Here is a 57,671-nt window from a genome sequence, read left to right on the forward strand (position 1 = left end):
GGCTCTGATCATGCTCATGCTGGTTACGGGGCTCCACGGCTTTTTGCCGCCCCCAGCGGTATGGGCCGAGAGCGAAAGAGTTGATGTACAGGAGGGTTTGCTTTTGAACAGCGGATTTGAGGCAACGGAGCCGGGGTCGAGTTGGTCCGGCGGTGTCAAACCGGCGAAGTGGGGACAGTGGCTTCCCACAGGTTCGCCTATATTGGGAGTAGACACTGGAATATTCAAGTCCGGAGAACAATCGGTCAGCATTGAAGGTCCCGCAGGAACAGCAAGCCGGGCAGCCATTACGCAGTCCGTTCCGGTAGAGGTCGGCAAAACGTATCGGATCAGTGGATGGGTCAAAACGGAATCCGTCAGCAACGCTGCGCTCATCCGATATCAAATGAAGCGAACAGGTACCAGCAATGTGCTGATTCATGTCGGATCGCTCAAGGGCACCCAAGACTGGACCTATATGGAGAAGCTGTTCACCGTGCCGGACAATGCAGCTTCTCCTCCCCTATTGACCGTTGAGCTGTTCCTGGAGACCGGAACGGGCAAAGTTTGGTTTGACGATGTGTTGGTTGAGGAGCCGCTTCAATCTATCGCAATCGAGCCGGATGTGGCATATCTGCATGCAGGCGAGAAAATAATTCCTTCCGTACGTTATGAGCCCGGTTCGTCGCCTCCCCCAAAGCTGCAGTGGTCTGCGTCCAATCCGGAGACCGTGGAGGTGACAGGTCAAGGCGAAGTAACCGGCATATCCACAGGACTCGCAACCGTAACCGCAGCGACTTATGACGGAGCTCATACTTCCTCGATGTCGGTGAGCGTGAATGCTCCGGACACCTTGCAGGTGGACGCTTACGCAGGAGAAACGACTCAAGACAATGCTTTGGTCGGGCAATTGTCCGCTAGCGACAGCAGCAGTGCCGCCCTTACGTATCGCCTTGTCTCCCAGCCTGCGCACGGCGTAATCACCGTAAAGGAGAACGGCAGCTTTACCTACTATCCCGACAGTGGCTTTAGCGGTGCGGACCGCTTCAAGTTTGCTGCTCTGCATGCTGATTCCGGCGGCGCAAAATTCGGCCAGGGCACCATCAACGTTACTCCTGTGAATGCTGCTCCCCTGCTGGATTTGGAATGGGGTTACACGACGACGAATACTTCCCTTTCCGGCCAATTAACGAAAGCGGAGGATCCGGATGGAGATACGATCTCATGGAAGCTTGAGTCGCCACCGGTACAAGGGACGGTTCAAGTGGATGCCGAGGGTACTTATCGGTATGCTCCTAATAAAGACTATCTTGGATACGACCGGTTTCGCGTATCGGCTGAAGATGGACATGGCGGACGTACCGAAAGCGATATGCTGGTCTTTGTTGGTCCGACGGCAGATCAAATTTCGGAATCGCTTCACCATCATGCCTCATCCGGCCGCTCCCATCCACGACTTCTCGCATCCACGGAAGATCTGAACCGGTCCAAGCTTTTGCTGGCCAGCGGAGATCGTTATATGACGGAGTGGATGGAACTCTTGAGAAAACAGGCGGATCCCGTCCTTTCGACTTCGCCGCTATCCTATCAACCTAATGGCGGCAATGCCTACATGCTGCGTGATCGCTTGATTCCGACCGCGCTCATGTATCGCTTAACCGGCCAATCCCGCTATGCTGAACGTGTTTGGCAGGAGCTGGAGGCGATGACGCATTATCCCGATTGGGGCGGTAGAACCAATAACATCCTTGCCCTGTCTGAATTGTCTTTTGCCGTTGCGCTTGCCTACGATTGGATATACGACGATCTGGATGAAACTCAGCGATCCCAATTGAACACTGCAATTCGGGATCACGCGCTTGCTGTCGCGCTCGATTGGTACCGGGGCGAATTCCGTCATAACGGGGAGCACAATAATATTAATCTGGTAGACAACGGCGGCCTTGGTTTGCTTGCGCTGGCAGTTGCGGATGAACCTGAGACAGAGGAACAGGCTCTGGAAATAATTCAGAGCACGTTTCAGAAGCTGCAATATGCGCTCCGGCACTATACCGAGGATGGCGCTTGGCCGGAGGGCCCTGCTTATTGGCATTATGGAGGCCAATACTTGGCCATGTATATTCAGGGTTTGAATAAAAGCATAGGTGCTGATTTTGGCCTGTCCCTGCTGCCAGGTTATGAAGCATCGGGTGCATATCCGTATCATTTACTCGGAGAAGGAGGCGTGTTCAATTTTTATGATGGCGGCGTCAGCTATAACATGTATGAATCCTTATGGTTCGCCTCGTTCTTCGACAAGCCTGAATACGCCTGGTTCATCGGTGATCTTTATGATCGGAAGGGCCACTTCCACCCCCTCTATATGGTATTTTACGAACCTGGCATGTTTGAAACGGCGCCTCGAGAACTAGATCGTTTCTTCAACGGCATTGAATCGGCCTCCATGCGGAGCGCCTGGGATGATCCTTATGCCTTGTTTGCTTCCATCAAAGGGGTTAACGAAACGATGCGAAGCCATAACGATCTGGATGGAGGCACTTTTGTTTTTGACGCGCTGGGCGTTCGGTGGGCATCCGATCTGGGGAACGAATCCTACAGCTTGCCTGGCTTCTGGGACTACAATTATAATCGCTGGACGTATTACCGCAAAAAAACCGAGGGGCACAACACCATTGTCATCAATCCCGTACAAAATCCGATTGTGCAGCAAGAGCCTTACGGTACGGCCGTGACGTTGAAGAAGGAATCGAAGCCAAGAGGAGCATATACGATTCTGGATATGACCGATCTGTACCGGAAAGACGCAGGTGAAATGCTGAGAGGAATGAAACTCTCCGCCGACAGGAGCGAACTGGTTATCCAGGATGAGATGAAGCTGAAGCAGCCGTCTGAGCTGTATTGGTTCATGCATACCGGGGCTGACATTGAGATTGTGGAGAATGGACGTGCCGCCATCCTTCATCAACAGGATAAGAGGCTGTATGTTCAGATGACCGAAGCGCCGGCAGATGCCTTGTTCTCTATCATGGACGCTATGCCGCTGGCCACTTCTCCGAATCCGGAGGGCCAGACCAGCAACGAAGGTATGAGGAAACTGGCGATACACCTGCAGAATGCACAGGATGTCCGTTTGTCTGTTCGTATGGTACCTTTATACGCAAGCGATCCGCTGCCTGAAGAGAGAACGGACTTTACACCACTGCTGGAATGGACCATACCGGACGGCGACATTCCCGAACCCTCAACGCGTCCACTGGCCTCCAATCTATTACTGGACGACATACCGCTACAAGGATATCGTCCGGAGATCACGTATTATGATATCGGACTTCCGTTTGATGCTCCGTTTCCCCCTGTGGTGACCGCTGAATCGGAACACGAAGTATCCATTGATCAGGCGGAAGCGATTCCAGGCACGGCTACCATCACTGTTCATGACACGGCTAACCCGGAGCGAAGCAATAGATATACCATCAAATTCACCCGAAAACCGGCAATAGGAGAGCCGCCGATCCATCTGAAGTATCAGGTGCAGCATGTTACCGCCAGCGCCGTTCCCGAATCGGCGAACATCCCGGAACATACCATCGACGGGAACCTGAGTACTCGCTGGTCTGCGCCAGGCATGGAGTACGTACAGCTTGACCTAGGAGAGCTGAAGCCTATTGGAGCAGTTTCACTGGCCATTTACTTGGGAGACACCCGTAAAACCGGTTTGATGTACTCGCTTCTACCGATGGTGAAGAGTGGACAACGATCTTCGAGAATGGGCTGACTTCCGGTACGACAACACAGCCGGAAACTTTTCTTGTGGAGCAAACGACAGCCCGGTACATTCAGATTTTGGGCAAAGGGAATAATGCCAATCCATGGAATAGCTTTACCGAAGTGGGACTGTATCCGCTCGCCCCCATCGTTATGCGCGTGGAAGCCTTAGGTGAACTCAAGCTGGGGGATTCCAGGCAAATCGAGACATGGTACGGCTTCCCGGGCGGGAAGCGTGAACGGGCGGAAGAACTAACCTACACCTCCGATACACCGGATATCATTCAGGTAAGTTCAACCGGATGGATGAAGGCCGTTTCTCCGGGGAGTGCTGTGATTACCGTGAAGGACCCTTACTATGGTTTTACTGAAACCATCCGTGTCACGACCTTGTTCAATGGGAATCAGCCTTTCCTCCGATTGCACGGCAAGGCACTTATGACTTCCAAGACAACACAGCAGCTTCAGGCGGAACTTCTTCATCCGGATGGACATAAGGAGCTTCCAGCAAAGCTGACTTATCGCAGCAGTAAACCCAACACCGTCTCCGTCAATGCGAAGGGAGTTGCCCGGGCCAATCAAAGCGGGACTGCTATTATTAGCGTAACCGACCCTACAAGCGGCATGACGGACTCCATAACCATTACGGTTCGTTAAGGACATCCTGCCTGTTGAGTAGTTCAACGTATTCAACTGCAATAAGTTCAACCAAAGAAAAGAGCGTCTCCAAGAGAGACGCTCTCAGGCTGTTGAGAAACCCCCTGTTTTTTGCAGGGGGTTAAAATTTGCCTTAATAGTCTCAAAACTAGGGGTCTCAGATCGTTTGAAATCGATTTTTGGTTTAAAAGATGAGCCTCCCCATATAAAAAATAAAGTGTCGAAAAGTCCTCTGGACTTTCTCGACACTCTGAGAGCGTCTCCAAGAGAGACGCTCTTTTTCAATGTTTAGCTTAAGGCTCATATATCATTTTGCGGGTCATGCCGCCATCCACAACCAGATGGGCCCCCGTTACGAAATCATTATCCGGATCGGTAAAATAAAAGCAGGCTTTGGCGATATCAGCCGGGGTCCCTACCCGACCGGCTGGGTGCTGCTTATGGTCCGCTGTACGAAGCTCATCATAATTTCCCGTTTCAATCCAGCCCGGGCTTATACAATTCACCCGGATTCCATCGGGTCCCAAGCTTACGGCCATGGCATGGCTCAACGCGATAATGGCTCCTTTGGAAGCTGCATAAGCCTCCGAATTCGGCTCGGACATGATCGAACGCGTGGATGACATGTTAACGATAGCCCCGCCATTTCCAGCCTTTTTCATATGTACCGCCGCTTCACGCGCAGCCAAAAAACAGCTTCGGGCATTCGTGTTGATCACGTCGTCCCAGTCTTCAACCGTAAGCTCATATGGCGATTTCCAATGGGAGATCCCGGCATTATTAATCAAAATATCGATGGTGCCGGCATATTGGACGGCTTGGCTCATCAGGCGTTTAATATCTTCTTCCTTCCTTACATCGCAAGGGACGAAAACCGCGTTCAATCCTTGTTCCTTCAGAGCATTTGCCGCTTGGTTGCCCTGTTCTTCACGTACATCGCTTAATATCACTCGAGCTCCGCTTAGAGCATAAGCCTCAGCCAATCCGCGGCCAATCCCATGGGCAGAGCCCGTTATTACGACCGTTTTATCCTGAAATTTCATATGCCGCCCCTCCTTCTCCTTCATTATATACCACAGGAGAAAGCAGATAAAAAATTAAGCCCGTATCTTATTTAGGATGGTCATAACCGCGGACCACACTAAGATTCGCTCTAGGGTGCCTAACGAACCCGTAGTATCGGGTTCCCTGGAAACGCAGCAGTCCCTCGTCTCCTTCCGCGCACATGCCGAATTCCTCTCCATTTACAACAAACTCCATGCGGTCTCCGCTCTCTACTTCAAAGGTCAGATAGTAGGTGGTACGAGTACGGCTCGACACCGTATCATCCGTCTGCTGCGTATGTTTCACTTCCGTTCGCTTGCTCACAATCTTGGAATCGACCGATAGCAAAGGCTGTCGGTTATTCTGACTCCATTGCAAGATTCCCTTACCGGCCGACAGCAAAATGATCCCGATGACGGCGATGAAAAACACGGGCATAACGCTGCCGAAAAAATCGAACATCCAAACTGACCCCGATCCCATACGGCTCCCCCCTCCACCTTGTCTTGAAATATGTATATGCTTTATTCCGGACAATTTAACTCATAGCTCGTGGAAAGTTTGATTGAAATTTTAAAGAACTTGTCCCTTTCTGGGAGCACCAAAAAAGCCGATGTCTGCACTTAACCAGTTATCAGCTTCTTCGCGGGACTAGAACGTCCACTTCCATTCATACTCTTCAAGTTCATCATTATTCAATCGTAAGCCAATCTCATCCATTTCATCGTTTCTTCTTGTCCTGTCATTTCATGCTCCTGTGGTGTCATTTCCTGCTCATTCCAGCAAGCCAGACACTGCTCCTCGGTGTCGCATAAACATGCATCATCACAATGGTAGCAAAGGCGGAGGAAGTATATCGTCATTTGATCGGTATGCATGAGGATCGTCCCCTTCTAAACAAACTGGAGTATCTGATTACAACTTTATAGTAGCATACATGGAGGTTAATAATTGTGATTAATTTCACAAATGTACCGAAAAAAAGCTTTATCAAAACTGATAAAGTCGCAGTCGATAAAGCTTTTTTAATCTGGCCTTTTTTATTGGCATATTCAAATCACGTATTCTCACCGTAATTTATAGACCATGCCAGGTTTCCCCGCCGTCACTGCTTTTCATCAGACGCGATCGATTCTTGTCCGTTGTTTCGATCAGCATCCAACCGACATCAGACGATGTAAACTGCAGTTTTACCACGTTCGGATATTTGGCGAGATTATCGTTCAGGAGCTTGCTCCTCGGAAATGGCTTCCAAGTTTTGCCCATATCATTCGTATGATAAACAATACCGTTCACCATTCTCCACCCGTCATGAAGCCGGCGGAAAACAGGCTGGATGGAGCCCTTGCCGGTATCACCCGTCATGGGGAATGACACCAAATTCCATGATTTCCCCGTGTCGGCCGTAAAGTAGCCCAAATAGCTTGCCTGATCATCCTGCACGCAGGTAACCGGTATATAAACCTCGCTTCCACTACTGCCTCTGCCCAGAAACTTGGGGGCGCCGGCAAAGATCGAACCGCACCGATCCAGCAGTTTGCTCTTGAATATCTGTCCGGAGGACTTCCACTTCTGGCCTCCATCACGGGTAATATACAATTTGGAGGATTGCATTTCACGGATGGTCGCAAATCCCACAAGCGAATCCGTGAAGGTTAAGCCGATGATGGACCCTGTTCGTGGAATCACGCTGCCGGGAACACGGGATGTAGGATACTCCGTATTTTGCATGACCTCTTCCCATAACCCGCCATTATTGCTTGTTCGAAATAGCGACTTTTCCTCAGAGCCCCGGGAAAGATCGCCTTTCGCCATAATCCATCCCTGCTGAGATGAAACGAAGGACATGGCCGTAACGACACCTGTCTCCGGCAGCGAAGAAAGCTTCCAGGTGTCTCCCCCGTCCGTCGTATTGAGCAGGATCGTTTCGGCTGATCTCTGCTTGTTGCGTATAATCCAACCATGTTTCTTATCCGTAAACACGATGTCTTTCCCATACTCCAGCTTATCAACGAACTGCACATTGGAGGATGGAGAGATATCAACCCACGTTTCGCCATAATCCTGAGTCTGATACAGACGTAATTCCGTGTTCGTTATCCCCCAGGCAATCCCCGTTGACTCATTCAAGAGTTGGAAATCCGTCAACCGTGTATGTATCTGATATTTGCTTTTTTCCTCGGGTGCTTTCATCGCCGTATCCGGCGTTACTAATGTAATCGTCTGACCTTCTTCTTCATCTTCAACCGATTCAGGAGGGCCTTCTACTGTAGAAGTTTGCTGTTGTTTTATCGGTTCTGAGGTACAGGCTGCTAACATGAATGCCATCATCATTAGCATACTGAGCCAGACTATAAAACGACTTGATCTCAAGAATTCTTCCTCCTCTTATTTCGATGTCATGCTGCAAGTCTGCTTTTTCGACATTATAACATATTCCGTCCAACAGAAATGTAAAGAACTGACTTGCAAAATTTACAATACTGTAGCTTTTTTGATAGTGTCAGTCTCATATGCATAAGGATGTTTTTATGATGGAAGACTATTGAGGTGTGTAATTTTAGCAAGGCAGTTGAATTTAAGGAGGTGAAATGTCATGGCTAAACCCGATAATCGCGAAGACAATGTAGAGCATCTGCAGCAGGCAGTCCAGAACACGATTGAGAACTACCGAGAAGCCGAAGATTATCTCGAGGAGTTTGGGGATGAAATTCCGGCAAGCGAGAAAGAACAGATTCAAGATCGTAATGCTCGTCGTGAAAAGAGTATTTCCGGCTTCCGGGAAGAGATCAAAGACGAAGCTGCCCATCAGCAAGGAGATTAATCCGTAGATCACATAAAAAAAGGAGGAGCATCATATGCTCCTCCTCAGGCTGTCGAGAAAGTCTCGACAGCTATTTTTTATATATTTAATTCAACACGACACCGCGTTAATATTATATAATATTACTAAATAAACCGTTCGGAAGGGTGTTAACTATGTTGCGTTCTAACCGAGAAAAACAGCAGGCTTACGAGTTTGTTTCGATTGAAGAATTGGTCCCTCAAGATCATCTGCTCCGTAAAGTGGACAAGTATATCGATTTCTCTTTCATCGACGAAAAGGTCCGTCCGCTTTACTGTGCTGATAATGGGCGACCAGCCATCGATCCTGTCGTGTTATTTAAGATGATTTTCCTCGGTTATTTTTACGGCATCCGTTCGGAGCGTCAACTGGAACGCGAGATTCAGACGAATCTGGCATACCGTTGGTTTCTTGGTCTGGGATTGACCGACAAAGTTCCAGACCATACCACCATTAGCTGGAATCAACGGACTCGTTTCAAAGATACCCATATCTTTCAAGATATCTTCGATGAGATTGTGCTGCAGGCAATCCAGCATCGCATGGTCGGCGGACGAGTCCTGGTTTCGGATTCCACGCATGTGAAGGCCAATGCGAACAAGCACCAGTACACCAAGCAGCAGGTTTTACAAAACACACGAGAATACATGGACGAACTCAATGGCGCGGTAGAAGCCGACCGGAAGACGCATGGAAAAAAGCTTTAAAACCCAGAGAGGATGTGGTCGAGAAAAAAGAAATCAAAGTGAGTAAAACCGACCCGGATAGCGGTTATATGATTCGCGATGGCAAACCGGAAGGATTCTTTTATTTAGATCACCGGACCGTTGATTTGAAATACAATCTGATTACCGATGTCCACGTCACGCCGGGAAACGTTCATGATTCTGTACCGTATTTGTCGCGTTTGGATCGCCAACGAGAGCGATTTGGTTTTAAAGTTGAAGCCGTTGCCCTGGATTCAGGTTATTTAACAACCCCCATCTGCAAAGGATTGCAGGAACGGGGGATCTTTGGCGTGATTGCTCACCGGAGATTTCATCCGACCCAAGGCTTGTTTCCGAAGTGGAAGTTTACCTATGATGCCGAGCGCAACCGGTATATTTGTCCGCTCCAGCATGAATTGTTGTACCGCACCACGAATCGAGAAGGATACCGGCAATATGCCTCGGATCCGAGGCACTGCAAGACTTGCCCGATGCTGGAGCAATGTACCCGTTCACGGAATCACCGCAAGATCGTCACGCGCCATGTCTGGGAGGACAGCAAGGAATGGGTGCGAAACAACCGGCTCAGTCGATCCGGCAAGTATTTATACCGAAAACGAAAAGAAACGATTGAGCGAAGCTTCGCGGATGCCAAAGAGCTCCATGGGTTTCGCTATTGCCGGTTGCGCGGGTTGCAAAACGTCAGGGAACAAGCCCTGATGACGGCAACCGTGCAAAACATGAAGAAGATCGCGATCCACCTGGATCGCCTGGAAAACAGGGGGTAATCCCCCCATTTCCCCTCTTGAAGTGACCACTTAAAAAGGGAGAAACCCTGTACTTTGAAAAAAGTGCAGGGTTTCTCGACAATCTGAGGAGGAGCATCATATGCTCCTCCTTTTTTGTACATATCGTATTAGCCATGAGACATCGCCTATTTTGAATCAGTTGTCTCAGTTCGAGCCGATTGAGATTATTCCCTCTTCGCGAAATTCTTTTTGACAATGACTCCCTTATAATCCTTTAAATACTCGGGCGCACCCGTAATAAAGTGTCTGATTGCCTTCACCCTGGATTCCAAATCCATGGTATCGTTCGGACCCACCTGTACAACCGACGCAGATGCAGTCGCTATAATATCGATGCATCCCACATGAATCTTCTTATGGTCTTGTATAATGTTTAGTTCTACGTCTGATTGCTGCGGCCATGTGGGTATGGATCTGGAAAATATCGAATAATCCTCATAATCTCCCTCGTCTTCAAAAAACAGCGGCACCTGCCGCTGAACCGCCAATGCGCGTGTATTGGCATCGATATGTCCCGATTCACCGCATATACATGCTGAACTATCAGAAATATTGATGATGTGCATGTGATCAACATGTGAATGACGTTTCATGGTGCGGAACCCGGGGATAACGGAACAAGCGGGCTGAACTGCAGTGATTCGGAAGGCGTATCATACATAGAGGAGCTGTGAATCACATGGGTATCTCCAATCAACAGTACGGACGAACTTGAGATCGCCGTAATGCGAATTGAACCAACCTGGAGCTCTTTATTGACGACTGTCATTTTCATCTGAATGCCACTTCCCTCGTTGCAAATTAAGAAGGTGCTGCTCAACTGCCGAAGCGATCTCACTCTTCACTTGTTTGACGATCGATTGCTCTACCTCTTGCGGGTCCATGGTTTCCCTGTTCGTTTGATATTGCTTCAAATACACCGTAATACGGTCTCCGAGTTGTTTGCGTACATCTTCAATAATAACGGCAGCATATTCATCACCAAGCACAGAATTGGCTTCGGGAATCATGCGCTCGATCTGCTGCGGTACTGTATCTTCTAGATAACGTGATACATTATGATATATGTTCGAGTACAGTTCACCGCCGAATTTTCCCGATTGGGACAGTTCTAACGGCGGCTGACCATTCACGGTAATATCGTCCAGTGACTGCCCATCCTTTGGCATCAATCCAATATTTAAGGTGCCTTCCAATTTTTCAATTTTCAATAAATCAAAGTTATATTCCACCCGATCAATCGTTTTCTCGCTTCCCTGTCTTAATTGATCTATTTCACTGCGCATCTCTTTCAGCGTTTGTTCCATTCTACTCAGCTGCTCTGACTGGGTTTGAAGAATATAGAACAATTGCTGGAGATAGTAATCGTACATGGAACCGCCTCCCCTGCTCCTTATACAATCTATGCGCAGGCCATTCACCTCATTCTTGTCTGTACAGTCTCTCAGTAGGCGCAGGTAATGGTACCAAGGGATTGTTATTATTCTGAGGCTCAAACTCAGGAGCAGGGCCTGTAAAACCACCTGTGTTATATATATTGGATAATGCCCGGATCTCTCCTGCGGTTCCTATCTGCAGTACGGAAGAATTCGTTACCGCCTCAACCCGAAGCTGCTGTATGTTAATACATTGATGTACCGTTAGATTCACAGTGGATCACAACCTTAATTAAGCATTAGCCGAATCAATCAGGTCCGGATCAATGGTATTCAAGCTGTTGGCCTGGTTGTTTGCGATATTCGTTCCAATATTGTCACCGGTGTTGAACGAGTTGGCGCCGGAATACGTTTTTGTGGAGCTGTTTAAATCAATGACGCCTGTATTTCCAACCAAGACCGTAGAACTGGGGCCCACGTTAACAATCTTCATATTGCCGATAATCGAAACCACAATTCCACCTCTTCATTCAAAATCATACGCTTGGATTTATTCTATGTGGTTGGATGCCCAGATGTCACTATAACCTTCCTTCGCCCATACAATGAAATTACAGAACGAAGGAGGGATATCTAGTGAACTCAAGATCCAAGCGCCCTGAATGGTTATCGAAGGACTCTTTTTTCAACAACAGTTCCTTTCCATTCAAAGATCTTAATGACCTCAATGAGGATTTTCAACTGGATCCAATCGTGATTGAAGATTATGTGAAGGATACGATAAGACAAGCAACTGCCGGAAATGAAATGCTGCCTAACCCCTATACGCTTCGATATGAAACCTTTGATACGCATAACTTTCTGGTTGTGAAATGCTATATCCCCAAACGTGTCCATCCGGAAAACTTATGGATTAAACTTAATCGAACACAGATCAAAATCCACGGTTTGCCAAAAGATCAAAGCCAGACCATCGTCTTGCCCGTCCCCATTCTTCCTGCGCAAAGCATTGCGACCTATAAACAGCCAACATTACAAATTAAGATGCCTAAAATGTCTACAGGCCGATCTCATGATATCAATATTCGTTTCTTATGAACTCCTATGCCTTACGCGGTAGGTAGTTCACCATCCGAAAAGCATTTCATCAGCCTGCGTACAACCTATGTTGTATGCAGGTCACTGAGGGATGCAACAATACGTTTCACTCATAACTTGTGTATTATCGCAACGAAGAATTGCTGCTAGTGCATGACTGGCTTTTCCCCCACCATTTTCACTTTTGTGCTTGGGTCTATACAGGAGGTTGGGGTGCAATTAGGTAAAAGTAGCTAGATATATTGAAGCTGCTTCATTGTTATGAATTTTTCATATGATGCATTATTCACTTATACATACGAAATTCCCGCATTAAAATAAGCTGATTTCCTGATGAAATCAGCTTGTTCGAGTTCTATATAAAGGTCGTTGCCGGGCTTATTCCGCCTCGGATACTACCGTATAACGCTCATTGATATGCTTCGGCTGTTCAAGCTCATTCAATACCGCGATCGCGTAATCCGCGTAACTGACATAGCTTTGACCGTTTGAATTAACAATGACATGGTCCTTGCCTTCCTGATAGCTGCCAGTCCGTTGACCTTTCGGATTAAAGAACGCAGCCGGACTAAGATACGTCCATTTCACATCGGAAGCCTGCTCCAGCTCTTTCAAATTCTCACCGGCATGAAATGCCGTCGGATAATATTCCTTAGGAAAATCAGGAGTTTCCATGAGTCGCAAGGTTTTGGCTTCATCTACAAACAAGCTTCCGGCACCGCCCATCACAAACAGTCTGGTATTCGTGCCTTTCAGAGCTTCTATCAATACCCTGCCAACTTCCACATATTGAGTTTCCTGCCCGGGTGCCGCCGCAAAGGCATTCACGACGACATCGAAGCCCTTAAGATCGGCATTCGTCAAATCCAGCACGTTTTTCACCAAAATGTTAATACTGGAATTGGAGATCTTGGATGCATCACGTACAATTGCCGTTACTTCATGACCGCGTGCTTGTGCTTCCTTGAGAATCAGACTTCCCGCTTTCCCTGTTGCACCGATAATACCGATCTGCATTGTGAATCTCTCCTTTATCAATTGTATATCAAATGAGGGACGAAAAAGAGGCTTTATCTTCCCTTTTTCAATATTTCACTGGATTCATGGAGAAGTTTAGTTAACTGTTCGCTATGCTCCTTCCCCAAGAGGGAAACATACTGTCCATACAGCTGTTCAAAATATTGGTTCAACTCCTGATATAACGACTTCCCTTCATCCGTTAAGAAAATATGTGTTTCTTTCCATTCGGTTTTGCGCTGTACCAACCGCTTCTCCTCCAGCTTATCGATGAACCGCGTGCTTGTGGATGGAGCAATCGATAACTTATCGCTTAGCTCTTTCTGCATAATGCCGGGATATTGATGGATCACCACCAGAACGTAGGAATACGTAGGCGATAAGCCGGCCTTCGCAAAAGCATCCTCCGCCATCTTAGTCATCGAACGAGCAAACCGATTTGAAGTAAAAAACAAGCATGAGCTCAGTATGGAATCATCTATGTTCATAACCAGACACCTCTCATTTGTATATACAAATTATCATATCACTAATATATTGTCAACAACTTTCTTTTAGTTAGTTTGGAGGTTGAGTTTATTATGATCCTCGTAATTAGGTACGTTCGAAAATGCATATAGCTTGCTTGAGAGATAGGGAGCTTTTTTTCATTATTATGAATTTTTCATATATTGAAATTCTCACCTCTTATTTAAGATTAATAATAACGATTGACCTTGACATTAGTGTCAAGGTCTACACTATATTCGAAGCCAACACTCAAGGAGGAATAAAAGATGGCACCATCCAAACAAAATCAAGGCCAAATGATCGAACCTAAAGTTCGTGAAATTCAGCAAAACACCAACAAGGAGCATGTGACCGTGCTCGGGCTCGGCCCTATGGGCCAAGCGCTTGCCGGAGCATTTCTCAAGAACGGTCACGCTACAACGGTGTGGAACCGGACAGCTGCTAAGGCCGATCCACTTATTACACAAGGTGCAGTGCTTGCTCCGACTGTTCCGGATGCCGTACTTGCCAGCCAGCTTATTATCATCTGTGTACTCAATTATGATGCAGTCCGCTCCATTCTCTCTAATGCGACTAGCGCATTGAAAGGGAAGACCCTAATAAACCTGACAGCCGACTCTCCTGAACGTGCACGCGAAATGGCTGCTTGGGCAGCCGAGAACGGTATTAACTATATTGATGGTGCAATCATGACACCGATAACGACCATTGGGCAGCCTTCAGCCGTTGTTCTGTACAGCGGGCAAGAGAAAGTGTACCGCAGCCATCGAGAAACACTTTCCAGTCTGGGAGGGACCGCTTCGTTCCTTGGAGAGGATCCTGGTCGTGCCGCAGCCTATGATGTCGCATTGCTGGATGTGTTCTGGACAGCCATGAGCGGCTATGTGCACGCTCTGGCTATCGCACGCGCTGAGAACATTGCCGCGAAAGACATCGCCCCCTATGCGCACAATATCATTAACATTATGCCGGATATCATGACCTATATCGCACAAGATGTGGATCAAGGCGTTTACCCTGGTGAGGGCTCGAGTCTCATCTCCAATATGACAAGTATGGAGCATATCATCCACGTGGCCGAACATCACGGCATCGATAGCAGCGTTTTAAACGCAGCAAAAGCCATTGCCCAAAGAGCAATCCATGCTGGTTATGGAGAAGACGGCTTCTCACGCTTAGTCGAATTTAATCGCCCAACTTCTTAACATGCTGATTCGACTCTTGCTTCAAATTAAAAGCCTAATTGGAATATTACAACAAATAGGCAAGTCAAACAGGTGACAACAATGTCCCCTCTTGACTTGCCTATTCGTTGAGTTCGCTCTCTTCTTAACCCTTGACAGCTCCTTCAGTCAAGCCTTTCTGAATATACTTCGAGATAAACAGATATACAATCAGCACCGGAATAACGGTCAACGATACTGCCGTAGCCATCAGACCAAAGTCTGTTCCGTATTGGGAGCTGATCTCATTCAGCAAGGCAACGATCGGACGGACATTCTCTTTGTTTACAAAGATCAACGCTGAGAACAAGTCATTGTACGCCCACATAAATACAAATATGCTAGCCGATGCAAATACGGGCTGCGAGATCGGCACGAAGATCTTAACAAACATCTGCCATCGGTTACATCCATCCATGAAAGCCGCTTCTTCAAGCTCTTTCGGGATGGTTGCCATATAACCGGCAATAACCAAGGTGGCAAACGTCAGATTGCCTGCCGTTTGCGGGAAGATCAGGCCCCAATATGTATTGACCATGCTGGTTTTGATCAGCAGCTCGTATACCGGAACTACGGTTGCAAACGCCGGGATCAGCAAAGTCGCATACAGAATGGAATAGATGGTGCGCTTGCCTCTGAAGTTGAATCTGGACAGCACATAAGCGGCTAATCCCCCGAGCAGTAACACCAAGAAGACGGTACTGAAGGACATCACCAAACTATTGATATAACTTCTTCCGATATTGATGCGGTCAAATGCGTTCTGATAGTTCACAAACACCGGTTCCCATGCGATACCAAAGGAATTATTCATCACATCGCGAGAAACCTTGAACGAGTTGTTCACGATCCAGAATAACGGATAGATGGTTGTTAAGGACCACGCTGTCAAAACGACGTACATCAACGTGGTGCCTAAACTAAACCGACTCTTCCTAACGCGCTGAGTTTTGTGTTCAACGACGATGGTTGGCTCCATAACAGTACACCCCTATAATGCTTAGTATGTAATCTCGTCTCTTTTCAACAAACGGTTGGCAATTAACGCAAGCAGTACGCCAAAGACCACCATGTATATTGCAACCGCTGATCCGTATCCAAAGTTCTGATCCACCATGGCCTTTTTGTACATGTACGTTCCCAGTACTTCCGTTCCATTCTGGCCGCTTGTAATGACCCAGATGAATTCGAACACCTTCAACGTACCTGTAATGGCAAGGGTGATAACAACCTTGATGTCACTCATGATGAGCGGAATTGTAAGCATCGTTGTTTTCTTGAGCCCCGTGATTCCTTCCAGTTTTGCAGCCTCATAATAATCCGCCGGTATTTTGGACATGGCAGTTAAGAACAGAACGAAATAAAAGCCCACATAATGCCATACCGTTGGAATCGATACCGCCTTAAGCGCATTCTTCGCATCCAGCCACAAAATCTTCTCAATATTGAAGTTCACCAGCAAATTGTTCAGCAAACCGAAGTTGTAATTGTAGAACAATACAAATAATAAGGAAATGGCAGTACCGGAGATGACAACCGGGAAGAAAAAGACCGTTCGATAAAACCCTTTGAGCTTGGAAATGTTATCTACCAGGACAGCTAACACAAGCGCGATGCCCACCTGAAACACGATAACATAGAGCATGATTTCGAGCGTATGCAATGTTGCAGCGCCAAGCAGCTTATCCGTAACGAGTCGCTCGTAGTTAGACCATCCCACAAACTTTTTATCGAAAAAGCCGCTTGTGCGATAAAAGCTGAGATACAAACTCTTGAAGAACGGATAATATAGAAAGATTGTCATGATGGCTGCTGCGGGTAATAAAAACATCACAATATACTTGCGATCACCCTTCATATTAATCACCCTTGATGTTTATTTTTCTTCATCGTCCATGCCGAAATGACTACGCCGCCCAAATGAAAGCAGAGGGGCGGCGTAACGTCACTTTTATTACCGTTTCTGACGAAAACTATTTTTTGTTCGCATCTTCGGTTTTCTTCGCTTCTTCGATCGCTTGAGCAGGAGTTTTCTTGCCTTCCACTACAGGCTGAACGCTAGCGCGAAGGTTACCAAACGTTTCTTGCGAAACTTTACTGTCAACCGGCGCGCTGATGGAGGCTGCTTTCGCTGCCATAGCGAAACCGTCAAGAGCTACTTGCGGCAATCCAGTCACTTCTACGTCAGCCGCAGGTGTACCGCCGTTAGCCGAAGCGATTTTTTGAATGGACGCCGGGGAAGTCAGGTGTTTCAGCAATGCGATTGCTGCTTCTTTTTTAGCTGCATCATCATAAGTGGCTTTGGAGAGGTAGAAACCGGAACCGAAGCCGCCGACAATATCGTTACCGCTGCCAGCGCCGTCAGGAACTGTCGGGAATGGCAGAACTGTAGAGTTGTCACGAGTTTCATCGCTCCAACCGCCAATGGCCCAAGATCCTTCGATGGTCATGGCAGCCAGGCCTTCACTGTAATAGTTGCCGGACATGCTCAGGTCGATGGTTGCCGCATCTTTAGGGAATGCGCCAAGGTCATACAATTCTTTCATAGCCGCATACGCTTTTTCCCAATTTGGATCAATGCCTTCAAGCAGACCTTTGTTTTGGCCTTCAGGTCCTGCTGCAGTCAAAATGGTATGTTCGATCAGGTAGTGCGATTGGTCAAATGGTACGGACAAAGGAATAATGCCTTTGGCAGATAACGTTTTCACTGCTGTGGTCAATTTCGCCCAGTCTGTTGGAAGCTCCAAACCATTTTCTTCGAAGATTTTTTTGTTAACGAACAAGCCTTCATAGAAACCGGTCAATGGTGCAGCGTAAATGTTACCGTCTTTTTGCTTGGCAAGCTCGAGTGCATCAGGAATGAAGCCGTTCTTCCACTCAGCGTCCGCGTCGAGAATTTCGTTCAACGGCACAACTTTACCGGCATTGACGAATCCTTCTGCGTCAGCCCCGATGAAGTAGAACAACAAGTCAGGCTCGTTGCCGCTGTTCATGTCGGTGTTCACTTTCGTTCTGAAACCGTCATCATTTGCTGACATGGTGTCGTTGTCTATCTTCACGTTCGGATGTTCCTTCGTGAATTCATCCAACGCTGCCTGGAAGGCTTCGCGAGCTGCGTCAGTTCCTCCGAAAGTCGAGAACACGCGGAGTGAAACCGGAGCGGCTTCATCCTTCTTATCATCTGCCGGCGGAGTTGTTTCCGTCTTCGGAGTTTCTCCTCCTCCAGTAGCAGGAGTGTTGGTGCCACTGTTGTTACCGCATGCTGCGAGGAACATGGAGAGCAGCAACATGACACTCATGAGTAACATGGAAGTCCTTTTCATTTCTAATCCCCCTAAGTATTTTTTTCAGAACCCTATGTAAATACTTGCTGTCTACCAGAATTTTATTCCAAGCCCTACTGGTTTCAAAGGGGGACATTCATCTTTGGCAGGGGGAAATTTTTCCATATTAATCTTTTATTCGTTTCACGCCTTCCATTCTTAGAGTAGGAATGTGCTAGGTAACGAAGAGGTTAGGCTAAAACTAAGAGATGATAGATAAAGGTTAGTGATAGATTCTTTCTATTGTGAATTTTTCATGTATTGAAACATTACAATCTTATTGCTTCCTTATTGACTTCTTACATAGCACAGCAAAAAAAGACCAACCCCTTCCTAACGGTTGGCCCTACCCTGAATCCCCTCATATCATTCATCTACTCTCGGATGAGCGAATCTGATCTCTAACTATGCTTAATCTCACTCGGCAGAACCCCCCAATACTTCTGAAATACCTTCGAAAAGAAACCGCTATTGATGTACCCTACTTGTCTCGCAGCCTGCCCAACCTGTCCCCCCTCCTGGATGAATTGCTTGGCCAGCGTCATCTTGCGTTTAAGCACATATTGGGAAAACGACTCACCAACTTCATGCTTAAATAGTCGGCTTAAATAGGACTTGTTTACATATAACCGATCCGCGATCAAATTCAGGCTTAAGTCCTGACCGATTTCCTCGTCGACAAGGACAAGTAAACGCTGAATCAATTTATGTCCGCTTGGCTGAAGGCGCTTTTGCGAATGGGTCGTAATCTTACGTACAATCCGGTGCAGGGTTTGCTGAATTTGTTCCCTTGATTGAAGGTTCAGCACACTGTAAAAATAAACGGCATCCTCCCCCACCATTTGGCGCAAGTTCCACTGTTGTTCGCGAATGACGCGGAGCAAACCATGCATGAGATAGAGCAGCTTCTCCTGTACCTCCTCTACCGCAGATGCTTGTCCGAACACCTTCTCCAACAACCGATCAAGCGCCGCTTCCGCTATTTGAATATCTCCAAGCTCGATTCCTGTTTCAAGTGCTCTTTCATCAGAGGCAATCGTTAAATTCGCCGAATCATCTTCCCCCAGTTCATCCGCATAAGGGATCGCAAGGTCATGTCCATATACGACTCTTTTCCGAAGTGCATTCTGAGCCTGAGCATATAACATGGGCAGATGCTGCAGTCCAGTCGCGATACTGCTGATTCCCGCACTTGCAGTCACTTTCAGACACTCTTTTAACATGGACAACACTTTGGTTGTGGTAAAGCTGACACGAAGCTGGAATTCACCTGGGACCTCCTCGGGCCTGCTATGAAAAATAATGACCGTAGAGCCCTTCGCATCCTGAAACAATTCGGAATCCATGCCTGATATCACGTCAAACGCAATGCTTCGCAGTGAAAATTGAAGCAAGAGCGTATCCTCTGCCCGAAATCTCCCCCCGTCAATCAATGGATCCGGCTCCAAGACCACAACGGATAATCGTCGTTCCGCTTCAAACGGGATCAACAATTCCTTGCTTCGGCTTTCATATTCCCAATCGGCAAAGGTTCCGGAAATGCAATTATTATAAAAAGTTTCCTGCAGTCTCGGCAGATGATTCCTCCATTTCGAGACCAACATCTCATAGTTATGCCGCTTCTCCAACTCGCTTTTCAGGATAGCTGCCGCTTCCAGAACGGCCTGCAGGATCTCATCATTGGTTGCAGGCTTGATCAGGTATTTGAGTACACCGGACTCCATGGCGGAACGCGCATATTCAAAATGTTCATAACCGCTGAGAATGATCATTTTCACCATTTCGTTGGACTCGTGAATTCGCTTCGCCAATGTGAGTCCATCCATTTCCGGCATCCGAATGTCCAGCACAATGATATCCGGGCGGGTACGCTCCATCATTTGAAGCGCTTCATTCCCATTTTCCGCAAGAGCAACCACGTCGATGCCATTCTCTTCCCAGGGGATGGTTCCCGCCATTCTTGCCCGGATACCGATCTCATCTTCCACGATCATTAAATTCATGCCCCGTCCCCCTCCATGTACCGGATACTTCTGCATTCAACCCGCGGTATATACAATCGAATACGCGTTCCAACCAGTTCATCACTATCAATCACTAGATCTGCCTTCTCCCCGTAATGCAGTTTCAGCCTGGATTTCACGTTTCTCAAACCGTATAATTCCGTGTCCGTCCGGTCCCTACCCGCCGAAAGATCCAAATTCATCATGGAGATTCCATCCAGTTGCCGTTGAATGTACTGCAGACGATTCGGCGCCATTCCAACACCATTATCCTTCACTTCGGCAATGAACCATTCCCCATCGTTCTCTGCAGAAATTTCGAGTGCCCGGCCGCCAAGTTTGCGCTCAAGTCCATGCAAAATCGCATTCTCCACTAACGGCTGCAGCAGCAGTTTAAGGAGCAGGACATCTTCCGTACCTTCTCCCATCCGATATGTGACTTCAAAATCAAAACGCCTCTGCTGCACTTTAATATAATAGTTCAGATGGTTAAACGTCTCCGAGACCGTGTAGTGTTCCTTTCCCTTACCCAGGCTGTATCTCAAAAACTTGGATAAATTGATGACCATCTCTCCCACATCGTCGGCGTCGCTTAAAACCGCTGCCGAATAGATCGAATCCAGCGTATTGTACAGAAAATGAGGATTGATCTGCGACTGCAGCAATTTGAATTCCGTCTTCGTCAGCAAAATCTGCTTCTCATACACATCTTCGATCAAGTGCCGCTGCGCACTGGCCAGATGATTGAACGTATCCATGACATACCCGAACTCATCCTCCCTTCGATGGATGATTTGGGTATCGAGCTGTCCCCTCCTCATGTCCTTCATCGCGGCTACCATCTTCTTCATCGGTTTGGATATGCCGCTGTAAACGATCCACGATATCCATAACGATATCAACACGCTTACGGCGATGATCAAGTACGTCCACCCTTGCAAAGTGCGCGATTCCTGCAAAATATCCTTCTCGGGCTGTATCATGACGAGTTTCCAGCCCGAATCCTGTGACGTTACCCGAACCACAAGCATCCGCTCAGGGTAACCTGGTAGATGGCCTGCAATCAGATCCTTGCCTTCGTCCGGCCAGGAGGGAGGAGTCGCAGTGCTGCTTGCCGTCGTAGCAATTAATTTCCCGTCCTGGGTAAACAGAAAAGCCTCTGCATGGCTGCTTGGAAGCAAACGCCTCAATTGGCTGACAAAATAATCCTTGCTCAGCGGCAGTATAACGATATTTTTGTTCCGCTCAGGATTGAGCAGACTCATCCGCCTCATAACCAGCATGACGTTCTCGTTATAGATCGGGTCTATCATATGATTCGCGTTGTACCGGTTCTCTTCCGGGAAGAATATCGTGATTTTCCCATCGGCTTCGATTGCCTGCCTGACCCATTCCAGCTGCTCCGGATTCTGTTCTTTTTGATACCCGGTGGTTGACAATAATATGCCGGAATCGTAATGAAATAAGGACGCCTTCGGAGCCATCCGGTTAACAGAGGAGATGGCGGCGATTTGCTGATCAATCCACTGAAAATCCAAAATCGATTGCGGCGTGAGCACTTTGCCGGCATATTCGAATCTGCGGTTAATGTCATAATTGTTCGCAAGGACCGTGGTCAGCTCATACACCCCCTGCATCGTAAGGTCTATATAATGGACGACGGACTGCATGGCGCTTTGCGTACGATCGCCAATCTGATTTTTTAGAATCGTGCGCGAGCGATGATTCGAAAAGGTGGATATCACAACGAGGGGGATAAGGATCAGAATAAAATAACCGGTAAGCCGCAGCTGAATCGATTGCCTGAAACGGTTTTTCCATGTTCTGATCATACCAGCATCATCCTTGTCTACATAAATCAAAGTGAAGGCGCCTCTAGAGGAAGCCCCTTCACTTTGTTATTCAGCTTATTTGTTCATCTTTGCATAATTCTCGTTCACCTCAGCAGTGATGGATTCACCGCCCTGGCTCTGCCACTGTAACACGTATTGATCGAATGCTTCGACCGGCACAGTCCCCATGATGATCTTCGTAAACGTCTCCTGCATCAGCTTGGTCAATTGCACCCCGTTTTTGCCCATGCTTGGCGTCGGGGGTCCGTAGTATTCGTTCTTGATCAGGTTGCTGCTGATCCGCGTCACGTTATCCTTAAGCTTGAATTCAGGACCGAGCGCATCAAGCCGCTGATAATCAAGCTCCTGATCCCATGGAGCGGCATAGTCCAAAATGTTGTTGCGGTAGACGTGCTTGTTGTGCTCCTCAAAGTCCATGACCAGCTTGCCGTTTTCCCTCTTCGATATGTTGTGCTCCGGCAAACCGAGTTTGATCGGCTCATGGCCTTCACCATTGGCAAAATTGAACATTTTGATGACTTCATTCGCCTTCTTGCTCTTTGCAGGCACGATGCTATAGCCCATCACCATGCTGGAGGCAACGACGCCGGACTTCCCGTCCTGGCCCACCGGATAGTCAAGGGGAATCCATTCCGCCTTCGGATCGTTAGTCTTATTCGTCAAGATCGGCCCCCGCGTATCAAACCAGGTTGCTGAGAACAGGCCGGCTTTGCCGCTGGCTACTTTCTCTTCGATATTGTTGTTCTTGTTCAGCACCCATTCCGGATCAATCAGCTGTTCTTTATAGAGGTCCGCCAGGAACTGGAGAGCTTCCTTCGTTTCTGGCAGAATGGTGGCATTCACCAGCTTGCCGTCTCTCATCACCCATTGATTGACCGCAGACGTACCATTGAACGGTACGCCGAAGGAGCCGAAGAATGGCGCCGATCGGATGAGATTTTCCCCCATCAACAAGCCGACCGTGTCATCCTTGCCGTTACCGTCCGGATCATTCTGAGCAAATTGACGCATCACATTCACATATTCATCCAGCGTCTTCGGCGGTTGCAGTCCCAGATTGTCAAGCCAATCTTTACGCACATACATCAAATCGTTACCGAGAATATAATTGACCGCTGGCACCGCGTAGATGTTACCGTCCACCGTAACAGAGTCCCATGCTTCCTGTGGAACCGACTTCTTCAGATCGGGACCGGACTCCTCGATAACATCATTCAGCGGCTGCAGCGCCTTTTGGTTTACCATGTTAATGAACCAGGAAGCATCCTGCGTAAATATCATGTCAATATCGTCGCCGGATGACATCATTACATTCAGCTTGTCCTGATAGCCGTCCGAGGGCGGGTATACCACATGCACGTCGATATTGACGCTATCATTGACGTATTTTTGATAGGGGTTGTTGTTCTCGTTCATACCATCCAAAAATTTACGACCAAAGTTAGGCTGCACAATATTGATGGTCGGCCTTTTGCCGACCTCTCCTGAATCGAGACTACCAGAAGCCTCCTTCCCGCCTCCGCATCCACTGAGCAAACCGGCCGCTATAGTGGAGATCACCAATACTGACAACATGTTTCGCAATTTCATACTTTCAGCCCCTTTATATAAAAATATTACGAAATGTAAACGGATACAAGAACAATATGTCCTATTACCCCTTGACCGAGCCGATCATAATTCCCTTCACAAAATATTTCTGAAGGAACGGATACACGAGCAATATTGGCAATGTGCTCGCTATCAATGCTGCGGCTTTCAGCGACTCCACCGCCAGGAGCTGCCGTTCCAGGCTATCCGTCGTATTGATGTTGGATTGCCCCGACATCACAAGCTCTCGCAAATAAATTTGCAGCGGCTTTAAGGAAGAGTCGGTAACGTACATGACCGCATCGAAGAAAGAATTCCATTGTCCGACCGCATTAAACAAGGCGATCGTGGCAATCACCGGCATGGACAGGGGAACTACGATGCGAAATAAAATCCCGAGATTGGACGAACCGTCGATTCTTGCTGATTCCTCCAGTTCATTCGGGATGGACTGAAAGAAATTTTTCATGATAACCACATGAAATGCATTAACGGCACCCGGAATGACATAGGCCCAGAAAGTGTTCATCAGATGCAGCTCCTTGATTACCAGGTATGTCGGGATCATCCCGCCGCTGAACAGCATGGTAAAGACAATGAGGAACATGATAGGACCGCGGCCTTTAATGTAATATCTTGATAGAGGGTACGCAAGCAGCATGGTCATGACTACGCTGATGATCGTTCCCACAACCGTCCGCTGCACACTGACGAGAAAAGATTGAACGAACCCGGGGTCATTGAACACCTTCACGTAAGCTTCCGTCGTCCATTCTACCGGCAGGAAGGAGACTTCGCCGGATACAATCGCCCGGTAGCTGCTGAACGACTGGGCCAGAATGTGAATGAAGGGCGCCAAAGCCAGAAGCCCAAAACAGACAAGCGCAAAGTGATTGATGCCGCTGAACCATTTTTCTCCCTTTGACATTTTCATAATCAGTAGATCCCTTCTTGACCCGTTCTTTTAACGGCTTTGTTGACGATAACGACCAGCACCAGACTGATGACGGATTTAAGCAATCCAACCGCAGTCGAATAACTGAACTCGGACTGACCGATACCAATCCGGTACACATAGGTCTCAATCACGTCGGCAACATCATATACGAGCGAGTTATACAGAACGAATATTTGTTCAAACCCCACATCAAGGATGCTGCCAAGCCTAAGCAGGAACAGCACGATGATTGTCCCTTTAATGGATGGAAGGGTTACATGCCACAGCTGCTTCCACTTCCCTGCACCGTCCATGACGGCTGCCTCATACTGCTGCTGGTCAATGCCCGCGAGAGCCGCAAGATAGATGATGGCCCCCCAACCGACTTCCTTCCAAATATCGCTGATGACCAGCACCGATCGAAACCAAGCCGGATCCGCTAAGAAAAACACGGGTTCGAATCCAAGCCATTTCATGATTTCATTGACTGCGCCCGTTGCAGGAGATAAGACGTTTACCAATATACCGCCTAAAATGATCCAAGACAGAAAGTGCGGCAGGTAAGCAAGCGTTTGGATCGTCCGCTTATAAAACATGCTGCGGATCTCATTGAGCAGAAGCGCTAGGATGATGGGACCCGGGAAACCCCAGAACAGCTTATATAAACTGATAATGACCGTGTTCCAGAACACCTGATAGAATTGGGGATCATGAAACAGCCGTACAAAGTGGTCGAGTCCTACCCATTCGCTTGCATTAAATCCTGCAAATATGCTGTAATCCTTAAAGGCGATCACAATTCCCCACATCGGAAGGTACTTAAAAACGAGAAAATACACGATACCAGGAACCATGATCAAGTACAAATCCCAATATTGCCTGAGGTTTGCGAAACGTTTTTTGTTTAAGACCGTATCGGTGCTGGTACCGGACGGTCTGGGCACGGTGACAGCCTTATGTTGTGCCACGGCATTCACCTCTCTTCTGTTGTCTTGTCGCTATGATAAAAGAATGGATTCGCTTCCGCCTAAACTTCAGCAAGATCGCCCAGCCAGGCCCCTTGCTCAATGAGAAGACGCTGCAATTGTTTGATATCGACCTCCCGGGATGTACTGCCCGTCTTTGCACAGATGGCCGCGGCTGTTCCCGCTGCTTGCCCCATTGCAAAGCAGTTGGGCATGACCCGAAGCGAGCCCTGTACGACTCGGTCAGCGGAGGCGGCCCGTCCCGCAACCCACACATTTGTCAAACCTTGCGGAAGAAGGGAACGGTATGGAACCCCATGCGACCGGCCGGGGGGAAGATGGCGAATTTCCATGTTTTCTTTGCTGGTAGCCATATGGATATCAATAAAATAAGCATTTCTTGCAATGTCGTCTTCAAAGCTTCGCATGGATATAAAGTCATCCTGAACCAGCATGTAGTCACCGACGATGCGGCGGGTTTCACGTATACCGATTTGTTCGCCTGTGCTGACCAAATGGGCGTCTTCAAATCCGGGTACATACTTCCGCAGAAATTCGACCTGTATGTTGACCAGCTTTCTGCCTTCTACCGCAGCCTTAGTGAGATCTTCCGCCTTCGTTCCGTCCACGCCGAACACATGCCCGAAGTTGACCCCAACCAAGTAATCGGACACCCAGGCAAAGCCGGAGACTTCCTTCCGGCCGGGAGGCAGATCGCCGTTGCTCTGCGCTAACTGAACCGCTTGCGGAATTTGTCCAGTGTCACCGCTATCCCTCATATATCGGCTGAAGCGATCCCGGTTCACGTTGGTTAACAGGTAGCACATCGTCCCCGGCTGCAGCTCGCCGGCATCCCCGCCTTTCTGAAACGGAGCGCCGGCCAGCGCCGCAATATCGGCGTCACCTGTGGCATCTATGACATACTTGGCCTCGACGATCGATCTTCCGGACTTATTCAGAAGCACCAGACCGTTCACGCCATGCCCCCCCGGATTCATGACCAGCTGCCCAACAAATGTATGAAACAGAACCTTCGCTCCACTCTCAAGCAGCGCTTCATCGTACACCCGCTTCAACACCTCAACGTCAATCGGAACCCAATCCAGCTGTTCTTTATATTCCGTGATATAAGAAGGCTTACAATTCGCTTTCATTCGCTCCATCAGCTCGAGCCCAATACCGCGAATGACAGGCTTCTCATGGTCGGTAAAAGGACAAAAGGCAGGTACCAGTGCCGTCGTGCCCATACCTCCTAGAAATCCCCTTTGCTCAATCAGCAAAGTATTGGCTCCATTATTGGCGGCAGCGATGGCCGCGGCAATGCCGGTCGGCCCTCCTCCGACGACGACGACATCAACCTGGTTCAAGATAGGCAGTTCTTCCGGCGGCAGCGTCCATGTTCTTTTCGTTGTCATGTTTAGACCCTCCAGTTGGTAAAGTCGAGATTGCCCGATCCATTCGGGTATACCTACATTTTAAATCCCACTGGCGGTCTTGATTAGCACACGCTGATGACATTCACTGTTCGGATCATGACCTTTTCATTGGCTTAAAATAAAAAAGAGCTAATTCACAGTCTGGAACCTGCGAAAATAGCTCATTAACGAACACACTCATCCAAATTCGTTTGATACTTATTTTCCTTTTATGAATGAACGCTCCCGGGTTTATCTTTGCACGGTTTATCCTTGTCAGGTTTATCCTTGGGTTTGCTCCCGTGGTTTGTTTGATCGTTATTCGGCTTGCCTCTATCAGGTTTCTCGCTGCCTGGGCAGCTGTTACCCGGACGATCGGCTCCCGGCGTACCTAACACCGTCACGCCGGGAGACTTATTCCCTGCCTCATCCACCGTTCGGATACGATACGCGTATTCCGTCCCATTCACGAGCCCGTTTATTGTAACGGTTTGTACGCCTTTGCCTACATGAACCGCTTCGGCTTCGGCTGCACCTTCACCCAAAACGACGACATGGGCGAAATCGTCATCCTCCGGATCCGTCCAGAATAAGGTCAGCTGCCCGTCCCCTTCCACCACCGCCGCGCCATTCACTTCTTTCGGTGCCGTGTCGTCGCTGTAGCCTGTCTCCATGTCCATAACCCTGGCGATTTTATCATTCGGATTCACCGGTATCCCTTGCCATGAAGGCTTCGTTATATTTAAGCGCAAGGCTGTCGTTTGAAGTGTTTCGAAGTGCATATCATTATATTCGCCATAAAAGCCGTCCTTGTCATTATCGACAACGGATGCCACCGGCACCCATAAGGTTCCGTCCCAATAATCTACGCTAAAATCACGGATATGCCATTGTTCGCCGCTGGCGGCTCCACTCCAAATTTTTAAGTAGTTGAGTTTTTGCGAAGCCGTCCATTCCATTTCAATAAAATGGCTCTCTTCCTGCCCTTGAGACAACCAGCGGGTGGATAGATTTCCATCAACGGCATATTCCTTAACGTTAGATCCGTTGGTTGAATCCACAGTCAAAGCTGCGAGCTGGGCAATGTTGCGCACGGTTATCGGTCCGAATATTTCAGACGGCTCCGAGGCACCGCCCGTGTTTTTGGCCGTAATTCGGTAATAGTACGGTATGCCGCTGCTTGCCGACGCATCCTTGAACGGTTGGTCTGCTTCCGCGAGATCCCCCCCAACCACCGTCCAAGGTCCGTTTGGTGCTTCAGCCCGTTCGATATCATACAATTCAGCCCACTTTACCGGGTACCAGGTCATGGAAGCAACTGAGGTAAAAGGTATCCACATCGGCTGATTCGGTACCGGTGGAACGGAAGAGGCGGTAATGGGGCCAACGACATTCGAAGGCTCCGAGATTCCGGCTCCGTTCATCCCTTTTACCCGATAATAATAATTCATTCCTTCCGCAGCCGTCGTATCTTGGAAAGGCCGAAAAGGAATATCACTATCCAGTACGTGAGTGCCTATGATGGTCCATGGCCCATCCAGGTGTTCTGCTCTTTCGAATTGATAGGATTCCGCCCCCGCAGATCCCCTCCAGGCGATGCCAAGCACCGATTCGATCGGCAGTAGCTGAGGTGGGTCAGGTACTGGCATCGGCGGGACCGGCAGTCCGCGGATTTCATGGGCTTTTTCGCGAATCATGGACATAATTGCCTTTTCGTCATAGGTTTCACCCGATGGAAAGCCCGGCCAACGGAAATCTCCTTCTTTGTTGTAAAAGCCGCCGTCCTTGTTGTGAGACTTCAACGTCCATAACAAGGCTCCGGATGTACCGTTAGTGATCGCCTCATCAGCCGTTCGGGTCAGATTTGTCCTGTTCGAGTGTCCAAACTCCCCGATGACAAACGCTTTTTTACCCAAACTCAAGTTTCGGTCCGCAGCAGCACGCAGCGCATAATCAGCTCCTCCGCTCTCATAATAATGGTTGGATACGATATCCACATTGGGATCCTCAAGGGAAGCCTGACTGATACCGTACCGTCCGTCCATTACGATGTGATTAGAGTCCATACTTTTTATATAAGCACTCATCTCCTGCGTCCAAGCATCCGTCGGGTATAATTCATTGCCGGTTTCCCAAGCAAGGATGGCTTTGTCGTCTTTATATTTGATGCCGGTATAAGTATTCGTCCTGTTCAGTACATAGCTAACCAAGTGTTTATAATCTTCCTTTAATTCTGGATCGGTGTAGAACTCCTCGGCGGTCTTCCCTCGAAAACCTGCAAACTGTTTGATCCCTCCGACATGCTCCCATGTATCGATAAAAGGAATAATGACGCGGATTTGATACTCATTTGCAAGTCTCAGCACATGGTCCAGGTCCCGAAAATAGTCTTCATTATACTGCCTTAAGCCGGTTACATGACTTGGCTGATCCCCATTGGCGGTTCCCCCCTTGATCGTGAACGTATAAAGCCTGACTACAGTGCCACCCATTTGCTGCAATGATCTAAATACATCCTCCTGTTCCCATGGATCAGGGCGATGCCATAGGGGAGCTGGCATATACGTGAGATTTGAGCCGTTCATGGATATGAACCGGAACTCCTTCTCGCCATCCATCAATCGATCCCCGCTGCGCGTGATAAAGTTCCATTCTCTTGGCGGTACGCCATCCGCTGCAGCGGTTAAACCTATACGATCCATTCCTCCCAACATAAGCAAACATACAAGCATGACAGAAATCCAATGTCTTCGCATTCTTCTCCATTCCTCCTGCCCCTACTTAAATTTGAACAAAAATGGCCCACCTAATGTAAGCGGTATCATTTTTGTTGTTGATCTAAATTATAGGGACACTTGCGCAAAGATGTTAGGTTACGTTCATGACTTGTCCTGTTCCGCTGATGACTTTTTCGGAATGCAGCTATTGAGGAACCCCTTATACTAACTTGTGGTTCGTGTCCATATCAAAGATACAAAGGACTGCCCTTCTGTTAGAGCTGTATCTTACCTGGTCCAATACATATCGACACCCGCTCCTGTCTGCGAAAAAAGAGCTTGTCGAGAGATCTCGACAAGCTCATCTTAGACAGTTCTATACCTTACCCACCCAATCCGCACCGGCAACCTCTCGCCAACGGTTGCGGATCGACTCGTAAATATCCTCCGGCAGCTGCCCTTTTTCCAGTAATGCAGCATTTTGCTCCCAACGATCCGGATTTGCCGTACCGACGATGGCGGTAGCTACGCCCGGCGTGCTTAAAGTGAATCTTAATGCCGTTTCAACGCCTTGCTGAACATCGGCTAGAAAATCGTAATTCAACTCGCCTAACCGGATCCAATAAGGATAAGCATAATCCTGTTCGCTTAGCGTTTCGTTCTTCCAGGCAACATTGGCTACCGGACGTTTGGCAATGATCCCTATTCCCTGCTTCACAGCAAGCGGAATCGTGAGATCGATCGCCTCCTGGTCGGCAATGTTCAGCGAAGTTTCAAAGCTGTCGAACACGCCGGTTTGAAGGGCATAGAGCGCATCGGTCGAATCGCCGCTGTAGCCGATGTACCGCGTTTTCCCCTGCTCCTTAGCTCTTCTTAACACCTCAATCACTTCGCCCCGCCGCAGGATCTCTTCAGAAGAGCTGTGAAGATGGATGACATCGACGTGGTCCACCTGCAGTCGCTTTAAGCTGCGGTCAATGCTCTGCGCAAGCATCGCGGGATCCCAATCCGGGTAGTCCAAACCGGAAGCGTGGCCGCATTTCGTAAACAGGTAATAATCATCTCTTCGACCTGACAAAGCCTTGCCGATCAATTCCTCGCTGTGGCCATAACATTCCGCGGTATCAATCATGTTAAGCCCTGCATCAATGGCGCTGTGCAGCAGCCGGTCAACCGTCTTCTGATCCGACTGGCCGATCTCGGCCCCTCCAAATCCCAGCACACTAACCTGCATGTCCGTACGTCCAAATGCTCTGCGTTCCATCTTCCTTCACTCTCCTCCCTGTTCATCCCATTCATCATTACCCGATACGAATAAACCTGAAAGCCTATTTTTCGTTACATTTTCGATTTCACTATATTCTTTCCGTTTGAAAGAATGCTCCCCACGCTAAAATCCATAAATGCTAAGTCCGCCGTCCACGAGCAGCGTTTGCCCGGTCATGTAATTGGCAGCCTCTGACGCCAGGAAAACGACAGGTCCCACCACTTCTTCCAGACTTCCCACGCGTTTAAGCGGTGTCCGGTCCAATATGGCCTGCATGTAAGCTTCATCACTAAGCAGCTTCTCCGTCAGCGGAGTCCGGAAATACCAAGGCCCGACCGAGTTAACCTGAATTCCATACTGCGCCCACTCCATCGCAAGCACCTTGGTCATATGGATGAGAGCAGCCTTCGTTGAACCATAGACAACGCCTGTGCGAAGAGCCGTATGTCCGCCTACGGAGGAGATGTTGATGATTCTTCCATTTCCCTGATCTTTCATAAATCGGGCAGCCGCTTGAGAAGCTACAAATGCCGACTTCAGGTTGGTTTGCACAATCAAGTCCCATTCGGAATCCGTCACTTCCAGCGCAGGCGTACGAATGTTCATGCCGGCGTTATTCACCAGTATATCGATCCGTCCTGTCTGATCTACAAATTCGCGAATCGCTCCCTCGATCTCATCCCTTATGGTCAGATCACCCGGCAGCACGAAAGCCTGACCTTGGTTCAAGCCATTGATCAGATTTGCGGTCTCCTCCAAATCGCTTCGGGTTCGGGACATCAAGCCGACATCGCAGCCTGCCTCTGCCAATCCTATGGCGATGGCGCGTCCGATCCCGCGTCCCGCCCCTGTAACCAAAGCTTTTTTTCCTTCCAGCTGAAAGCTCGGTAAATACATCCGAATCCCTCCTAAGCATCGATCTGTAACCAGATTCTATAATCAATAATGAACGCTTTCTTCGACCCGTGTAACAATTCTAGGAATTGAAATATTGCGAAGGATTGTGACGAACCGGATCAATATATTCCTCATATCGGCCGCCCGTATAAGATTCGATGACTTTTCGCCAAAAAGCCTGCGCCGGTATATTGCTGCTGACTTGCGTCACCTTCCAGCGTCCCTGGAACTGATCGAACAGCCGGGTTGCCGCCCAAGTCCCCAATCCCGTACGCCGATATTTTTGCATAACGAAAAACTCCGTCATGTAATAGTCCGCTTCTGCGGCGTCATCCATTCGCTCGATCAAGGCAAACCCGGCTGGCCGTTGATCAAACGTAATCAGATACGGATATTTCCGCTCCCGTTTTTTCCAGAATTCATCCAGATCCGGATAGGGTAAAAACAACCCTTGATCATTCACCGAAATATCCAGATACTTGGTAAAATCATATAAGTACAATTGCATCAAGTTTACGATAACGGCTTGTTTCCGCTTGGGAACCAGCACAATTCCCATGCGTTCACATCGATCTGAAATCATGCTGCCGCCTCCCTAAAGCATCTCATCTATCATTGTAATGTTTCATATCTTCATCATAGTATCCGCTCATTGTGAGACGCAAGCGCTATATCGGATCAGTAAGACTCGTCCAAGTGATCCGACACATGCAAGCAAGATAGACTTTCCATATGTTACACTAGTAATTAATGACACAGGTCATTGCTATAAAGACAATCATTCGAGGTGGAACATGAATATACAAAAAGATATCGACCGTGCAAGACTCGATGAGAAATCGCCGGACATGCCTTGGTTCGTACAGCAATTTATTGACTACAAGCTCCCGGATCTCTCCCCCTCCACCCTGCTCGAATATGTAAGGGATTATGAAACGTTCTTTAATTGGCTCCGGTCGGAAGGGCTGTCACAAGCAACCTCTAACCGAGAGGTGACGCTGCTTGAGCTGGAGACGCTGCGCATGGACAGCATCACCAGTTACCGATTATATCTAACTACCCGCCGGGAGGGGACCAACTCCAGAATCACGGTTTCCCGCAAGCTCTCATCGCTGCGCTCCCTGTTTCATTATTTAAGCCAGATCGCGGAAGACGAGGAGTTTTACCCGCTTCTCAAGCGTAATATCATGGCTAAAGTGGAAATTAAGCGAATTCATAAACCTAAAGATACGGCTGCCAAGTTAAAAGGAAAAATACTGGAAGAAGAAGAACTTCAGGATTTCATTACTTACATTCACGAAGGTTATGGGCTGGATGTGGAGCAGAACAAACAGGCGCTCTATGCGCATGAACAAAATAAAGTCAGAGATGCCTGTATCGCCAGCCTCATATTAAATTCCGGCCTTCGTGTATCCGAAGTGGTCAATTTGAATCTTGCAGACATCGACCTGAACAATAAAATGCTGCATGTCTATCGTAAAGGTAATAACGACGAAACCTTTAAGACCCCGGTCTATTTCCGTGCGCAAGCCAAAGACGATCTTGAATATTATTTGCAGCTTCGGCAGGCCCGCTACAAGGTGCCAAAAAAAGAAAAGGCTCTGTTCGTTGCACTGCGTAACGGCCAGAATGAAGGGCAACGCATGACCAAGCGGGCAATTCAGGCGATGATCATCAAATACGCCAAGCGTTTTGGCAAGCCGTCCCTGACCGTGCATAAGCTGCGGCACTCGTTTGCAACCGACTATTATCTGCAAAATGATATTTACAAAACTAAAGAACAGCTGGGTCACGCGTCCACCGAGACAACCGAAGTGTATGCCCACTTAACGGACAAAACGATGTCCGAAGCGATTGAACGCCGCTCAGAGGACTAACTTCTTCAAAATGACAGCAGCAACGACGTGATCCGCTCCGTGTCATTCCAAGTAAATAGGGGAACCGCTAGCTGCTGCTGCATCTCACGCAGGGCTGACGGTTCCTTTAGCATTTCAGGACGCACGACGATACCCCTGATCTCCTTAACTTGATCCAGCAGCCCAATGTCCTCCGTTCCCCGCAGCAATACGAGCTTTGGATAAGGCTGCATCTTATAACCTTCGACAAGCACCAGATCAAAATCGTTGTACAAATGGACCAATGACGCAAGTTCCAGCTCCGTTTCCATCAGCATCGCCGTACGCCCTGGTGAAGCGATGGCGATCCCTTCCGCTCCCGCCTCTCGGAACTTGTACGTGTCCGTCCCTTCGTGATCCATTTCGAATCCGTGCCCGTCGTGCTTGATGACGGCAACCCGAATGCCATGCCGTTTCAACTGTGGGATCAAGCTGGCAATCAATGTGGTCTTACCGCTGTTTTTATAACCACATATCTGGAAAACCTTCATGACCAGGCTCCCGGCAGAACGAGAACTTGTACGGTTTGGCCTTTTACAGCACCACGAAGCTCTGGCGGAATCACGATTAAACAGTCACTGTCTTTAATCGTGATCATGACACTTGATTCATCAAGGGAAGCAGGTGTCGCTACAAGCTTGCCGTTTGACACCTCAAGGCTTCCCCGGACGAAACGGGTAAAGTTGTTCACTTTCGAGTAATCCGAACCCAATTCTGCTGTCCATTCGGTTAAAAACAACTGCTCCATGCCAAGCATCTTTCGGATCGCAAGTCGGACAAACAACAGAAATCCCACATAACAAGCCCCCGGATTACCCGATAATGCAAAGAGCAGCTTGCCCTCCTTCACAGCCGCGGTTGTAACACTTCCGGGACGCATTGTGACTTTATTAAACAGCATGTCCAGACCGCCGGATGTCACCAGCTCCCCCATGATATCGTAGTCGCCTACAGATACGCCGCCTGTCGTGACCACGATGTCATACACCTGGAGCGCTTCCTCCACCTTCTGGCGGGCGAGCTCAATATCATCCGGAATCGCCTCCATAATCACCGGCACACCACCGGCTTCCCGAATTTGCGATGCGAGCATATAAGTATTGCTGTTGCGAATTTTACCAGGTTCAAGCGGCTCGGTGATGTCCAATAGTTCGCTGCCCGTCGAGAATATTCCTACCACCGGTTGACGATACACTTCAACCTGGTGTATGCCAAAGGTGGCCAGAACCGAAATTTCTCCAGGTCCGATGAGTGTTCCTCTGCGGAGGATCAAATCACCTTCCTGCAGCTCGAATCCGAGGGGAGTGATATTCCTCCCCTTCTCGATCGATCGCTTGAAACCAACATGGGTTAGCCCATCCTCCATTCGAAGCTCCGTCGCTTCAAGCATAACGACAGCGTCCGCCCCTTCGGGGACTTGAGCGCCTGTCATGATGCGGGAAGCCTTGCCTTGCTCGATCGGGATTGAAGATACATATCCGCACGGGATTTGGTCGACAACCTCAAGCCACACCCTTTCCCCTAGATCGCATGCCGCCAAATCCGCTGATCGAACGGCATAACCGTCCATGCCCGAACGGGCAAAAGCCGGAAACGGGTGGGGGGCGATGACATCGGAAGCAAGCACACGTCCATCACTGTCCTGCAGTCGAATGAGCTCCTCCTGACCAAGCCCCGCATAAGAAGCGGCAAGCGCTTGCGCGTCCGCTACCTGTAATGCGCGCCGATCAAATTTATGATTTTGTTTCTTAGGCGATATCGAATGATTATCCTTCACAACGCATCCCTCACTTTCTGACTCAAAGAAAACTGACATTCTTACTGTACTACATTCTGCACAATCTTCAAACCGAGCTTCAGGTCTCATCCATCCGATTTATCGTATGAAGACAACAACCGAGTGTGTACGGGCCTCCAGACAAAAAAGCGCATGGTCACCAGACCATACGCTTGAATTCCTTGCTTTACCTTCGTCCCCTTCGGGAGATCTTGCCAGATCCGATTCGGGTCTTCGGCTTCTTGTACGATTTCTTCGGCGAATCGAACAAACCTCCCCCGCTTTCGCCGCGCTTGATCGTGCCGCGGTCTCCGCTTGTATCCGGATTTCGTCTGAACAGGCTTCCGCCGGTACCGGCAGAATCCTGGCCACGCCGGGTAATCTTCCCGCTCCGGTCCACCGTGAGCGGCGGAGCCATCTTCTTATCCTGGCTTGTTGGCTTCTTATAGTTACCTTGTGCCGGCTTATACACATCTTTACTTGTATACCCCCGGTAACCCCCGCCGCCCATCGAATCGAACAAATTCCCGATTAGAACTGCTGTTAAGTACCCTTGCAGGAAACTTGAATCATAATTGCGCTGAACATACTCCTTGGAGTCGATTTCGATCAGCGTATCGGTCGGCTTCTGGGGGTCCTGCTGCAAATGGTAATACTCATCCCCATACACCAAAAACATCCGCTCGGTATCCTCAGGAGACGATTGATCCGGCGTGTTCGCCGCGATGAGCTCGCCTGCGACATCCGGAACGCTTTTATCAGCTGCCCGGTACACATAGGACGTAGCATTTCCGTCTCGATTGACGGATTCCAGCGGATAGGTATCCTTGATATTCGGCGCGCCGCATCCACTCAATAATGATACGAGCAAACTCAGCACCAATATGATTTTCACAGATATAAAAGAGCGTTCCTTCATGCCACCACTCCTAAGTCGCCCGGATAACTCGAACGTCCCCCGGTATCACTTTCTCGCCTTCATACAACATAAACCGCCCGTTCTGCCATTCAATTCGCAGCAGCTTGTAATCATCCGATTGGTATTGCCATACGTGCTGCTCCCCGCTTTGCGTAAACGCGGTTCGACCGGTAATCGAAACATGTCCCCCGTATTCCTCTTCCAAATGAAATACATGATCATCCAAATCGATGATGGACGGTACCTCATCGGGAGAATCCAGCCGTCCATCGATCGGAGCGTATAACGCATACTGAACCGTCTCGCGCTCTTCGATATGAAGATAAGCAATGGTGCTGCCATCCTGCAGCGTCAAGACGACCGCATTACGACCGCGATTGTGCACCCGACCCGTGACTTCATAAGTGACCAGAGACACTTCGCAAATATCGCCAGGAGCCAGCTGCAGCATGCTTTTCTCAACCTTGGGCGGCTCCGGCTTACTAAATAAATTGCTGATTCTTTTCCACATACTCATCTTTCCTGTCCCCTATCTCCATTATGCGTTCTATAGGCAAGCGGTAATAATTAACGCCCCAACCACATGCAGCGAACCTGCAAACAAACCGTATCCCGTCTTTCCCTCGCGGGTCCCTTTGTCAAGATTCAGCTTGCCGAAGTTACGAAGCATGAGCTCTGTTAACGATTCGAGAACCAGCAATATGATAAATGAAATGATCGATACCACAATGGCCTCAAGCAGATGATATGAGGTTCCGATCGACACGGATAAAATATACCCTTGTGCGAACAGCTTCATTATCAGTCTTGTGGTTACCGCCATATTACCCGCTTTCACTTCTTCAAGATCGTTATATTTCGTGAACAGGGAATCCACAAACATCAAAACAAACAACAGCAGCCCACCGACAGCTGTCCAAAGCAATACACGCAAGATCATATCAAAATCCATCTCTAAGCCTCCACATTCAACATACAAACAACTCCTTGAGCCCGAACTGCTTCAATCGAAGACAGATGCTCATAAAGGGATGTGCCCCATGTATATCTACGATCAATCAAACAAAAGCGAAGGAGAAGCACGGCTGCATTCAGCCCTGCTGTTTCTCCCTCGCCCCCTAAACTATATACCTGTTAGACCGGTGAATCCCTTTTACTTGTTCTCGTATTGCTTCATCAAAGCTGCAAGCTCATCCTCAACGACTTTGTCCTTGCCAAGGTTCTCAAATTCTTCGTCAAGGGATTTCTCTTTTGCCGACATTTCATTGCTTGCTTCCGCACGTGCTTCCATAGCGAGCATCTTCTCTTCCATACGTTTCAATCCAGCCGATGCTGTGTCGGAACCAAACCCGTTCATCGCTTTGTTGATCTCGGTTTGCGCTTTAGCCGCATTATAACGGGCGACCAAAGTTTCGCGCTTGTTCTTCATCGCTGTAAGCTGCTTACGCATTTCTTCCAGCTTCCCGCGCAGATTGTCAGCTGCCAGTTTGTTCTGATCGTAACTTGCTTTGTACTCATCACGCTTGGCCTCGGCGGCCTTCTTCTCTTCCAGCGCGCGGCGGGCAAGATCAACGTTTTGAGCTTGTGCTGCCGTATGAGCCTGCTGCGTGCGTTTTTCAACAAGTGCAGCTTGCTCTTCATAAAGTGCTTTAAAGCGTTTCTCGATGGCAATTTGCGAAGCTACCGCTTTCTCGGCATCCTCAAGGTCTTCCGTCATATCCCGAATGTACTGATCCGTCATTTTAATCGGGTCTTCCGCCTTGTCGATAATGGCGTTAATATTGGACATGGTCAAATCGCGCAATCTTTTAAATATGGACATCGTTCTCTTCCTCTCGCTTTCACTTTAAAATACTGGTATATGATTAATGTTTACGTTCCATGATCCAAAACGTTTCAAAATTTTTAGAGGTTGTTCAATTTAATATCCTCGTTCATATTGCTTGGGAACTTTCTGTCCGCCATCAAGCGCCTTGGCTGCGTGAACGGCCCAGTAGGGATCCCGGAGCATCCCCCGGCCAATCGCCACCAGATCCGCTTTGCCTGACAAAATCACCTCTTGCGCGGCATGGTAATCATCCAGCATTCCTACCGCAATAACAGGCACCTTTAACAGCTGCTTGAACTCTGCTGCCAGATCCACCTGATAACCGGGCTTCGCTTCCGGGCCGCCATTTGCGCCGACCTGGCCTTCTCCCCCCGAGGAGATATGAAAAATATCGACGCCGGCATCCCGGTAACGTGTGCAGACTTCTGCGCAGTACTGCACATCGTAGCCTCCGTCCACATATTCTTTCGCAGATACCCTCATAATGATCGGCATGCCCTCAGGCAGCACTTCTTTAACCGCTCGAACAACCCGCTCGCCGAATAGCGGAAGATCTTGACCATATTCGTCACTGCGCTGATTCGTGAGCGGCGAATGAAACTGATGAATGAGATAGCCATGGGCGCCATGAATCTCAACGGTATCGAACCCGGCTTCAACAGCTCGACGAGCGCCTTCCCTGAAGGCTTGAATGAGCTCTTCCACTTCGGCCCCGGATAGCACCCTGGGCATTTTGTAATGGGAGCTGAACGGAATCGCAGAAGGGGCCACTGACGGCTCTGCATCCTGCGCTTTTCTTCCGGCATGCCCAAGCTGGATACCAATCTTGGTTCCATAAGAATGCACGCTCTCCACAATACGGCGATAGGCCGGAATCTGGTTATCGTCCCATATCCCCGTATCCTGATTCGTTATGCGTCCATCAGGATGGACCCCTGTCATTTCCACAATAATTAAGCCAGTACCTCCTACGGCACGGCTGACGTAATGAACAAAATGCCAATCATTCGGAATCCCGTCCTCAGCTTGAACGGAATATTGACACATCGGTGGCATAACAATGCGGTTCTTGAGGGTCAAATTCTTGAAATTGTAAGGTGTAAACAAGTCTGCCAAGCGATTATCTCCTTCCACATCCAAATGATCAAGATGTAATAAAATCTGATACCGGTTATTATACACCTTTCTGAGGGAAAACTAAAAAACATCGCATTCCCATATTGAGGATAATCACCCATTCAACTGGGCATACCATATTAAAAAGCTAAAGGGGCCGATCGTGATGTTCAAACGATACCGCGCAGGAAGCTGCCTGTTGTGGATTATGTTACTCTTTTTAATGGGGCCGGACATCCCGGCAAACGCATCCGATGTACATCGTTTGTCACTTCACCCCCAAGACACTTCCGTCATGTCGGAATCCGGTCAGCATGCCAATCAAAGTAAGAACCAAAATTCAGACGATGCGCCGTCTTTAAGTCAATTGCTGAGAAAATACCCGGATACCTTTCGCTCTAGCGGACCCCGGGTCAAACAGATCGCTCTGACCTTTGACGATGTTCCGGATCCCCGATTTACCGGCAAAGTACTGGACGTCCTTAAAGAGTTTGAGGTGAAAGCCACATTCTTTGCAGTGGGGGAACGGGCCAAAAAACACCCCGAACTCGCAAAACGAATCCATGATGAAGGTCACGCCATTGGCAATCACTCCTATAATCATGCGCAGCTGAACAAGTTGAGCCTGGACAAATTTAAAGGCCAAATCGAACGTACCAACACGATCTTGAAATCACTGACCGGTGTGGATCCTCGGCTAATCCGTCCGCCATACGGCGATATAAATGAAGAGCAGCTACAGTGGGCACGCAAAAATGGGTACAAAATCGTGAATTGGAATGTCGACTCACTTGATTGGAAGGGTCTGGCTAAGGAAGAGGTTAAGAGCAACATTCTATCAGCAGTCGGGCCAGGCTCAATCGTACTCCAGCATGCCGGAGGTGGCGTGGGATCGGACCTAACCGGGACGATCGAAGCGCTTCCGGATATTATTACCGAACTGCGGAGAAAGGGATATAGCTTCGTGACACTGCCCGAGATGTTAGGCGTGTCAGAGTCGAGATAGATCCCCATAACATAAAAAGACGGCTGACTGGAGCATTGATCCAGACTAGCCGTCTATCATATTAAAATTGCCATGTTGATAGATTGAATTATTCGATAATGAACAATTTGATATCCTGGATGCCGAATTGCTTCACGGACGATTGGGAACCCGGGATGAAGATATCAATCTTATTCCCTTTAATAGCCCCGCCGATATCACGTGCTTCTGCCACAAATGCCTTTTTCGGCAGACCTGGATGCTCATGTCCTGTTACGAGCACCTTGGTGCCGAGCGGAATGATTTTTGGATCGACAGCAATGGTACCAAGCTCAAGGGAATTTCCGAAGTAATCAACAGCGCCCCATTTGCCGTTCTCGCTTGCAGCAGCAGAATATGCGGTTGCTTTGACGGACAATGTTTTGCTGTAATTAAATGTCTTGCCCCATGCTTCCACTACATTCTTCCCAGGGGAAACGCTCAAGCTAGGCGTAAACCCGGAAGCGCCTGGAGCAATGGGCGCAGCAGACGCTGTCGAGTTCATCGATACCGAGCCGGGAATGGTGATTTTCAGACCAGCGTATATATTCGTTGCTTTAATTTTCGGATTGGCTTTCATCAGCTTGTCCATATTAACGCCGTACTGTTTGGACAAATAATAGAAGGTATCGCCGTTCTTCGCTACGTGTACGGAGCTTGCATGGGCTTGCAAGCCGCCTCCGGCAAAAGTCATGCCAAGCGCAACGGCTGTAATGGTAAACCATTTTGCGGTTTTTCCAGCGATCTTATGGTTGAGTCCACGATGTTTAGTCCATGCTTTCATTTGTTGTAACATCTAAAGATGCCTCCTTATATGTAACTTGATAAATCGGATGTAGTATGTCAACGAACATGAATATATCACAATTTTGTAACCTATACTGCAAGCAATTGTTACCAATACGCAAACAAAAACAGCGCCAATTCCTGAAACAATCAGGTATGGCGCTGTTCTCGTCTGTTACAATGCAGTTATAAAAGTTACAAAACCTTACTTAAAAACTCTTGCGTACGAGGATGAGTCGGATTGCCAAACAGCTGGTCCGGCGTGCCTTCCTCTACGATTTTACCGCCATCCATGAACAGGATCCGATCTCCCACTTCCCGGGCGAAGCCCATCTCATGGGTGACAATGACCATCGTCATCCCGCCATCGGCAAGCTTCTTCATTACTTCCAATACCTCACCCACCATCTCCGGGTCCAGTGCGGAGGTTGGTTCGTCAAACAGCATGACATGCGGCTGCATCGCGAGTGCTCGCGCTATGGCAATTCTCTGCTTCTGTCCACCGGACAGCTGGGAAGGATAAGACTCCTTCTTATCCTGCAACCCCACCGACTTCAGCAGCTCGTCTGCAGTAGCCTCAGCTTCCTTCGCCGAGACCCCCTTGACCTGAATAGGAGCAAGCGTAATATTCTCGATGACCTTCTTGTGAGGAAACAGGTTAAACTGCTGAAACACCATGCCCATTTTCTCGCGGGTAGCATTGATATTGTGATTCTTGGCGGTGATCAGCTCACCCTCGAACGAAATTTCGCCGCTGGTCGGCACTTCAAGCAAATTGAGACAGCGTAAAAAGGTGCTTTTACCGGAGCCGCTCGGTCCGATGACAACCACCACTTCTCCTTTTGCAATCTCGATGTTAATGCCCTTCAATATTTCCAGCTTGCCAAATGATTTATGAAGATCCTTAACGGTTATCACTTGCACTCAACTTCCTTTCCCAGACACCCAGAAGCTTCGAGAGAACGAATGTCAGTATAAAGTAAATCAGGGCAGCCACAAGCAGCGGATTCAATGCCGCAAAGGTCATACCGCGCAAAATCTGGGCTTGATACATAATGTCCACCACACCGATAAAGGAGACGATGGAAGATTCCTTAATGATAACAACAAACTCATTACCGATTGCAGGCAGAACGCCTTTTAACGCCTGCGGCAATATAATGTGGCGCATCGCTTTGCCCTTGGTCATTCCGAGGGAGCGTGCGGCCTCCAATTGACCGCGGTCCACGCCTTGAATGCCGGCACGGAATATTTCAGCCAAATATGCCGCACTGTTGATAGAAAGCGTCAAAATCCCCGACTGAATCGGTGAGAATTTAATATCAAACGCCGCCAAGCTGTAATGGATAATAAACAACTGGACCAGCATCGGCGTACCGCGAATGATCTCGATATAAGCTGTCGCCAAAAACTTAAGGATTTTGACACCCGACATCCGCATTAAAGCGATAATCAAACCGAGAATGAAGCCAAAAAATACACCAAGTGCCGAAATAAGCAGCGTAAACTGGATTCCCTTGGCGTAATAATCGCGATACTTCCAAAAGAATTCGAATGTGTTCAGATTCTCTGCCTTACGACCTGCAGCCAGGTCACTGGCCTCGTCGACAAACTTCTGGATCTGGTCATTCTCCTTCAAGCGCTCAAGTGTAGCATTAATGCTCTTCAGCAGCTCTTCGTTCCCTTTACGAACCCCGATGGCATAGGCGTCGTTCTCAGCCGTCGGTTTTGCGTCCGTGATGACCATCGTCGCTTCATTCATGTTGGTCTTCGCGATCGGATACTCGGCGAGAACAACATCCACACGCTCAGATTCCAGCTGCAGCAGCAGGTCCGGGATTTTATCCAGTGATATCACATTGGCTTTCGGGATTGTTTTGGCAATGGACTCCTGAATGGAGCTTTTCTGAACCCCGATACGAGCTCCCTCCAGGCTTTCAAGCGTGTTGAACTTAAGTGCATCTTCCTTACGAACGACGACCGATTGTTCTGCAGCATAATAAGGCTCGGAAAAATCAATGCTTTTTCGGCGCTCTTCCGTCGGATTCATGCCCGATATGACGAAATCCACGCGTCCGCTCGTCAGCTCCGGCAAGAGCGCATCAAAGGAGGTGTCCTTAATAATGAGCTCGGCGCCAAGATCCTTGGCGATTTCCTTCGCAATATCGATGTCAAATCCGACGATGGTATCGACGCCATCTATCGTTTTATGGAACTCATAAGGCGCATAATCGGCACTCGTGCCGAGAATCACCGTTTTCTTCTCACCCTCCGCATGGACGATACTGCCAAAAGACAGCACGACCACCATGAACAGGGTCATCCACGCTGTAAATTTACGTTTCATATGTCTCGTTTCTCCCCTAACTGTTACGAATAGATTCAATCATAGAAAAAATGCAACTGAGTCATTATAAAACAGGATGCATGAATATGCAATGAAAATTCATGGGTTCTCCTGAGCATCAAACCTGATCTAAACCTTACAAGTCGCTTTGCTTCATTATTTTAATACAATGGTCAATTCATCATACCCATAGGATTATGTTACTCATGATTCCTTTAACCATTTAAACAAATAAATTAGGGGGTAGAATCAATAGATAGTCCATATTGTGGAAAACACTTTGCCCATTTTGCCAAAACGGGACATACACTTCTCCCTACATATTAATGTAAATACAGGACTTCAGCATTACCATTAAGTGATAAGAGGATCTAGGGTGAACTTTCTAACGATGCATAATCTATCCGTCCCCTTCCCATCTTATAATAGCGTATGAAATCCGGTACATGATAGATGAAGGCTTCCCGGACTGTCTCTTTCACTCCATGATTCATGCAAGCCAGCAGTTGGTTATTAATTAGCTATAGCTTTACTCATATAGGAGGTGTAACCATGCTGTTAGAAGCACTGTATCATGTTCCAAGAGATAAATGGGCTTACGCATATGATACAAAAACCATTCATCTTCGGATCCGAACCAAGAAAAACGACATTGATTCTGTTGTTGCCATGACCGGCGACAAATACGATTGGGACCGTACGTACTTCGAGATCACCATGGAAAAGGCCGCCTCGGATGACATGTTTGATTACTGGGAATGCGGAGTCAGGCCGAAATACAAAAGACTGTCCTACGGCTTTCGGATTCATGCCGGTGATGAAACGGTTTATATGGTGGACAGCGGGATCGGATGGGACTATCCTTATCCGCCTGCAGGTTACTTTGAATTTCCGTACATACATGAAGTCGATGTATTCAAAGTACCGGAATGGGCCAAAGAAGCCGTGTTTTATCAAATTATGACGGAGCGCTTTGCTAACGGAAATCCTGCCACCAATCCTGAAGAAACCGAGGCCTGGGGCGGCAAGCCAGAGGTGGATAATTTCTTCGGCGGTGACCTGCAGGGCGTACTGGATCATCTGGATGATCTCGTTGATCTGGGCATTAACGCCATTTATTTTACTCCGCTCTTCCTCTCCCCCTCCAATCATAAATATGACACGGTTGATTATAAACAGGTGGATCCGCACTTTGGCGATAATGAATTGTTGAAAAAAGTAGTTGATACTTGTCACGCAAAAGGCATCCGAGTGATTCTCGATGCGGTTTTCAATCACTGTAGCGAGGAGTTTCCTCCCTTTCAGGACGTGCTGAAGCACGGCGAGAAATCCAGATATGCCGAATGGTTTCATGTGAACCAGTTTCCTTGCGAGGTCAAGGATGGCATTCCCAGCTACGATACCTTCGGCTTTTTCGGAAATATGCCGAAATTCAATACCGCCAATCCTGAAGTGAAGGCGTATTTGCTGGGTGTAGCCGAATATTGGATCAAGGAAATCAATCTAGACGGCTGGCGTCTGGACGTTGCCAATGAAATTGACCATCATTTTTGGCGGGATTTCAGACAGGTAGTCAAGAAGGCCAACCCTGAAGCTTATATCGTGGGCGAGGTCTGGTCGGACTCCTTAATCTGGCTGCAGGGTGACCAGTTTGATTCCGTCATGAATTATCCTTTTGCCGATAAGGTGCTGGAATTCTTCAATGGCAACATGGACGGGCTCACGTTCGCCAACCGCATCGGCTCGATCCTGATGCGATATCCGCAGCAGACCAACGAAGTGGTCTTTAATCTGCTGTGCAGCCACGATACGCCGCGGCTGCTTACCCGTGTAGGTGGAGATATCCGGCGCATGAAACTCACGGTTGTATTTCTGTTTACGTTCATGGGAACGCCGTGCATCTTTTATGGCGACGAAATCGGATTGACAGGGGACGGAGATCCCGACTGCCGCAAATGCATGGAATGGGATTCTAAGAAACGAAATCAAGAGCTCTATAAGTTTTATCAAGGGATGATCGCGCTTCGGAAAAAGCATAAGGCGCTGAGACAGGGACGCTTCCGCTTCCTGCAGGCGAATCTCCATGATCCTTGCATTGTGTACGAGCGTGCGGACGAAACCATGCATTTTATCGTCTGGATGAACAACAGCGACTCGAAGCGGACCATCTCGCATCCTATTGTCACAACCGATTGGATTGATGCCGAGACGAAAGATCCCGTAAAACCGGTAAACGGTACGATGCATATCGATTTAGAACCCTACTCGTATCGAATTTTATGCCGGGAATTGAAACATTCGTAAACCCATCTTATGTAAACCTCTGACAGCCTAAAACCATACCGGGCTTAAACGAGCACAGGGGTGCAAGGATAGCAGCGTTATTCGGCTATCCTTGCACCCCTGTGTCTTGTTACGGTTTTAAGCATGAGATTTGGTGATTTTTTGGTAGATCTCCTGATATTCCTTGGCTGAAACGTTCCAGCTGTAATCTCCGCCCAATGCATTCTTGCTCACTTTACGCCAGTGCTCAGGCACGCGGTAAATAGAGGTCGCACGCCGGATCGTGTTCATCATATCATGCGCATTGTAATCCTTAAAGGAGAATCCGTTCCCTTCCCCCGTATATTCATTGTATGCATGAACTGTATCATTCAGTCCGCCTGTTTCGCGGACAATCGGCACACTGCCGTACCGCATGGCGATGAGTTGGCTGATACCGCACGGTTCAAATTTGGAAGGCATCAGGAACAGGTCGCTCCCAGCGTAGAAGCGCCGAGATAACGGTTCATTAAAGCGAATCTGGGCCGACATTTTATTGGGATACCGATTCGCCGCTTCCCGGAACCAATGTTCATAAGAAGGGTCCCCCGTTCCCAGGACAACAAATTGAATCTCATCGTAGTAGAGCAGCTCATCCAGAATCAGAATGACCAGATCGAGGCCCTTCGAATCGACCAGCCGCGTCACCATCGACATCAACGGAATATGCGGTGCCACAGGAAGATTCAACTCTTTCTGCAGGGCAATTTTGTTCTGCGTTTTCTTATTCAGTCCGCTCCGGTACTTCATCGCGATATGCGGATCGGTCGCCGGGTTGTAGCTCTTGGTATCAATGCCATTCACGATGCCGCTCAATCTCGAACCTTGGGCTGACAAAAGCCCGTCGAGGCCGTATCCGTAATAACCGGTCTGAATCTCAGAGGCATAAGTCGGGCTAACCGTCGTTACATGGTCTGCATAGACGATGCCCGCTTTCATGAAATTCACGTTTCCGTAATATTCCACGCCTTCCGCTGTAAAATGGCGGCTGTGGATTCCAAGCAGATCGACCAGCACCTCGTATGGATATACACCTTGATACAACAAATTGTGGATTGTAAATACGGTTCGGATTCCCGCATAGTAGGGATCATGACGGTAGACATCTTCAAGGAGAAGCGGAATCATAGCCGTATGCCAATCATGACAGTGAAGCACTTCCGGCTGAAAGTCGATAACCGGCAATATCTCAAGGACGGCGCGGTTGAAGAACGAAAAGCGTTCGCCATCGTCCATGTAGCCGTAAATGCCGTCGCGGCCAAAATAATATTCATTATCTATGAAATAGATCGTAACCCCGTCCTCTACCAGGGACTCGATGCCGCAATACTGCTCGCGCCAGCCAACCCGAACCCGGGTTTCCCCTACATGCGACATGCGCTCCCGGTAGTCATCAGGAATTCCCCGATATTTGGGCAGAACCACCCGAATATCCTCGCCCATGCCATGAAGGGATTTAGGCAAAGCAGCGATCACATCCGCCAATCCGCCTGTTTTAATGTACGGTCCACATTCTGAGGCTGCAAATAACAATTTCAATCCTGCTTCCCCCTTTGAATTCGCTTGGTTTTTCGTGCCGTTTTCTCTTTTACTGCTGCCGCCTTCAGTGAAACGTCCTCTTGAGCCAGCGGCTTTCTGGAACGCGGCTTTTTCTTTAACACCACCATGCCCAGCGGAGGCAGCTTGATCTCGAGGCTGTATGATTGGCCATGCCAGACCATTTTCTCCGCTTTCATGACTTCGTCATTGACCAGTCCGGAGCCTCCATAATCGGTGTGATCGGAATTCAATATTTCCACGTACTGACCCGATCTCGGTAAGCCGATCCGATATTGGTCATATGCCCGGGGCTGAAAATTAATGACGATGATCAGTGTATCACCAGGTTTTGCGCCCATTCTCATGTACGATAGGACACTTTGCTCATGATCGTCGGCGCTAAGCCACTCAAAGCCTTCCCACCTGTGATCCTGCTCCCATAGCGCCTTCTCCTCCACGTACATGCGGTTTAACGCTGACGTGTAAGCCAGCTGCTTCCGGTGGCTTTCGTAGTCCAGCAGCAGCCAATCCAGCTGCTCCTGATCCTTCCATTCAATGAACTGGCCGAATTCGCCCCCCATAAACAGCAGCTTCTTGCCGGGCTGAGTGATCTGATATCCGAGCAAAATCCGGAGTCCCGCAAACTTTTGTTCATAACTCCCCGGCATTTTATTAAGCAGAGATTTCTTCCCATGAACGACTTCATCGTGGGACAGCGGTAATGTAAAATTTTCTGAATAGGCATAACAAATGGGAAATGTCAGTAAATTATGATGGGTAGGCCGCTGATCGAATTCTTGCTCCACATAGGACAGCGTGTCATTCATCCAGCCCATATTCCATTTGTAATTAAACCCGAGACCTCCCTCGTGCACGGGTGCGGTAACTCCTGCCCATGCGCTGGATTCCTCGGCCATCATCAAGGCATTCGGGTAATATCGAAACACAGCTTTATTCAATTCCTGCAGAAAGGATATCGCTTCGAGATTTTCCACCCCGCCATGCTCATTAAGGCTGTACTGACCTTCGCGCTTCTCAAAATCCAGCCGGATCATGCTTGTCACAGCGTCAACACGAAGACCATCAATATGATACATATCCATCCAAAATAAGGCATTGGAGATGAGGAATGAAATCACCTCTGGCTTGGCATAATCGAAAGACAATGTTCCCCAGCCCGGTTTCTCTGCTTTTTGCGGATCTGCGTACTCATAAAGAGGCGCCCCGTCAAACAGTCGAAGCCCGTGGGCATCCTTGGCAAAATGTGCGGGCACCCAGTCGAGCAGCACGCCGATACCCGCTTGATGCAGCTGATCAACAAGATACATGAAATCATGGGGACTTCCGTATCTGCTGGTCAGCGCAAAGAATCCGGTTCCCTGATACCCCCATGAAAGGTCGTACGGATGCTCAGCCAAGGGCATGAATTCCACATGGGTATAACTCATCTCCAGCAAGTAAGGAATCAGCTCGCCCGCCAGTTCGCGGTATGTATAGAACGAGCCGTCCTCCTTTTGCCGCCAGGTTCCAAAATGCATTTCATATATGTTCATCGGCTTGGTGTAGGGGGATTTGTTCTTTCTTTTCCATGCAGCATCTTGCCAATGATATCCAGAGAGATCGGTCACAACCGATGCCGTTGCAGGTCGAACTTCGGCTTGAAACGCGTATGGATCGGCCTTCAAGAACGTTTCTCCATACGGTCCGGTGATATGATATTTGTAATAAGTTCCAGTCTGTATCCCAGGGAAAAACCGACTCCAAATTCCCGAATCGGGTATCCTATATAACGTGTCTTGGGAACCGTCCCAGCCGTTCCAGTCTCCGGCAAGACCCACCTGCCTTGCATTTGGAGCCCATACCGTAAACCGCACGCCTTCTTCTCCATCTTCAGTTGCACGGTGTGCGCCCATGCATTGGTAACTGTGATACCAGGTTCCTTCATGAAATAAATACAATTGTTCCGGAGTCATGTTTCCTTCCCTAACTGCTTGGTTCAATCATCGTCACCCGCTTTTTCTTAAAAATCCAATATTATTAGTGCTATTACCCCATTCTAACCATGTTGAAAATAAAAAATGTCCCTGAAAAATAATTTTGTAATTTTCAATTTACTTTTTCAATATAATCGTTTCAAACCCCGGGAATATCGTTTATGTAATGTACAACGTGAAAATACATTGGGAGGGAAACGTGATGAAGAGAAAAGACTGTATTGCTATGCTTCTGGCCGGTGGAGAGGGTAAACGATTAGCTCCCCTTACGTCCAAGCTGGCAAAACCCGCCGTTCCTTTTGGCGGACATTATCGTATAATCGATTTTCCTCTCAGCAATTGTGTGAACTCCGGAATCGATACGGTTGGAGTACTTACACAATATGAGGCAGAATCATTACACGAACATATCGGTGAAGGTGAACCCTGGGGACTAACACATACAGGACGCGAAGGCATTGCTCTGCTTCCATCCAACAGCACGCACCAAGATGGATACTTGGGTACAGCAGACGCCATTTATAAAAACATTCCATACATCGATGATCAAAATCCCGAACACGTCCTTATTCTATCCGGGGACCATATTTACCAGATGGATTACCGCGAAATGCTTGAAGCTCACATGAAACAAGCGGCTCCTGCCACGATCTCCGTGATGGAAGTGCCTTGGGAAGACGCCAGCCGGTTCGGCGTCATGAGCGTTGATGACAATCTCAATATCATTGAATTTGCCGAAAAGCCGGCAGAACCGCAAAGCAACCTTGCCTCAATGGGCATTTATTTGTTCCGTTGGGACTATCTGAAGCAGCACCTCATTGAGGATGCAGCTGATCCAAACTCCAGCCATGACTTCGGGAAGGATGTCATCCCTAAGATGCTGTCCGGAGAAGAGTCGCTGCTTGCATTTCGCTTCCAGGGCTACTGGCGCGATGTGGGCACCGTAGAGAGCCTCTGGGAAGCCCACATGGATGTGCTTAGCCAAAACGAGCTTGTGCTGGAGAGATCCGATTGGCCCATGTATACCCGTGCATGGAAGACCAAACTTGCGGCAGCGCGGACACGCAATGCGGAACACACGGACTGCTTGATTCATGACCAATGCACATTCGAAGGAAAAGCCAAGAGCTCCGTTATATTCTGCGGTGCAGAGATCGGCAAATACTCCATCGTCAAGGACAGTGTGGTCATGCCGAATGCCAAAATCGGCAAGGGCGTCCATATCGAGCATGCTATTATTGGCGAGGGAGCGATCATCAAGGATGGAGCGATTGTAAAAGGAGCTCCCGGCAACGTTGTGGTCGTTGGACCTTACGAGACCGTGCTCCCGAAACCAACCATTCGTACCCAACCGTCCCGACTGCTTCAGGATGTATACGAAAAAGGACGCTTGCGGGCGAATGTCTCTTCATCTTAAACGAGTTTCTTCAACAGAATATTAGCTCTGAGATAAATCCCTTCAGACTTTTATACAAAAAAGCGATCCGTGACGGATCGCTTTTTCTCATGTATCGTGCCCTGCTGACTGTGTCTCAAGCGCATGCGACATAGATTTTGTAACACGGTAAAATTATGCAAAAAATCTCTTCTCATATAAATTCACGAAGCGACCACCCATATCCTGCTCAGCCACGAACTGAAATCCTTGGCGCTGATAAAATTGATTCAGCGTTGGCAGATGGGATACGCAATCCAGTCTGAACCCCAGTTTACCCTTCGATAACAAATACGATTCCGCAAAAGAAATCATCTTCGTACCCAGCTCCAGCCCCCGATAGGAAGCGCGTACGGTCAGCCGATGCAAATATCCATAAGCCGGATCGTCACGCTCTCCCCAGTAGGCTGGATCCCCATACTGTAACGTGAACATGCCGACGGCCAGGTCACTGTGCCACAGGATAAACACTTCGCGCTCCGCCAGGTACTGCTCCATCAAGTCCAAGGAAAAGAGCGATGGACTCCACTGCTTGCGTCCTTGCTGCTCCATCACCTCCGCCGCTTCCTTGAGAAGCGACAGCATCTCCCCTGCCTGTTCTGCTTCAGCCGCTTTTAATTCAAACAGACCTTGCTCCGTAGAAAACGTTGCTGCTGTGTATCCCAATTCCTCACCCCCCCTTTTAAACAGCCCCACAAAGTGGAGCCTATGCTTCAGAATTGCTCACGCTTCGCTAGAAACTTATGAATTCTGTTAGTCTTAAGAAAAAGCTTTGCCGGTAACCCGGCAAAGCTTAAATGGTCGGTCCGGCTACGTCATCCTCACCGTTCTCTAATCCGCCGGCCATCGGTATTTTCCCTTCAGGCAGCGGCAGCTTGACGATAACGGATGTTCCGTGACCGAGCTCGCTTTCCATCTCCATCGTGCCCCCATGGAGCTCAATGAGCTGCTGCGTAATCGCCAGGCCCAGGCCCGTTCCTCCGTTAAGTGGATTAACCTGGAAGAACCGGTCCTTCACCCGCCGCAGATGTTCATCCGATATGCCAATACCGTGATCTTCCACGGTTACGATCACAAACTTGTCTTCCATAGCGAAGGACAGGTTGATCAAGCCGTTCTCATGCGAGAATTTAATTGCATTGTCCACAATATTCAGAAACACCTGCTTCAAGCGGTTGGCATCCCCATAGAGAATCGGTTTTTCATCAGTCTCCAGTTTGATCTGGATGCCCTTCTTCTCGGCCTTCGTCCACAGATTGAGCATAATCTCCTGCAGAAGCTCCCGTAAATTCACGATACCCTTCACAAGTTTCATCTCATTCTGCTGGAGCTTGGAGAAGTCGAGCAGCTCTTCAACAAGACCGATCAAGCGATCGGTTTCCTTGGATATAATCTGCATCCCGATCTTCGTTTCTTCCGGATCATAGCCGCCGGAGTCGAGCGTTTCACTCCAGCCCTTAATGCTTGTGAGCGGAGTCCGCAGTTCATGCGAAATGGATGAAACAAAATCATCCTTTACCTGATTGCTTCGTACAATCTCCTGCGCCATGTAGTTCAGGGTTGACGACAGCTCACCAAGCTCGTATTTATAATCGCCTTTGATTCTCACGTTAAACCTGCCCTTGGCCATCTGCGCCGATACCGTGGTAATGTTGTTGAGCGGCTTTACGATGGAGTTGGCCAGCCCGATGCTGAAGGCAAGCACGAGCGCTAGCACGGCCCCACCGATGCTGACGGCAAACAGCGTGATTTTCATTAGCTTGTCGTTAATGAACTCAAGCGAAGTCACATAACGAAGAATGTACGTTTTCTCAAATCCGTTCGAAACGGTTTGAGATACAGCCATTACGATCTGCCCCGTACCTTGCTGCTTACCAATCCAATGGCCCGTATTGCCTGCAAGCGCTTGGGTGACATCACTGGTCTTGATGGTCTGCTCTATTTCGAAACCGGTGGATGTGGAGAGAACTTGACCACCCGGATTCAAAATTTGAAGCTCCGTTGTATACAATTCAAAATGGCGAACCATCTCGCTCAACTGGTTAGCGTTCTCCGTCGAGGTTAATCGGAAGGGCTGATAAAAGGCGTTGGCGGTATTAATGTGATTCAAAATATGATTGTATACCGTATCGTAATAATACGATCGTAAAGCGATTAGAAATATAACCTCAATCAGCAGCAAGGCGATGAACACTACCAGGAAGTAGTGCAGCACGATTTGCCGCCGAATGCCTTTTTTGATGATCATTGTCCCTGACCCTTCCATTTATAGCCGTGTCCCCATACCGTCTGGAGGTATTCCGGCTCGGAAGGATTGCCTTCGATTTTTTGGCGCAGTCTCCGAATGTTCACGTCCACGATTTTGGGGTCACCCATATATTCTTTGCCCCATACATGATCGAGCAGCACATCACGACTAAGCGGCGTGTTTTCTTTCTCCAGGAAAAACTGCACCAGCGAAAATTCTGTTGGCGTCAGCTCCACCGGCTGCCCGTTCTTCTTAAACTGCTTGGAGATCAGATCCAGCGTAAAGGGACCTGATTGAAACGATACCTTGGCGGTTCCCGCACGCTGGACATTCACCCTCCGCAGTAAAGATTGCAGCCTGGCGATTAACTCCGTCGGACTGAACGGTTTGCTTACGTGGTCATCGGCACCAACGGAGAGGGCATACACTTTATCCTGCTCCTGAACTTTTGCCGTCAGGAAAATAATACCGATCCGCTCGTTCGTTTCCCGAATTCTGCGGCAAACTTCAAATCCGTCAATCCCTGGTACCATGACATCAAGCAAGGCGATATCGATATCTGGCGTCGTTTGCAGCAAACGAAGGGCTTCGTTGCCATCCCCAGTCTCCAGGACGTCAAAGCCGTTTCGTTTCAGATTAATTACGATAAAACTGCGGATAGATTCTTCATCTTCTAATATGAGCACTTTACTCAAGGTCTAGTTCCCCTTTCTTTCGATAGGAGCCACATTATTGCTGTTTGGCTTTTTATCTTTTTTACTCAATTTCAGATCGCCATGACTGCGATAAGCAATTACGCGGTTTTTCTCCTTCACCAGAATCTCCCAATCGGATTCGGCTTTTCCCCACTGGGCCTTTGAAAAGAATTTAATCTCGGCAACGGACTCTCCCGTGTCGGTCGTCACAAAATTCAAATAAGCATTTTTGTTGGATTCCGGCGTGATGGTAATCTTATTATACATGTCTGGCGGAAAGTCCAGATAGAATCGATTGTTCATATCGTAGTACCTTTGGAGCACGAATTGAAGCCCTTCTTTTTCGTTGTTCTCCCGTACCACTCCGTCCCACTGGAAGTACGTGGTGAAGAACGGGATCTCTTCCAGAATAAGCCGATCCTCCCAACCGCTCGGTCTCGTAAGAACACCAAACTCTAAAATACCGTCATCATTCACATCTTCGCTCTCTACAGGCAGTTCCTTGTAGGTAAGCAATTCATCCTGAAGGACGTCAATAAACTGGTTATCCTCCATAATGATGAGCTTGGAATAAGAAGAGTTAGACACAACCGAAGCGTCCAAGATGATACCTTCTTTGTTTTTGGCCACTTTCCCTGCGACAACATTGTAATAACTTTCGATATTGGGTCCCAGATCCAGCTTGTTCAGCTCGACAAAGGCATCTTCGAATTTGTCGTATTGATAGGTGCTGATATATGAGAGCTCCTTCTGCTGAAGATAGACAACCGTAATATCGTTGATCTTATCACCGTTCATATCTCCGATATTAAAGTTCGAATATGGCAAAGCCGGTATTTTTTCGAGTGAATCCCCTGAGAATGAATACACGGCCAGCAGGTTCTGAAGATTCTCGTCTCCGCGGGAGAAGCCAGCTACGATGTCGACCTTGCCGTCATTCGTAAAATCGACGAAATCAAAAGACTCCAATACCGTCCCTTCTCCGTCGAAATCAAGCTTCTTCACCCACGTATCGCCTTGCTGCTGCATAATCATGCCATGGATTTTCACTTCATCGTCCGGCGTCTGATAGAAGACGACAGCTTCCATAATTCCGTCATTGTCCAAGTCATGAATACGGATTGAACTGCTATCCACGTCACTTCGCGGCCGGACAATGGAGCCTTCCAGCTTATTCTTCAGAAGCGCAGATTGGATGGCGCCATTCAACGTCGCTTTATCCGTCGGCAAATCCGGTTTCTTCATTAAGGAGACCGGGTCCTCCTGAATAAACGTACAGCCGCTTATGATCAATAATAACAAGCCTGCCAAGAGGGCTTGCATCACTCTATATTTCAATAAGTATCAACTCATTTCTATGCTTTCGCCTTGCGACAAGTGATCGATAATTACAGTCTTGACTTCTCGCCATGGGTTAAACGTCTTCCGGTCACGTCCACGACTAGTTGTCCTCCAGATAGACCCATAATCCGGGTGCAATACTTTTCGGCCAGCTCTAAAGGTATAACAGTAAATACGGTCAAACGTTCTTCCTCACACAGGGTTTTAAGTGTTTTTAATACATGCTCGGCAGAAGATGGATCAAGTCCCGTGACCGGCTCGTCCGCCAAAATTACCTTGGCCCCATGCACAAGTGCGCGGGCAATAGCAATTCGCTGCTTCTCGCCGCCGCTTAACTCGCCGGCCTTTCGTTTGGCCTTGTCCAACAACCCAAGGTGCTCGATCGTATCCATAGCTCCCATATAATCATCAGACCGGACCATCCCGGTTACCATCCGCCACAGCGGTGTTTGGCTGGATTGTCCGATCAATACATTCTTAAGTGCCGTTCGATTAACATTCAAGGACGGGTTCTGCTCAAGATAAGCCCATTCCCGGCGAATTCTCCGTTTTCCCGCAGGATTCATCATATCTTCGCCATCAATCGTTAATTTGCCGCCGTCCCATTTTTGCTGCATGGATAGACAGCTCATTAACAAGCTTTTCCCGCTTCCGCTAGCACCGATCAGACCGATCATTTCCCCGTGCTCCATCTGAAAAGTGATATCCTTTAACACCGGTGTGCGTTCAGGACCCATCGTTTTCTTCAGCCGATCCACTTTAATCATGTTATCGTCTCTCCCGTCAAGTGCATATTCCTACTCTCTAGTTTAGAAGAAAGCGAAAGCAATTGCCATGAGAACACGCGTTCTATTCCTGTGTTGATGCAGTTTTGACTTTAAACCATAATCCCGTACACGCAAACAGAATATACAATCCTCCAAGCAGAACGAAAATCCCTCCGTTCCACCCCGTTTCCATGATGGCGCCCCCCGCATTCGGACCTGCTATGCTGCCCGCATTAAAATGGAAGGAAGCCACGACGTTGGCCGCCGGCAGCAGCACTCTGGGAAGGATATCCGCCGCATAAGCCAACCCGAGGGAGAAGAAGGAACCGACCAGGCCGCCGGCCAGCGTTAGCAATATTAAGGTTGCCCAGAAATTCGTTCCTGCCGCAGGAATGAGCAAGAAACAGCACCCGCCCACAATACCGGCGATGGTCAGCACCCGTTTGCGTCCGAATTTATCACTCCAAATGCCGAGTGGAAGCTGCAGCACCAGACCGCCGATGCCGACAAAAGGAAGCAATGCCGAAATTTCGCCCAATGTAAACCCGCTTCTTAACCCGTAGACCGGGAAGTTGCTGTTAATGCCTGCTTCCATATATCCATAGAGAAACGCGGGAATCAACGCAAACCAGGCCAGGCGGTAGCTTTTGAGATAGCGTCCAGCCGGCTGCTGCTCCCCATTCTCGTTTTTTTCCGGCTTCAAGTTCGGAAGTTTGAAGAGCACGACCAGCAGAATGAACAAGAACAGCACCGCCAGAATGATAAACGGTACCGCCTCGCCATACTTTAGCAGCGGAATGCCCAGCGGCCCTATACTAAATCCCAAACCATAGGACATGCCGTAAAAGGATATGCTTCGCCCCCGGTTCTTAACCGTTGACATCATCAGCACCCATAACTGTGCCGCATAATGAAGTGCGCTGTCGCCAATACCCACGAGCACGCGCAGTACAAACCAGACGGCCACACTCGGAACTAGCGGAAAGGCGACCAGTGACAGCATCACCAGCACCAGTCCCGAAATGATCAGTTTTTTAAAACCGACCCACCCGAGAAGTCTTTCCGCTACGAGCGTCATGGCAAACGAGCCCACATATAACGCCGCCGCGTTCAATCCGTTCATGGAGGATGAGATGCCCATCCGCTCCAAAAAAATAGCCAGCACCGGCAATAACAGTCCCTGGCTTAAACCTGCCGCAACCACGACGGCAATTAAAATGAAATAATGAGTTCTCCCCTGACGGGGGGTTACAGCTTCTGTCACTGAAATATAGTCCTCCTCTAATGTGAAAAAACGATGAATTTAAACAGTCAAATGAACATTATAGTGGACAAGCCCAATCCATACAAGCCATAATAATAACAATGCCATCAATTGGGAGGGTATCCGTTAATGAAATATAAAGTGAGTATTGATGTATCTATGGTCTACGAGCTGCTGGGCAGCTTCATGATATATGCAACAAGGAAATGGACCGATAACCTGGATATCGGAAAACAGCTGATAACAGAGATGGACGAGCGATTACCTCAACCTGTTCGCGTCCAGTTCAGTCGAGCCCGTTCATGGCCACTCGCGGATTATGATGTGTTATACGCCTTGATCATGCTTCGGGGAGAGCACCTTGAAATCCCGGATTT

At 48.5% G+C, this 57,671-nt stretch carries 53 protein-coding genes (2 of these 53 cut by a window edge); 11 read left to right on the plus strand and 42 right to left on the minus strand.

Translation table 11 applies throughout. The features are described from left to right. Both ACQKPA_RS08560 and ACQKPA_RS08565 read left to right on the plus strand, forming a co-directional pair. On the plus strand, positions 1-3,754 hold the 3' portion of the coding sequence (locus ACQKPA_RS08560) for an Ig-like domain-containing protein (RefSeq protein WP_427491718.1). 2 nt of this gene lie to the left of the window's left edge; only the last 3,754 of its 3,756 coding nucleotides appear in the window; its start codon straddles the left edge of the window (only 1 of its three bases is visible, at position 1); it ends in the stop codon at positions 3,752-3,754. Continuing rightward, positions 3,751-4,401, plus strand: a complete 651-nt coding sequence (locus ACQKPA_RS08565) for a hypothetical protein (protein WP_427491720.1) — start codon at positions 3,751-3,753, stop codon at positions 4,399-4,401. The genes ACQKPA_RS08560 and ACQKPA_RS08565 overlap by 4 nt, the downstream gene beginning before the upstream one ends. A 293-nt stretch (positions 4,402-4,694) precedes the next feature. Here the strand turns inward: ACQKPA_RS08565 and ACQKPA_RS08570 are convergent, their stop codons facing one another. The 4 genes from ACQKPA_RS08570 to ACQKPA_RS08585 form a co-directional block, all read right to left on the minus strand. After that, entirely contained in the window at positions 4,695-5,444 is a 750-nt protein-coding gene (locus tag ACQKPA_RS08570) for an SDR family NAD(P)-dependent oxidoreductase (RefSeq protein WP_427491250.1), read from the minus strand. Positions 5,445-5,511: 67 nt separating this feature from the next. Continuing rightward, positions 5,512-5,928 (minus strand): DUF2500 domain-containing protein, encoded by a 417-nt coding sequence (locus ACQKPA_RS08575; RefSeq protein WP_427491251.1) that lies wholly within the window; start codon positions 5,926-5,928, stop codon positions 5,512-5,514. Between the two features lie 212 nt (positions 5,929-6,140). Beyond that, the gene (locus ACQKPA_RS08580) at positions 6,141-6,323 is read right to left on the minus strand and encodes a hypothetical protein (RefSeq protein ID WP_427491253.1); all 183 of its coding nucleotides are present in this window, start codon (positions 6,321-6,323) and stop codon (positions 6,141-6,143) included. A gap of 199 nt (positions 6,324-6,522) precedes the next feature. Further along, complete coding sequence (locus ACQKPA_RS08585; RefSeq protein ID WP_427491255.1) at positions 6,523-7,818, minus strand: WD40/YVTN/BNR-like repeat-containing protein; 1,296 nt, start codon at positions 7,816-7,818, stop codon at positions 6,523-6,525. A gap of 223 nt (positions 7,819-8,041) precedes the next feature. On the opposite strand from ACQKPA_RS08585, the gene tlp reads away from it, so the two are divergent. Next, on the plus strand, positions 8,042-8,269 hold the full coding sequence (gene tlp, locus ACQKPA_RS08590; RefSeq protein WP_427491257.1) for a small acid-soluble spore protein Tlp: 228 nt from the start codon (positions 8,042-8,044) through the stop codon (positions 8,267-8,269). A 155-nt stretch (positions 8,270-8,424) separates the two neighbouring features. After that, a protein-coding gene (locus ACQKPA_RS08595) for an IS1182 family transposase (RefSeq protein ID WP_427491259.1) occupies positions 8,425-9,785 on the plus strand; the annotation gives its coding sequence in 2 pieces (ribosomal slippage) (positions 8,425-8,992 and positions 8,992-9,785; 1,362 coding nt in all). A gap of 185 nt (positions 9,786-9,970) precedes the next feature. Here ACQKPA_RS08595 and ACQKPA_RS08600 read toward each other — a convergent pair. The 5 genes from ACQKPA_RS08600 to ACQKPA_RS08620 are packed head-to-tail and all read right to left on the minus strand — an operon-like array spanning position 9,971 to position 11,696. Further along, positions 9,971-10,399, minus strand: a complete 429-nt coding sequence (locus ACQKPA_RS08600; RefSeq protein WP_427491261.1) for a spore germination protein GerPE — start codon at positions 10,397-10,399, stop codon at positions 9,971-9,973. Then, entirely contained in the window at positions 10,396-10,581 is a 186-nt protein-coding gene (locus ACQKPA_RS08605) for a spore gernimation protein GerPD (protein WP_427491263.1), read from the minus strand. Before ACQKPA_RS08605 ends, ACQKPA_RS08600 begins: the two co-directional genes overlap by 4 nt. After that, a complete protein-coding gene (gerPC, locus tag ACQKPA_RS08610; RefSeq protein WP_427491265.1) occupies positions 10,559-11,179 on the minus strand; it encodes a spore germination protein GerPC in 621 nt (206 codons plus the stop codon). The genes ACQKPA_RS08605 and gerPC overlap by 23 nt, the downstream gene beginning before the upstream one ends. Before the next feature lie 49 nt (positions 11,180-11,228). Then, on the minus strand, positions 11,229-11,456 hold the full coding sequence (locus tag ACQKPA_RS08615; RefSeq protein ID WP_427491266.1) for a spore germination protein GerPB: 228 nt from the start codon (positions 11,454-11,456) through the stop codon (positions 11,229-11,231). 18 nt (positions 11,457-11,474) lie between these two features. Further along, on the minus strand, positions 11,475-11,696 hold the full coding sequence (locus tag ACQKPA_RS08620; protein WP_071218161.1) for a spore germination protein: 222 nt from the start codon (positions 11,694-11,696) through the stop codon (positions 11,475-11,477). Positions 11,697-11,818: 122 nt separating this feature from the next. On the opposite strand from ACQKPA_RS08620, the gene ACQKPA_RS08625 reads away from it, so the two are divergent. After that, positions 11,819-12,280 (plus strand): Hsp20/alpha crystallin family protein, encoded by a 462-nt coding sequence (locus ACQKPA_RS08625; protein ID WP_427491268.1) that lies wholly within the window; start codon positions 11,819-11,821, stop codon positions 12,278-12,280. A 378-nt stretch (positions 12,281-12,658) separates the two neighbouring features. Here ACQKPA_RS08625 and ACQKPA_RS08630 read toward each other — a convergent pair whose 3' ends face one another. Together ACQKPA_RS08630 and ACQKPA_RS08635 are read right to left on the minus strand one after the other, a co-directional pair. Beyond that, positions 12,659-13,297 (minus strand): NAD(P)-dependent oxidoreductase, encoded by a 639-nt coding sequence (locus ACQKPA_RS08630; protein ID WP_427491270.1) that lies wholly within the window; start codon positions 13,295-13,297, stop codon positions 12,659-12,661. 53 nt (positions 13,298-13,350) lie between these two features. After that, complete coding sequence (locus tag ACQKPA_RS08635; protein WP_427491272.1) at positions 13,351-13,785, minus strand: MarR family winged helix-turn-helix transcriptional regulator; 435 nt, start codon at positions 13,783-13,785, stop codon at positions 13,351-13,353. A gap of 288 nt (positions 13,786-14,073) precedes the next feature. Here ACQKPA_RS08635 and ACQKPA_RS08640 point away from each other — a divergent pair, with 288 nt between their 5' ends. Continuing rightward, a complete protein-coding gene (locus ACQKPA_RS08640) occupies positions 14,074-15,012 on the plus strand; it encodes an NAD(P)-dependent oxidoreductase (RefSeq protein WP_427491274.1) in 939 nt (312 codons plus the stop codon). Between the two features lie 124 nt (positions 15,013-15,136). Here ACQKPA_RS08640 and ACQKPA_RS08645 read toward each other — a convergent pair whose 3' ends face one another. From ACQKPA_RS08645 to ACQKPA_RS08705, 13 genes are all read right to left on the minus strand, one after another. Beyond that, positions 15,137-16,009, minus strand: coding sequence for a carbohydrate ABC transporter permease (locus ACQKPA_RS08645; protein WP_427491276.1), 873 nt, complete (start codon positions 16,007-16,009; stop codon positions 15,137-15,139). 21 nt (positions 16,010-16,030) lie between these two features. Continuing rightward, positions 16,031-16,888, minus strand: coding sequence for a carbohydrate ABC transporter permease (locus tag ACQKPA_RS08650; RefSeq protein WP_427491278.1), 858 nt, complete (start codon positions 16,886-16,888; stop codon positions 16,031-16,033). 115 nt (positions 16,889-17,003) lie between these two features. Then, the gene (locus ACQKPA_RS08655; protein WP_427491280.1) at positions 17,004-18,353 is read right to left on the minus strand and encodes an ABC transporter substrate-binding protein; all 1,350 of its coding nucleotides are present in this window, start codon (positions 18,351-18,353) and stop codon (positions 17,004-17,006) included. A 401-nt stretch (positions 18,354-18,754) separates the two neighbouring features. Continuing rightward, positions 18,755-20,356 (minus strand): response regulator, encoded by a 1,602-nt coding sequence (locus tag ACQKPA_RS08660; RefSeq protein WP_427491282.1) that lies wholly within the window; start codon positions 20,354-20,356, stop codon positions 18,755-18,757. Continuing rightward, positions 20,353-22,188, minus strand: a complete 1,836-nt coding sequence (locus ACQKPA_RS08665) for a sensor histidine kinase (protein WP_427491284.1) — start codon at positions 22,186-22,188, stop codon at positions 20,353-20,355. The genes ACQKPA_RS08660 and ACQKPA_RS08665 overlap by 4 nt, the downstream gene beginning before the upstream one ends. A 75-nt stretch (positions 22,189-22,263) precedes the next feature. Beyond that, positions 22,264-23,799, minus strand: a complete 1,536-nt coding sequence (locus ACQKPA_RS08670) for an extracellular solute-binding protein (protein ID WP_427491286.1) — start codon at positions 23,797-23,799, stop codon at positions 22,264-22,266. A 64-nt stretch (positions 23,800-23,863) separates the two neighbouring features. Then, on the minus strand, positions 23,864-24,733 hold the full coding sequence (locus ACQKPA_RS08675) for a carbohydrate ABC transporter permease (RefSeq protein ID WP_427491288.1): 870 nt from the start codon (positions 24,731-24,733) through the stop codon (positions 23,864-23,866). 2 nt (positions 24,734-24,735) lie between these two features. Beyond that, complete coding sequence (locus ACQKPA_RS08680) at positions 24,736-25,704, minus strand: ABC transporter permease (RefSeq protein WP_100536520.1); 969 nt, start codon at positions 25,702-25,704, stop codon at positions 24,736-24,738. 59 nt (positions 25,705-25,763) lie between these two features. Further along, positions 25,764-27,116: an FAD-dependent oxidoreductase gene (locus tag ACQKPA_RS08685; protein ID WP_427491290.1), complete on the minus strand. Its 1,353-nt coding sequence runs from the start codon at positions 27,114-27,116 to the stop codon at positions 25,764-25,766. A gap of 230 nt (positions 27,117-27,346) precedes the next feature. Beyond that, complete coding sequence (locus ACQKPA_RS08690) at positions 27,347-29,818, minus strand: cellulase family glycosylhydrolase (RefSeq protein ID WP_427491292.1); 2,472 nt, start codon at positions 29,816-29,818, stop codon at positions 27,347-27,349. A gap of 391 nt (positions 29,819-30,209) precedes the next feature. After that, positions 30,210-31,097, minus strand: coding sequence for an aldo/keto reductase (locus tag ACQKPA_RS08695; RefSeq protein WP_427491294.1), 888 nt, complete (start codon positions 31,095-31,097; stop codon positions 30,210-30,212). 126 nt (positions 31,098-31,223) lie between these two features. After that, entirely contained in the window at positions 31,224-31,997 is a 774-nt protein-coding gene (locus ACQKPA_RS08700) for an SDR family NAD(P)-dependent oxidoreductase (protein WP_427491296.1), read from the minus strand. A 79-nt stretch (positions 31,998-32,076) separates the two neighbouring features. Then, complete coding sequence (locus ACQKPA_RS08705; protein ID WP_427491298.1) at positions 32,077-32,580, minus strand: GNAT family N-acetyltransferase; 504 nt, start codon at positions 32,578-32,580, stop codon at positions 32,077-32,079. A 211-nt stretch (positions 32,581-32,791) separates the two neighbouring features. On the opposite strand from ACQKPA_RS08705, the gene xerS reads away from it, so the two are divergent. Further along, positions 32,792-33,874: a tyrosine recombinase XerS gene (gene xerS, locus ACQKPA_RS08710; RefSeq protein ID WP_071218172.1), complete on the plus strand. Its 1,083-nt coding sequence runs from the start codon at positions 32,792-32,794 to the stop codon at positions 33,872-33,874. Positions 33,875-33,879: 5 nt separating this feature from the next. On the opposite strand, the gene mobB is transcribed toward xerS, so the two are convergent. The 7 genes from mobB to ACQKPA_RS08745 form a co-directional block, all read right to left on the minus strand. Beyond that, complete coding sequence (gene mobB / locus ACQKPA_RS08715) at positions 33,880-34,383, minus strand: molybdopterin-guanine dinucleotide biosynthesis protein B (RefSeq protein ID WP_427491301.1); 504 nt, start codon at positions 34,381-34,383, stop codon at positions 33,880-33,882. Further along, positions 34,380-35,669: a molybdopterin molybdotransferase MoeA gene (locus tag ACQKPA_RS08720; RefSeq protein ID WP_427491303.1), complete on the minus strand. Its 1,290-nt coding sequence runs from the start codon at positions 35,667-35,669 to the stop codon at positions 34,380-34,382. The genes mobB and ACQKPA_RS08720 overlap by 4 nt, the downstream gene beginning before the upstream one ends. Positions 35,670-35,856: 187 nt before the next feature. Continuing rightward, positions 35,857-36,588, minus strand: coding sequence for a DUF4247 domain-containing protein (locus ACQKPA_RS08725; protein WP_427491305.1), 732 nt, complete (start codon positions 36,586-36,588; stop codon positions 35,857-35,859). Positions 36,589-36,598: 10 nt separating this feature from the next. Next, positions 36,599-37,105, minus strand: coding sequence for a DUF4178 domain-containing protein (locus tag ACQKPA_RS08730; protein WP_076321199.1), 507 nt, complete (start codon positions 37,103-37,105; stop codon positions 36,599-36,601). 30 nt (positions 37,106-37,135) lie between these two features. After that, positions 37,136-37,540 (minus strand): DUF350 domain-containing protein, encoded by a 405-nt coding sequence (locus ACQKPA_RS08735; protein ID WP_427491307.1) that lies wholly within the window; start codon positions 37,538-37,540, stop codon positions 37,136-37,138. A gap of 201 nt (positions 37,541-37,741) precedes the next feature. Then, complete coding sequence (locus tag ACQKPA_RS08740) at positions 37,742-38,410, minus strand: PspA/IM30 family protein (RefSeq protein WP_071218178.1); 669 nt, start codon at positions 38,408-38,410, stop codon at positions 37,742-37,744. A gap of 99 nt (positions 38,411-38,509) precedes the next feature. Further along, entirely contained in the window at positions 38,510-39,532 is a 1,023-nt protein-coding gene (locus tag ACQKPA_RS08745; protein ID WP_427491309.1) for an NADH:flavin oxidoreductase/NADH oxidase, read from the minus strand. 166 nt (positions 39,533-39,698) lie between these two features. Here ACQKPA_RS08745 and ACQKPA_RS08750 point away from each other — a divergent pair, with 166 nt between their 5' ends. Beyond that, positions 39,699-40,538 carry a polysaccharide deacetylase family protein gene (locus ACQKPA_RS08750; protein WP_427491722.1) on the plus strand — a complete coding sequence of 280 codons (840 nt, stop codon included), beginning with the start codon at positions 39,699-39,701 and terminating at the stop codon, positions 40,536-40,538. An 88-nt stretch (positions 40,539-40,626) separates the two neighbouring features. Here ACQKPA_RS08750 and ACQKPA_RS08755 read toward each other — a convergent pair whose 3' ends face one another. The 3 genes from ACQKPA_RS08755 to ACQKPA_RS08765 form a co-directional block, all read right to left on the minus strand. Then, complete coding sequence (locus tag ACQKPA_RS08755) at positions 40,627-41,352, minus strand: 3D domain-containing protein (RefSeq protein WP_427491311.1); 726 nt, start codon at positions 41,350-41,352, stop codon at positions 40,627-40,629. Positions 41,353-41,537: 185 nt separating this feature from the next. Next, complete coding sequence (locus tag ACQKPA_RS08760; protein WP_216531117.1) at positions 41,538-42,260, minus strand: amino acid ABC transporter ATP-binding protein; 723 nt, start codon at positions 42,258-42,260, stop codon at positions 41,538-41,540. Beyond that, complete coding sequence (locus ACQKPA_RS08765) at positions 42,247-43,689, minus strand: ABC transporter substrate-binding protein/permease (protein ID WP_427491314.1); 1,443 nt, start codon at positions 43,687-43,689, stop codon at positions 42,247-42,249. Before ACQKPA_RS08765 ends, ACQKPA_RS08760 begins: the two co-directional genes overlap by 14 nt. A gap of 552 nt (positions 43,690-44,241) precedes the next feature. Between ACQKPA_RS08765 and ACQKPA_RS08770 the strand changes: the two genes are divergently transcribed. Then, positions 44,242-45,993 carry an alpha-glycosidase gene (locus tag ACQKPA_RS08770; protein WP_427491316.1) on the plus strand — a complete coding sequence of 584 codons (1,752 nt, stop codon included), beginning with the start codon at positions 44,242-44,244 and terminating at the stop codon, positions 45,991-45,993. Positions 45,994-46,110: 117 nt separating this feature from the next. Here ACQKPA_RS08770 and glgA read toward each other — a convergent pair whose 3' ends face one another. Both glgA and glgB read right to left on the minus strand, forming a co-directional pair. Then, positions 46,111-47,550 (minus strand): glycogen synthase GlgA, encoded by a 1,440-nt coding sequence (gene glgA / locus ACQKPA_RS08775; RefSeq protein WP_427491318.1) that lies wholly within the window; start codon positions 47,548-47,550, stop codon positions 46,111-46,113. Next, positions 47,547-49,523, minus strand: coding sequence for a 1,4-alpha-glucan branching protein GlgB (gene glgB, locus ACQKPA_RS08780; RefSeq protein WP_427491320.1), 1,977 nt, complete (start codon positions 49,521-49,523; stop codon positions 47,547-47,549). Before glgB ends, glgA begins: the two co-directional genes overlap by 4 nt. Before the next feature lie 223 nt (positions 49,524-49,746). On the opposite strand from glgB, the gene ACQKPA_RS08785 reads away from it, so the two are divergent. Then, on the plus strand, positions 49,747-50,961 hold the full coding sequence (locus ACQKPA_RS08785) for a glucose-1-phosphate adenylyltransferase (protein ID WP_427491322.1): 1,215 nt from the start codon (positions 49,747-49,749) through the stop codon (positions 50,959-50,961). Between the two features lie 153 nt (positions 50,962-51,114). Here ACQKPA_RS08785 and ACQKPA_RS08790 read toward each other — a convergent pair whose 3' ends face one another. From ACQKPA_RS08790 to ACQKPA_RS08815, 6 genes are all read right to left on the minus strand, one after another. After that, positions 51,115-51,645: a GNAT family N-acetyltransferase gene (locus ACQKPA_RS08790; RefSeq protein WP_427491324.1), complete on the minus strand. Its 531-nt coding sequence runs from the start codon at positions 51,643-51,645 to the stop codon at positions 51,115-51,117. A gap of 127 nt (positions 51,646-51,772) precedes the next feature. Then, on the minus strand, positions 51,773-53,227 hold the full coding sequence (locus ACQKPA_RS08795) for a sensor histidine kinase (protein WP_427491326.1): 1,455 nt from the start codon (positions 53,225-53,227) through the stop codon (positions 51,773-51,775). After that, positions 53,224-53,922 carry a response regulator transcription factor gene (locus ACQKPA_RS08800; protein ID WP_076321185.1) on the minus strand — a complete coding sequence of 233 codons (699 nt, stop codon included), beginning with the start codon at positions 53,920-53,922 and terminating at the stop codon, positions 53,224-53,226. The genes ACQKPA_RS08795 and ACQKPA_RS08800 overlap by 4 nt, the downstream gene beginning before the upstream one ends. A 3-nt stretch (positions 53,923-53,925) precedes the next feature. Then, the gene (locus tag ACQKPA_RS08805; protein ID WP_427491329.1) at positions 53,926-55,167 is read right to left on the minus strand and encodes a hypothetical protein; all 1,242 of its coding nucleotides are present in this window, start codon (positions 55,165-55,167) and stop codon (positions 53,926-53,928) included. Between the two features lie 143 nt (positions 55,168-55,310). After that, on the minus strand, positions 55,311-56,030 hold the full coding sequence (locus ACQKPA_RS08810) for a phosphonate ABC transporter ATP-binding protein (RefSeq protein WP_427491331.1): 720 nt from the start codon (positions 56,028-56,030) through the stop codon (positions 55,311-55,313). 82 nt (positions 56,031-56,112) lie between these two features. Further along, entirely contained in the window at positions 56,113-57,294 is a 1,182-nt protein-coding gene (locus ACQKPA_RS08815) for an MFS transporter (protein WP_427491333.1), read from the minus strand. A 129-nt stretch (positions 57,295-57,423) separates the two neighbouring features. On the opposite strand from ACQKPA_RS08815, the gene ACQKPA_RS08820 reads away from it, so the two are divergent. Then, positions 57,424-57,671, plus strand: partial view of an ArsR/SmtB family transcription factor gene (locus ACQKPA_RS08820; RefSeq protein ID WP_427491335.1) — the beginning only. It continues 670 nt past the right edge of the window; 248 of the gene's 918 nt are visible here — the first part of the coding sequence; its start codon is at positions 57,424-57,426; the stop codon falls past the right edge of the window.

The sequence above is a fragment of the Paenibacillus sp. NPDC093718 genome, assembly GCF_050279985.1.
Lineage (GTDB): Bacteria > Bacillota > Bacilli > Paenibacillales > Paenibacillaceae > Paenibacillus_AQ.

What these genes read in the sequence shown, in the direction of transcription:
- ACQKPA_RS08690 (WP_427491292.1), bottom strand. Translation starts at nt 29,818, where the DNA reads ATGGATCGTATAGGTTTAACCGCTGCAGCGGATGGCGTACCGCCAAGA.
- ACQKPA_RS08580 (WP_427491253.1), bottom strand. Translation starts at nt 6,323, where the DNA reads ATGCATACCGATCAAATGACGATATACTTCCTCCGCCTTTGCTACCAT.
- ACQKPA_RS08705 (WP_427491298.1), bottom strand. Translation starts at nt 32,580, where the DNA reads ATGATTTCAGATCGATGTGAACGCATGGGAATTGTGCTGGTTCCCAAG.
- xerS (WP_071218172.1), top strand. Translation starts at nt 32,792, where the DNA reads ATGAATATACAAAAAGATATCGACCGTGCAAGACTCGATGAGAAATCG.
- ACQKPA_RS08755 (WP_427491311.1), bottom strand. Translation starts at nt 41,352, where the DNA reads ATGTTACAACAAATGAAAGCATGGACTAAACATCGTGGACTCAACCAT.
- ACQKPA_RS08750 (WP_427491722.1), top strand. Translation starts at nt 39,699, where the DNA reads ATGTTCAAACGATACCGCGCAGGAAGCTGCCTGTTGTGGATTATGTTA.
- ACQKPA_RS08645 (WP_427491276.1), bottom strand. Translation starts at nt 16,009, where the DNA reads ATGGAGCCAACCATCGTCGTTGAACACAAAACTCAGCGCGTTAGGAAG.
- tlp (WP_427491257.1), top strand. Translation starts at nt 8,042, where the DNA reads ATGGCTAAACCCGATAATCGCGAAGACAATGTAGAGCATCTGCAGCAG.
- ACQKPA_RS08665 (WP_427491284.1), bottom strand. Translation starts at nt 22,188, where the DNA reads ATGATCAGAACATGGAAAAACCGTTTCAGGCAATCGATTCAGCTGCGG.
- ACQKPA_RS08660 (WP_427491282.1), bottom strand. Translation starts at nt 20,356, where the DNA reads ATGAATTTAATGATCGTGGAAGATGAGATCGGTATCCGGGCAAGAATG.
- ACQKPA_RS08700 (WP_427491296.1), bottom strand. Translation starts at nt 31,997, where the DNA reads ATGTATTTACCGAGCTTTCAGCTGGAAGGAAAAAAAGCTTTGGTTACA.
- ACQKPA_RS08650 (WP_427491278.1), bottom strand. Translation starts at nt 16,888, where the DNA reads ATGAAGGGTGATCGCAAGTATATTGTGATGTTTTTATTACCCGCAGCA.
- ACQKPA_RS08635 (WP_427491272.1), bottom strand. Translation starts at nt 13,785, where the DNA reads ATGAACATAGATGATTCCATACTGAGCTCATGCTTGTTTTTTACTTCA.
- ACQKPA_RS08600 (WP_427491261.1), bottom strand. Translation starts at nt 10,399, where the DNA reads ATGAAACGTCATTCACATGTTGATCACATGCACATCATCAATATTTCT.
- ACQKPA_RS08685 (WP_427491290.1), bottom strand. Translation starts at nt 27,116, where the DNA reads ATGACAACGAAAAGAACATGGACGCTGCCGCCGGAAGAACTGCCTATC.
- ACQKPA_RS08570 (WP_427491250.1), bottom strand. Translation starts at nt 5,444, where the DNA reads ATGAAATTTCAGGATAAAACGGTCGTAATAACGGGCTCTGCCCATGGG.
- ACQKPA_RS08785 (WP_427491322.1), top strand. Translation starts at nt 49,747, where the DNA reads ATGAAGAGAAAAGACTGTATTGCTATGCTTCTGGCCGGTGGAGAGGGT.
- ACQKPA_RS08740 (WP_071218178.1), bottom strand. Translation starts at nt 38,410, where the DNA reads ATGTCCATATTTAAAAGATTGCGCGATTTGACCATGTCCAATATTAAC.
- ACQKPA_RS08605 (WP_427491263.1), bottom strand. Translation starts at nt 10,581, where the DNA reads ATGAAAATGACAGTCGTCAATAAAGAGCTCCAGGTTGGTTCAATTCGC.
- ACQKPA_RS08655 (WP_427491280.1), bottom strand. Translation starts at nt 18,353, where the DNA reads ATGAAAAGGACTTCCATGTTACTCATGAGTGTCATGTTGCTGCTCTCC.
- ACQKPA_RS08730 (WP_076321199.1), bottom strand. Translation starts at nt 37,105, where the DNA reads ATGAGTATGTGGAAAAGAATCAGCAATTTATTTAGTAAGCCGGAGCCG.
- glgB (WP_427491320.1), bottom strand. Translation starts at nt 49,523, where the DNA reads ATGACTCCGGAACAATTGTATTTATTTCATGAAGGAACCTGGTATCAC.
- ACQKPA_RS08735 (WP_427491307.1), bottom strand. Translation starts at nt 37,540, where the DNA reads ATGGATTTTGATATGATCTTGCGTGTATTGCTTTGGACAGCTGTCGGT.
- ACQKPA_RS08630 (WP_427491270.1), bottom strand. Translation starts at nt 13,297, where the DNA reads ATGCAGATCGGTATTATCGGTGCAACAGGGAAAGCGGGAAGTCTGATT.
- ACQKPA_RS08670 (WP_427491286.1), bottom strand. Translation starts at nt 23,799, where the DNA reads ATGAAATTGCGAAACATGTTGTCAGTATTGGTGATCTCCACTATAGCG.
- ACQKPA_RS08795 (WP_427491326.1), bottom strand. Translation starts at nt 53,227, where the DNA reads ATGATCATCAAAAAAGGCATTCGGCGGCAAATCGTGCTGCACTACTTC.
- ACQKPA_RS08695 (WP_427491294.1), bottom strand. Translation starts at nt 31,097, where the DNA reads ATGGAACGCAGAGCATTTGGACGTACGGACATGCAGGTTAGTGTGCTG.
- ACQKPA_RS08765 (WP_427491314.1), bottom strand. Translation starts at nt 43,689, where the DNA reads ATGAAACGTAAATTTACAGCGTGGATGACCCTGTTCATGGTGGTCGTG.
- ACQKPA_RS08810 (WP_427491331.1), bottom strand. Translation starts at nt 56,030, where the DNA reads ATGATTAAAGTGGATCGGCTGAAGAAAACGATGGGTCCTGAACGCACA.
- ACQKPA_RS08675 (WP_427491288.1), bottom strand. Translation starts at nt 24,733, where the DNA reads ATGAAAATGTCAAAGGGAGAAAAATGGTTCAGCGGCATCAATCACTTT.
- ACQKPA_RS08770 (WP_427491316.1), top strand. Translation starts at nt 44,242, where the DNA reads ATGCTGTTAGAAGCACTGTATCATGTTCCAAGAGATAAATGGGCTTAC.
- mobB (WP_427491301.1), bottom strand. Translation starts at nt 34,383, where the DNA reads ATGAAGGTTTTCCAGATATGTGGTTATAAAAACAGCGGTAAGACCACA.
- gerPC (WP_427491265.1), bottom strand. Translation starts at nt 11,179, where the DNA reads ATGTACGATTACTATCTCCAGCAATTGTTCTATATTCTTCAAACCCAG.
- ACQKPA_RS08575 (WP_427491251.1), bottom strand. Translation starts at nt 5,928, where the DNA reads ATGGGATCGGGGTCAGTTTGGATGTTCGATTTTTTCGGCAGCGTTATG.
- ACQKPA_RS08805 (WP_427491329.1), bottom strand. Translation starts at nt 55,167, where the DNA reads ATGAAGAAACCGGATTTGCCGACGGATAAAGCGACGTTGAATGGCGCC.
- ACQKPA_RS08725 (WP_427491305.1), bottom strand. Translation starts at nt 36,588, where the DNA reads ATGAAGGAACGCTCTTTTATATCTGTGAAAATCATATTGGTGCTGAGT.
- ACQKPA_RS08640 (WP_427491274.1), top strand. Translation starts at nt 14,074, where the DNA reads ATGGCACCATCCAAACAAAATCAAGGCCAAATGATCGAACCTAAAGTT.